This is a genomic window from Cryomorphaceae bacterium 1068, assembly GCA_027214385.1.
Taxonomy (GTDB): domain Bacteria; phylum Bacteroidota; class Bacteroidia; order Flavobacteriales_D; family Cryomorphaceae; genus JAKVAV01.
On record JAPVXR010000021.1, the window covers coordinates 1 to 40791 of the forward strand.

A 40791-nucleotide genomic window follows, 5' to 3' on the forward strand; every position below is an offset into this window, starting at 1 on the left:
CCATGACCATACTAAAAACCAAAATCCACTGTTTAAACCTTAACGAATCTTTCATTATAGCTATTTTTAGGTGTAATAATTTTAAGAATGTAGAGCCCCTGGTTTAGTGAGGATATGTCAATCTGATATTCAAGCTTTCTTTGATTGATATTGAACTGCTTAATGAGCATGCCATTCAAATTCAATATTGCGATTTCAGAGATACTTTTCGAGTTATCCGATTTCTCAATATTAAGGACAGAGCTAGCCGGATTAGGAAAAACCTTGAAAGAGTCACGACCCTTTTTCTGATTTGCTACAGAAAGCACAGGGGTAACTGAAACCTCGTCAATGGCATAGTATGCTCTCCCGAATGGCAGTTCAGACAAGTCAGCTAGAGTGTTTTCATCATCATAAAAATTTCCGATATGTAGGTAATTGTAAGATGAATCTGCTACGAAAACTTCCGAAATTGTAGTCCAACCCTCAATTGGAATGATACTCTCCGATGTATAGTGACTTGAATTAATAGGAAAACCCAAAATATCATAGAATTCATGAGTAGAAAAATTAAAGCCTATATTATTAGAACTAACATTAGTACCCTCTAGCTCCATACCTGAAACCGATAACTCAACTAAATATGACATTCCAATTTCTAAAGGTTCAATTAATTCTACACCAACAATTTCTCGATAGTTATCTTGAATGTAGTAAGTATAAAGACCGATAATTCCTTCTCCAGAAAAAGGACTTTCATTTCCAAATGCCAATTCAGGTGGAGATAGCAGATCAATTTCTGAGCAGGTATGATACCATTCAGGAGTGGGAAGTTCTTGTTCAGGTGCTGCAATACTTGCATACCAATCAGCGCACTCAAGCGTAACATTTGCCGCTTGAGTCGGACAGTTTATTCCCTCTTCAAACCCGCCATTGGGTACTAAATTTTGGGCTAAACCATTCACGCTACCCGCCAATAGAGCGAGTAAAAAAAGGACTCTACTTTTCATAATTATTGATTGTTAGAAGGTGCCTTCCGATTTTCGGAAAGGCTACAAGGTTAATTCTCAATAACTTCATCTTTTGATTAAGTCAGAGAGTAGGGTTACTTCTGTCACCTCATATGCTCCTTCTTTTTTTATCATGCGCTAAATTCTGACTCTTGGCAAACAAGATAATAAATACTGCATTGTTCTATGGCAAAATGGCTTTAAGGATTGAGCGGGCTAGTTTCATAAATGTTCTGTTTTTTTACCACCAGTTGGTCAATGGTTTTAAAGCTCAAATAAAACAGTCTGAATGCAAGCAGAAATGTATCGGAATTTGCTGACGTTTATTATCAGGCTTATCTGATGAGTATGTTTAGTGAGAGCACCAAAAAACCTACTATGCTATGCAAAAACCCACCGCAGACGAGCGGTTGGTTTTTTTTGTTTGGGGGTAGTTTATCTCCCGATCACAAACTTCTCCATCTCGACTGCCACATCAGTCGTGAGACGATACAAGTAAATACCATTTGGCAAGGCACTTCCATCGAAGTGAATGCGGTAGCTCAAGTCGGGCTGCGCCTCTTGGTTGAAAAGCGTTTCGACCACACGTCCATTTAGATCGTACACTTCAAGCGTGGCGCTTCCTCCGTTTTCAATGGCGAAGGTCACATCTGAATGGCCTTGAGTAGGGTTGGGGTTGCTATTGAGCACGATACCTGAACCAATGGCAAAGGGTTGCCACGCCGAGAATGGCCCCGCGATCAGCGGAGTTTGCGAGCACCCGCACCGCACTCTCCACTCAAAACTCCCCGTTCCCAATACACTTTTCGGAATGTTGAAACTCGAAGCATTTGCCCCTCCGATTATTCTGCTTCCCAATATACTCGCACTGCCTTCATTCCTTACCTGTATTTGACAACCAATTTGAAGTGGTAGGGGAGCCCATTCGATTTCGACCGTCTGGGGATTATCCGTAGTGCTGATACTCGATGGATTGACCGCAGGAAAAGGATTCTCGCAAGTCGTGCTTCCTTCGCACACCTCGCAAGAGCCAAAGCAAACGGCATCAAGTAGGGTCTCTTCGCCCGGCATGATCAGCACGCGGTTGTTTCCACCAAAGCCATCGGGTAGGCCACAGGCTGAAGGAACATCTTCTTCACCGGCAAAGCTATCGCCGTTCAGGAACTTCCACAAGAGACTAGCGCCTTGAACTTCGGAAATGGTGAAGCTGTATACTCCGTTTCCATCATTGTTCATAGGCTCGGGAGTAAAGCCATTGAACGACCCCGCTATATGGAGACCGTCGGGATCGATGCTCGTCAACTCAGATGCATCTACTCTAAAAGTCAGGTCATTTACATTGTTGGGGTCGGGACAAGCAGTGCAGGATGAATAGCACACCGCGTCGAGCACTGCATCACTCGAGGATGCCGTATACACTCTATTGCCAAAATTTCCCGCAGCACACAAGCCCACGGGGTTTTCAAAACCACTGTTCACTCTGAATTTATACTCAATCGGCTCACCTTCGATTAGGGTGATTGTCGTTTGGTAAATGCCATTGCCGATGGAATCCAGTACCAATTTCTCAAAGTCGTTGAACGTACCTGAAACACTTACCGTATCTGTCACTGCATTGATGTTCTCCTGGCTCATATCCACTCTTAGTGTCACGTTTACGGCGTTTACACTCAAGTCAGGCGTGGGTAGCTGCACGGTGGTATAAATTCTGTATTCACCCGGTTGCAATTTAAAAGAGTTGCTCAAGTTGTTTTCGAAAATGGCGTTCCCGCCAAAGTAATCGTACCATACCCCCGTTTGGGTAAACCCGGGAATGATGCTGACGGGCACCACGTCGAAGTTTCCGATGATGACCACATCCATCGACTCGTGTTGTATGATGAGTCTTTTTCCCGTTCCACCCACATCGTAGTTAAAGTTGCTCGAGCCAAAGGCGGGGTAGTCGGTTTTTAATTTGTTGATGGCGGCAAAGACCTTGTACAGTCTCTGTCGAGCAGGCTCGAAGTAGTAATCCCAACGAACGGGCTTGTTGTTGGTGCGGCAGCTAGGGTCGTTCAACTCATCGTTGCAGTAGTTAATGCTGAAATCATAACCGAGCTCGGCAAATTGCCAAAACATCTTAGGTCCCAAGAGAGGGATATTAAAGGCATGAATGGCTTCCTGACGGGCCAATGCCGTTTCCAAATCCTTCGGGTCATGATCGGGATTGAAGGAATTTCCATTCTCTAAATTCTCATACATCAACCGTTCTTCGTCATGACTTTCGGCGTAGCTTACGAGGTTGGGGAAATTCCACCCGCGGTTTTGGTAACTGGCAAAAGAAAGGTCTTGCCCGAAAGGGAAACCCAAAGCAGCTTGCTTAAAGGGCGCGTGTTGACTACCCCAAAGCATAAAGCCGATATTGGCCAAAGCTGTTTCTTCGGGATTGTCGCCCAAATGCTCCAAAATCAAATACACCTGATCGTCCACTTCGTGAATGTCATTTCGGATTCTCACCCAATTATCAACCCGACTTTGGTCGTACCCATTCCAAGCTCCGACATCTCCAAGCGTGTTGTTTTGGGTAAAGCCTTTACTTAGGTCAAATCGGTATCCATCGATGTGAAATTCCTCTATCCAATATTGCAGTACTCGTTTTACAAACTCCTGTGTGTAAGGAGAGTCGTGGTTGTAATCGTAACCAACACTAAAAGGGTGCCTTGCCAATGTGTTGAACCACGGGTTCTCGACAGTAGGAGGCCCTGCTGCTCCATTTTCAGAGTACATTCTTACTTGAGGGTTTTGCCCGAAAGAGTGATTCAGCACTACGTCGATGATTACCGCGATGTCACGGTCATGGCAAGCATCAATCAGCATTTTCAAATCCTCTTCCGTGCCGTAGTACTTGTCCACAGCAAAAAAGAAAGAGGAGTTGTACCCCCAACTTTCGTTTCCTTCAAATTCGTTTACCGGCATTAGCTCGATGGCGTTTACCCCCAGTCGATCCAAATAGTCCAACGTGTCGATTACGGCTTGGAAAGTCCCTTCTTCCGTAAAATCACGCACCAATAGTTCATAGATGATGAGGCGATCGAGAGGAGGTCGCTGGAAGTTGTCGTCTTGCCATTCGTATTGCTCTTGATTGGTCTGGAGCACAGAGACAATATTGGTCGTTTCCCCTTGAGGATAATCAATCAAGTCAGGGTATCGATTATCTCCTATGAACTGATCGTTGAAGGGGTCAAGAATCTTTTTGGCGTAGACATCGGCTACTCGTAAGTCTTCATCGTCTATGCTGTATTGAAATCGGTATTCCTCACCGGGAGTGAGTCCGTCTACTTGGACCCACCAGCGATCTCCTGAACTTGTTTTTTTGCAGAAATATTCAGGCTGTCGCTCCCAATCGTTAAAATCTCCGATGACATAGACATAATCTTTAAAAGGAGCGACCAGCTGCAGAATCACCGAAGTATCCGAAATGTAGTTGATCCCGTCGGTGACTCCCGCCGGCGGATCCATTATTTCGGGAAGACCTTCTGCCACGTTTACAAAAATGTCGTCACCCGATTGGGTTCGACCCACCAAGGTGCCATCGGTATTTCTAAAAACGAAAGCCAGCTGAAGCACATCTTCCGTGGGGGCTACTCCGTAAAAATCAGAAATGGTTAAGGTCTTGGTCCAAGTGTTGGGCCCGGTCTGAGTCATGGCCACATTCGGATCAGCCGTTCCCCATTCTCCTTGCACGTTTTGCCAATTCGGATTGCCGCTTATGATCACACCCGAGTGCATGTAGATGGGCGAAACCCCTGATAGTTCACCATTTCCTTCTGCAGCGTTATACGCGATGGTGATGGGTTCGTCGAGGGAAGGAAATTCGGGAGTAATAGTAACCTGTGCAAAAGAAAAGGCAGTAATAAAGAGCAGGCAGAGCGCCGAAACGAAAGACTTCATAAGAAGAGATTAAATTGGTTTGATTGATTAGTGTCAAATTTACACTTAAGGTCGGATATTTCAAAAACCATTTATCCCGATTTTTTGGTAACTCGAATTTTGGTTCGGATATTTGGAAATCAATCTGATCTTATGAAACAGCTGTTCGTCCTTCTTTCAAACCTTTTCTTTCTATTTTCTTTTGCCCAAGATTTACCAAATTCCCTTTTGTGGAAGGTGGAAAAGGAGGGGATACAACCATCCTTCATCTTTGGAACGATTCACGTTTTGCCTCAGGCAGACTTTCAGCTTGACGAAAAAGTGAAAACGGCAATCGGAGAGAGCGATGAGCTGGTGATGGAGATGGACATGTCCGATCCATCGCTTCAAACAAAGATGTTTCAGATGATGAACATGCGCGACGGAACGACGCTCGATCAACTTTTGACGAAGGAGCAATACGAGATGCTTTCGAAAAAACTGCAGGGAATGGAAGGAGCTCCCCCTTTGGCGATGCTGAATGGCATGAAGCCGTTTATGGTGGCTACGATGATGCTCAGCGAATACGTGGGCAGTCAGCCTGCGAGTTTCGAAATGACCTTAACGTCAATGGCCACGGCTCGTCAAATGCCCATATCGGGATTGGAAACCATTGAAGAACAAATGGCCGTTTTCGACAGCATTTCTTATTCAGATCAGGCGGAAGACTTAATGGATATGGTTGAGAAAGGTGATGAGATGAAGCAGCTTTTCGCCGATATGATCGCGCAGTACAAGGCAGAGGAAGTAAACGCCCTTTTCGCTTCCACGGAAGAGTACATGGCTAGTGAAGAGGAAATGAAGTTTCTGCTTTATGCACGGAATGAAAATTGGGCGGAGCGACTCGAAACTCGACTCGGGGAGAAGACCTTGTTTATTGGAGTGGGAGCGGCGCACCTTGGTGGAGAGCAAGGAATCATAACTCTTTTGCGTGAGCGCGGATATGAGTTGACTCCGATTATGGATTAACTACCAATGCTTAAATCGCTCAAAAGCCCGTCTTTCCAAATCCTCCCGATGATCGGGGTGAGCAATGCTGATTAACTCTTTCGCTCTTTGGCGTAAGTTTTTTCCATACAGGTAAGCTACACCCCACTCCGTAACCACGTAATGAACATGGGCGCGAGTAGTCGTAACGCTGGCGCCTTCCTGGAGAAACGGTACCAGCTTGCTTTTTCCTTTCCCCGTCACTGAGGGCATGGCGATAATCGGTTTGCCACCTTCTGATAGGGAAGCCCCTCGGATGAAATCCATTTGTCCACCAACGCCTGAATACTGCAAGGCTCCGATTGAGTCTGCACAAACCTGTCCGGTAATGTCTATCTCGATGGCCGAGTTGATCGCCACCACTTTCGGATTTTGACGAATCACCGCCGTATCGTTGGTATAGGCCGCATCTTTAAAAACCACCATCGGGTTGTCATCTATAAAGCGGTATAGTCGATTGCTGCCCATGGCAAAGCAGGCTGTGACCAAGTTGGGAAGCACTTTTTTGTCTTCTCCCGTTACCACTCCGCTTTCTACCAGATCTATCAGGCCGTCTGAAAACATCTCCGTATGTACACCGAGCCGCTGGTGATTGGTGAGCTGACTCAATACGGCGTCGGGTATGGCGCCGATTCCCATCTGAAGTGTCGATCCATCTTCAACCATTTCAGCAATGTATCGGCCTATTTTTTCCTCGGTTTCACTAAAAGGTCTAGCCGTCACTTCATGGATTGGCGAATCGACTTCTATGGCGAAATCTATTTCACCAAAGTGAATAAAGCCATCGCCATGGGTGCGCGGCACGTTGGGATTGATTTCGGCGATTACCAACCGAGCTGATTCCAGCGCTCCCAAGGTGATATCCACCGAAGAGCCTAACGAGCAATACCCGTGTTGGTCTGGCGGTGAAACGCTGATTAGGGCCACATCAATGGATAGAATACCATTTCGGAAAAGCTGAGGCATTTCGCTTAAGAAGACAGGGATATAATCTGCATTTCCCTCTCGCACCGCACCGCGTACATTGGCACCTACGAAACAGGCATTGTGCTTAAAAGCCTTTGCATACTTCTCGTCGACATAAGGCGCAGCACCCTCCGTATGGATGTGGATGAGCTCCACATTCTTCAGCTCATCTGCTCTCTCGCAAAGCGCCTGAATCAAAGTGTGTGGAGTCATCGCAACGCTGTGCAAAAACACCCGTTGATTGGAATAAATATGTTTTACCGCTTCAGCGGGAGATAGGATCGGAGTTTCAGCTGATTTATGGCGCATGAGGGTTTCTTTTTCGTCGGGGCAAATTTAATCCGAAACTCCGTCATTAAAACATGATTTATATCACTCAGCTACCTGAAGTAAGAGGCTCCGTTGATATCGACTACTGCACCCGAAAGGTGTTTAGAGTCGGGCTCACACAGGAACCCGATTAGTTTGGCTACTTCTTCGGGTTGGGCTATCCGATTCAGTGGACTCTGCTGTTTCACGGATTCCAATTCGTCTTTGGTCAAGATCTCTTTGCACATATCGGTTTCCACAAAACCGGGTGCTACTGCTACGACAGATATTCCTTGTTTACCCGCAGCCTTCGCCAATGACTGGGTCAGTGAGTTCAAGCCTGCTTTGCTCGCGGCGTATCCGGGCATGCTCGGTTCACTGCGGTAGGCTCCACGACTGGTCACATTTACTATGGTGCCACTTCCTGCTTTCATCATTCGTTGAAGCGAGTGATGGCAAATTAGAGCAGCGCCGTGTAAGTTAATTTCAATCGTCTTTCGAAAGTTTTCGATCCAGTCTTCGGCTGCCATATCTAGCGGGTGTTTAATAGCGACTCCGGCATTGTTTACGACCACATTAAGTTGATCGAAATGTTGATATAGCAGATCGAAGAGTTGATTAATATCTTGAGCTTTACTCAAGTCAGCTTTACAGATGAAATGTCCACTTCCTTCCAGCTTGGACAAGGTGTGTTCAGCTTCTGTCTTATTTTGAACATAATGCACAGCCAAGGTGTACCCGCGTTTTGAAAGTTCAATGGCCGTCGCCTTACCAATACCTCTTGACGCGCCTGTCACCAGGGCGTTTTTTCTCCTCTCCATTCGATTGTTGTAAAAGATTTTTCAGAGGCTCAAGGTAAAAAATTGTGGGTAGCGTATATTCGAGCCACTCAAACCTTAATTATGGATATATTCAACATCATAGTCATCCTAACCATTCTGGCAGCGGCTTTTGCATTTATCAATACCAAACTGCTCAAGTTGCCTTTTACCATTGGTCTGATGATCATAGCAATTGTATTTACTCTCGTTATTGTAGCTGTCGGTGCAATAGATCCCGAGGTGTTGAGAGATGCAAAAGCCCTTGTCAGGTCAATTGACTTCGAAACAGTGTTACTCGATATTATGTTGAGTTTCCTGCTATTCGCAGGTGCGCTCCATACTAAGCTAGAAGGCTTGAAAAAGCACCGAGCACCGATAGCTATGCTTGCAACAGGTGGAGTGGTCATTTCAGCATTCCTTGTTGCTGGTTTGATCTATGGACTCTTTTTGGCTTTCGATTATCCGGTAGACTTTATTTACTGTTTGCTTTTCGGTGCGCTAATTAGTCCAACAGACCCGATAGCCGTTTTGGGAATTCTCAAAGACGCAAAGGCTCCAAAGAGACTCGAAACGAAAATTGTAGGAGAGTCGCTTTTCAATGATGGGGTTGGGGTAGTGGTCTTTCTGGTGATTTTCGCTATCGCACAAAAGGGAGTAGAGTCGATTACACTCGGAGAAATAGGACTGATGTTTTTGGAGGAGATTGGAGGCGGAGTTGCTCTCGGACTGCTCGGTGGATATCTTGGATTTTTCTTGATGCGATCTATCGATCATTACGAAACGGAGGTGCTCATTACACTTGCTCTGGTGATGGGGATTTACAGCTTAGCTGGTTGGATGCATTTTTCGGGTCCATTAGCTGTAGTCGTAGCAGGACTTTTCATCGGTAATAAATCGCCCGAGGTAGCATGGTCTGACGAGACCAGACTTTATGTAGATAAGTTTTGGGAGTTGGTCGATGTCTTTCTCAATGCGTTGCTTTTTGTGCTGATCGGCTTTGAATTACTCATAGTCGCACTAGACGGGCAATATATTCTCTTTGGAGTTTTAGCAATCCCGATTACTCTTTTAGCAAGGTACCTGGCTATTTCAGGCCCTGTAGCCATCTTCAAAGAAAAACTGGAGTTTATTCCTAAAACGGACATCATTCTCACTTGGGGCGGAATTAGAGGCGGTATATCCATCGCACTGGCTCTTTCACTTGAGCCTCAGATGAACCGCGAATTGTTTTTGACCATGACTTACGTGGTGGTGGTCTTCTCCATAATCGGGCAGGGGTTAACCATCGGTCCATTGATTAAGCGGATTCTGGCGAAGAGCGGCGAAACGGTTAAGGAATCCTAAAAATAAGAAAGATGAGAATCGATTTCCTAGTCATTGCTGTCGGGCTGTTTTGGAACTGTTCTTCTCCTACCCCCGACTCTAACAAGGAGGTATCAGTTGAGATAAGCCAAAACGAGCAGGGATTACCCAAAGTAGGCTTCAATTGCAAAGCCAGTTACAATATCGTTCAGCAAACTGCTTTTGCAGATCAACTATTCGCTGAATTGAGCGAAAAAGTATTGGAAAATATGGTGCTCCGTATTCCGGGAGGAACCAGATCACAGAAGGATTTCTCTCAAGATTGGCCAGACGAGAAAATGAAACTTTGGATCGAGCTTCAAAAGAAGTACGGCTATACCATGGTGTTTGATGTCAATGGAAATGATACTCCTGAAAATCAGCTCGCGCTTATCAGAAGGTGGCAAAAGAACGGAGCTGAATTTGAATTCTTGGAGATGATGACGGAGTACTACCTCCCGAAATTTGCTAAACCCGACCTGAGTAAGCCAGAGGTAACCAGGCGAGTCAATGCCCAAATATACACGGAGGAGATTCTACCGGCATTTTTCGAACAGCTGGATTCACTGAACCTACCTTATTTCTTAATCTTTGCACCTGCAAAGAAGACGAAGACCGGGGCAGAACGCTACGCCGATTGGAATCAACATATGATTGATTTTGTCAAGAATCATCAAGGCGCTCAGCGGCTTGGAGCGGTACTTCATTTGTACCAAAAGGACTATACCAAGCCCTATGATTACGATCAAATAGATCGATTACGAGAGGCGCTGCCCAATACCCCTATTGCAGTTACCGAGCTAGGTGTTCTGGATCGATCGGTACCGATAGAAGATCACCCGACGGAGTCAGTTCGACACATCGCTGCTGTTATTTCTCATCTGCGAAAGGGAGATTACTTGATGGATCAAGTGCTTTATCACGACTACCGCAATGGCAACCCCATGGCAGATACACACCCGATGTACGGAGGAATTTCACCGAAAGGAACTGCTGTAGTGAATTATTTCAATGAGCTCTTTAACTAACTATTTAGCCACTTTCCATATCAAACCAACCTCCTTGCGGATTTCCATTTCGCTGGGATTCAGCGTAATCTCTTGACCTCCGTCTGACTTCATTTCAACCGCATCCATCGATCGAAACCTTGGTTGAAACACATCGGGACCATCGCTCATGTATCCGTGGTTGACTTCCTCCAGCGCGACTATTTTTACTTCCAGGGCTTCCGCCAAAATATCAGCTTTGTGCTCACCGTCCTTTACGGCTTTTGTCAAAGCTTCCTCCAGCAAGGTGGATTTTTGTGTTTCTGAAAGGCTGAAAGATAGGCTGTAGCCAAAATTGAAGGCTTCCTTCTTCAGGGTATTCACGACCGCATTCATGTTCTCTTGAGTATGTTCCAATTCGATGGATACTCGGATTGATCCCACATAACCGAGCAGCTGCTTGTCTTGATTCATATAGCGATACTCAGGGTTTATACTCATCGAGTTTGACTTGATATCATCTTCGTTGATGCCCGCTTTTACCAAGGCTGAGGTCAGTTCATTGAAGGTTTTTGTCAAGTCATTCGAAGTGGCTTCGTAAGTTTCCTTTTTGGCTTGCAGCGGAATGTTGACGTTCATCAAAGCAGGGATGGCTTTGACCGTTGCTTCACCTTTTACTCTTATGGTTGAGGTTTGCGCTTCTGCGAAAGCGAATAGGAAAAGGGCCGTGGAAAAGAGGAGTAGATTTTTCATGATTTAAATTTAGCTTGTTTTGTCAAAGGCTGTGCCGAAAGTTCCATGAATGTTTAGTAAAAAAAGAAAAGCCGTCCCACATCTGCGAGACAGCCTTCTTTTATTACTAACCAAAAACTAGTTTATAGCGCTCCTTGCTTTTCGTATTTGTGATTGACCAGTTCGCCGGCGAGGAATTTCTCGTAAGCCGACAGGTCGAAGTGACCGTGTCCGCAAAGGTTAAAGAGGATGGTCTTTTCTTCACCTGCCTCTTTTGCGGCATTGGCTTCCTCAATCACTTGAGCGATGGCATAAGTTGCCTCGGGAGCGGGGATGACCCCTTCAGCTTTGGCAAAAAGAACACCCGCTTTGAAGCATTCCAGCTGCTCTTTTGCTCTGGCCTCAATTAAGCCATCCTTCAAGAGTTGGCTTACCAATACGCCTGCTCCGTGATAGCGCAAACCACCGGCGTGAATTTCTGCCGGCACGAAATCATGTCCCAGTGTATACATGGGTAGGAGCGGAGTCATTCCAATGCTGTCACCAAAGTCGTATTTGAATTCACCTTGGGTTAATTTCGGGCAACTCGACGGCTCTACAGCGATGCATTTTATCTTTTTGCCATTTTGAAAATTGTACCGCAAGAACGGAAAGGCTATTCCCGCAAAGTTGGAGCCACCGCCAAATGGCGCAACGATTACATCTGGTTCATCTCCGGCTATTTCAAATTGCTTCTCGGCTTCCAAGCCAATGATGGTTTGGTGCAACAATACGTGATTCAAGACACTACCAAGGGCGTACTTTGTTTCCTCATCCTGCACAGCTCGCTCGATCGCTTCCGAAATGGCTATGCCCAAACTACCCGGGCTATCCGGGTCTTGAGCCAATATTTTCCGACCCGCTTCCGTACGGTCAGAAGGAGATGGATAGCAGTTTGCTCCGTAGGTATTCATCATCATTTTTCGGTAGGGCTTCTGCTGATAGCTCAACTTGACCATGTACACCTCGAGATCAATACCGAATTTCTGACAGGCGTAGCTCAATGCACTTCCCCATTGACCGGCTCCCGTCTCTGTGGTTATCCGTTTTACGCCTTGCTTCATGTTGTAGTAAGCTTGTGGGATAGCCGTATTTGGCTTGTGTGATCCTGATGGGCTTCCTCCTTCGTATTTGTAGTAGATTTTGGCCGATGTGCCTAAGGCTTTTTCCAATCCGTGCGCTCTGAACAGCGGCGAAGGACGGTAGATTTTGTAAGCATCGAGCACCTCTTCGGGGATATCCACAAATCGGTCTGCACTTACTTCCTGTTTGATCAACTCCATGGGGAATAGCGGTGCCAAGTCTTCGGGCCCCATGGGTTCTTTCGTACCCGGATGAAGAGGGGGCATGGGTTTATTCGGCATATCCGCCATGATATTGTACCATGCTCTCGGCATCTGTGCTTCTTCTAAAAGGAATTTGTGTTGTTTCATCATTTCTGTTTTTTGATTTTTAGCAATAAAAAAAGCCCGCTGCGGATGCAGCGGGCTCTGTTGTATAAGACTGTTGTTTGTTGTTACGTCAAATTACAAGCATAGAATGGCTGCACGGATCGATCCATGTGCCACCACCAAAAATTTGTGCTTGTTGAAAAATTCATACTGCAAAGTAAGCGGATAGTTTTCTTACTTTCAAAGCATCATCTCAAAAAATATTTTGAGATACTAATTCAGAAGGTCATTAATCATCTAGACATTAACACATTACGGCGATCAATTTTTTATTGGTTCATTCTTGGACTTGCAATTGCCCTTTCGGGATGCTCGGCCACCACCATTTACAATTCAAAAGTGAAGGGTTTTTGCTTGGAATCTCCGCCGATGAAAGTGGAGCAGAGTCAGTTCAGAGAAATCGCTGACGCCAATGCAAAATGGGTGGCTGTTATTCCTTACGGATACACTTCGCCAGGAGAGTCTCGAGTGGTTTATGATTCGGAATTTCAATGGTGGGGCGAACGCTTTGACGGTGCCGCAGAGATGATCCAATCTGCAAAATCTGAAGGTCTAAAAGTCATGTTAAAGCCCCAAGTCTGGATCCCTCGAATGTGGGTAGGAGATTTCTATCCTGATGACATGAAAGTGTGGGAGAAATCAATGACTGAATTCACCCTTGATTTTGCAAAATTGGCAGACAGCCTCGGAGTTGAAATATTCTGTTTAGCCACAGAATACAAAAGACTCACGATTGAAAATCCAAGTTATTTCGAAGGCTTGATAGCCGAGATTAGAAATGTGTATGACGGTCAAATTACTTATGCGGCCAATTGGGATGAATACGCTTCCATCACCTTTTGGGATAAACTGGATTTCATTGGTGTCAACGCATACTTTCCTTTATCAGTGAAAGAAGTCCCAACAGAAGAGGAGTTAAGAACAGCTTGGAGTGAGATCAGTGTTGAGCTTTCTACCGTTAGCCTGACAGTCCAAAAGCCCATTCTATTTACTGAATTCGGTTATCGAAGTATTCAAAAGACTGCCGAAAAACCATGGGAGCATGGAAGAGCCGAATATGAACCTGTAGCGCAGTCAACGGCTTTTGATGCCTTATTCAGTTCGGTGTGGAGAGAGCCCTGGATGGCAGGTGGGTTTATATGGAAATGGCGCTTTTTTGAAGAGGCGGGTGGTCATGGTGATGCCTCCTATACACCTCAAGGAAAGCCGGCTATGAAAGTAATCGAAGAGGTTTTTGCGGATTAGTTTATTCGATAAGACCGAGATCTTTAGCCCTTTTTTCCCACCTGTTTCTGGCATATTTCCTGAGGTCTTCAACGGAGTCCGATTCATCGGTAAACTCCATTCCGAAGAGTGTCTCGAAAATATCCTCAAGTGTGATCAATCCTCTGAGGCTTCCATGTTCATCTACCACTACAGCCATGTGGCCTCGCTTTTTGTTCAATGAGTGAAACGCCGCTCGTAAAGTCAGGCTGTCAGGCAGGACCACGATTTCACGTTTGATATCATTGATCGATTTCTCACCGTTATTTTCAACCAACTCAGTAAGCAGATCGTCTTTCAAGACCATTCCTGAAATGTGGTCGCGGTTTTCGACGTATACAGGAAAGCGTGAAAAGGTTTTAAAACCAGTTGTTTTGTAAAAATCAGAAAGCTTATCCGATTCATTGGCCATGACCATTACGGTTCGTGGGGTCATTACATCCTCCACGGTTAACTCGTCAAAGGCCAGCACATTCTTAATCAAGATATGATCTGTTTGCTCGATTTCTCCGCTTTCCTCTACAGCATCGGCCATGGCTTCAAAATCTCCTCGGCTAAACACGCTCTTCTTCCCGCCTTTATTCAGCGACTTTGTGATGAGCTTACTTAGCCAAACAAAGGGTGATAGAATGTAGATAAGAGCATTCACTGATTTTGCTGTAAAGCCTGCCAGTGAGCGCCAATTGTTGGCACCGAGGGTTTTGGGAATAATTTCAGAAAGCAAGAGAATGGCGAGGGTCATGATCGAAGCGATGATGGACTCATAGCTCAAACCAAATCCGAAAACGCTAAAGCTGTTGTCGCCATAAAGCTCACCTGCTTGGGCACCTACACCGATGGCACCAACAGTGTGCGCAATCGTATTGAGCGTGAGGATGGCTGATAATGGTTTGTCAATGTCCTCCTTCAGTTCAGAAATTAACTCACCTACTGAGGGATTTTCGGTTTTGCTTCGCCTCACAAATGAAGGTGTAATGCTCAGTAATACCGCCTCCCAGATAGAGCAGAGAAATGAAATGATGATAGATAAGAGAAAAAAGGTGATCAAAAGTCCCATGTGCCGAAGATAGAGATTCAGTTTTCACTTCAATAGGCAATCGAGAATTATCAATTAAGACTCGACCTCAGGGACCATCGATTTCAAACTTCGCCAAAATACTTCGTCGGTAGGCTGCCCGCCTTGCTCTAATGCCAAGAACACTTCGAGCTCTCGCGAATCGGAATATGTTTTTGAGCCCTTGATCATTTCAGGATCGAAAGATTTCAAGTCGGCTGTGCCTTCGGCAATGCTTCTGATCTGATCTGGATTGGAAAAACTAAACTCCGGATGATCGATCGTAAGTTGAATCATTTCCGCTTTCTTCTCACCGAAATGCATGACTCGAATCATCTTCTTGCTGATCATTCTAACGTATTGGATCTTAGCAAGAATCTTTTCCCAAACGATGTCTGAAAATACTTCGATCATTTCGCCGGCAAGAGTTGGATCGGCTTGTTTGATCATAACCCAGTCATCGGCAGTAACGGAATTGGCAGCGAGGAAGTGTACGAAATCTTCTCGTAAGTCTTCAAGTTCGTTAAGGTTAAGCTTGCGGTATTTCACAGTTTGGCTTGATTTTTTGGAAGGTGCAAAAGTAGGGATTTAGATGGAGGTAGGTATATGCCGTACAGGGTATCAGCCCCCAAAATTTGAGAATCGAATAATGTCAGCTTTATACTAGAAGGGTATCTAGAAGCTAAGATTAAAAGGCTTATATTTAGAATGAATGTTTTTGAAGATAATTCTTCGAAAAGGCACTCTACTAAAACTACTCACTATGCTCAGAAAAATCCCTACTATCGGGTTCATTGCACTCTTATTGTTATCGTGCTCAAAAGACGATGATGCTACCTGCAACGACGGTAAACAAAATGGAAATGAAACAGGTATTGATTGCGGAGGTGATTGTACTCCGTGTTCATTCGATGGAAATCTGGATGGGCTCGCCCAGAAGGGTCCATTTCTTAATGGTTCATCAGTAACATATTCTGAATTGAATGCTTCGCTAGGCTTGACAGGGAGAACCTTCGTCACTCAGATCTTGGATAATACGGGATATTTTCAATTGGATAATTTATCACTGGAAAGTGACTTTGGTAATATCAGGGTAGATGGATTCTATTTCAACGAAGTGTGTGGAACGAATTCCGAGTCGCAGATTACCCTTAACAGCATTGTCAATATGAACGACGTATCAAGCGCAAATGTGAACGTATTGACGCATCTAGAGAAGGGCAGGGTAGAGTACTTGCTCGATCAAGGTTCTGCTTATGCAGTTGCTAAAGCACAAGCGCAGGAAGAAGTTCTGAGTATTTTTGAGATACAGCTTCCCGATGGACTACCTAGTTCCGAAAACCTCAATATTGCAAACAGTGAAGAGGGTGATGCTATTCTAATTGCTGTTTCGTCCATTTTGCAAGGGCACCGCTCGGAAGCTGACTTTTCGCTATTGATGGCTGATATTCTTTCTGACATAAGAGAGGATGGAGTTCTGGATAATCAGTCAATCGGAGCTGACTTAATTGCTCATGCTACGCTTCTCGATACCGCTGCTATCAAAGAAAATCTCGAGGCGTGGTATAGCGACAACGATATGAATATTGATGTGCCTTTTTTTGGAAACTATATCTCTGATTTTTTGGCGAATAGTGCTTTTACTCCATCAGAAGAGGACCATCCTTACGAGTATCCCGAAAATGGGATGAACGGTGTAAACCTTCTTAGTGGAAATTCTTTCGACGTGAAACGAGATGATTATTACAGTCTTGCTGTTGAATTTGAATTGAACTGCGCAGAACTAAAGTTGATTCTCAAAGGTGGAGATGCAAACTGTAATGGATGCTGGTTTATTACACTTGGAACAGGATATCAAGGTTGGGATGTAGGGTCTTACAATGAATCTACTGAAATACAAACGTTTACGACGAGCTCAGGCTATTCCGATATCAAGCTGAGTATCACAGATTATATAGATACAGGAGATGTCATTGAAATCGAGGTATATGAAGGTTCAGGAAGTATTCCTACCCGAACAATTCAATTAACCGTCGTTGATTAGATTTCTTGCATTTAAATTCTTAAAAGATAGATATTGGGCTTAAAGGGCATCACTTCGTTTCGGAAAAAGCACTTTTGACTGCAGAGTAGCTTGTTTTCCTATTCCCGTAGTAATCAATCACACTCCAACTCGGTCCGGGCCAGCAATCATTGAGTTGCCAAAACAGTGTGCCCATGCAGTGCGGTCGTTTATTCATGTGTGCTTCGATGGCCATTTCCAAACCCAAGGCTTGGGTTTTCTGACTGAGATCCACGAATTCTTCAAAGCTCTGTGGCGGATCATAGTATTGCTCAATGTGTTCTGTAATCAACCCATTGCCGATGTAGCTTTTTTGGCGATGGCTCATTAGGGGTGAGTCGAGTCTCAAGCTCGAATCAGCCATCACGGTTTTTAACGTCGACATTTCCGGATAGGACTGAAATCCATATTCAACCATGAATCGGCCTACGTTATTTTCGAATTCCTCAAACGGTTCACGACCGTGCCATACACCCCAGTAGTGCATGGAGCTGTGGTTGAAGTTTTCTGCTGTTCCCCAATTGCTGAGTGGTGAGGTGCTCGTGTAAGATGCACTGGGATGGTATTCGGCTACCAATTCGGGAATGAGTTTTTGAAAAATGGAAACGTAGTTGTTCCAAATCTCAATGGAATCTTGTTCGGAATAGCCGTATTGCTCTTGCCAACCCCAGTTCTCCCAAGCCACTTCAATCTCATTATTGCCACACCACAATGCGATACATGGGTGGGAGCGAAGCCGCACGATATTATCCACAACTTCCTTAGCGACATTCTCCTTAAAGCCATCATCATCGGGATAGAGACTGCCCGCAAACATAAAATCTTGCCATACCAAGATTCCATTTTGATCGCATAGATCATAAAAAAGGTCTTGCTCGTAAATTCCGCCGCCCCAAACGCGAAGCATATTCATATTGGCTTCTTTGGCGGCAGCTATGAGGGCTTGGTATTTTTCGGGAGTCACGCGCGACAGAAAAACATCCTGAGGAATGTAGTTTGCTCCCTTCATAAAAATGGGTTTGCCGTTCAGTTTAAAATAGAATGAGGTCCCAATGCTATCAGGTTTATCGATCAACTCAATTTTTCGGACGCCGTATGTATCGGTAGTTGAATCCAAAACAGTCTTATCAATTCGCAGCTTTATTTTCTGTGAGTAGAGATTCGGTTGGCCATGTCCATTCGTCCACCAGAGTTTCGGCCGATGAATATCAAAGTCATGGACAATGGTATTTGTACCTACTTTCAGGTTGACGATCTTCGTTTTTTGTTTTAATAAAATCTCGTAGATGCCAGCAACGGAAGCTTCTAATTCAATTACTGTGCGCATATGTGCTACTTCTCGATTTGCCGATAGTGCTCTTGTGAAGGCATTCTTGATTCTGACTTTGTTCCAAGTCACCAGTTTTATGTCTTTCCAAATACCCGATGTAACAAAGCGAGGCCCCCAATCCCAACCAAAGTGGTACGCGGCTTTTCGGGAAAAGGCGGCTACTTTTACAGGAATGTCATCGGATTCATTTCCTGAAGGAAGTTGATGGCGATAGTCTGATACGAGTTCTCGATTGTGGTTGACGGGCGATTCAAAGACGATCCGCAATTCGTTCATACCTTTTTTGAGATAAGACTTGGCATTTACCCGCCATGTGCGGAACATATTGTCAGCCTTGAGTATTGTCTCTCCATTCAGGAAAACCTCGGCATCGGTATCTAGTCCTTCAAAGACGAGTTCTATGTTTTCGTTTTTTAGTGTTTTAGATGATACGCTAAACTCAGTTTTGTAGATCCAGTTCTCTTCTTCAATCCATCGCTGTTTCAACTCATTGTCTTGCCAAAATGGATCTTCGATGATGTCGTTAGCAAGCAAGTCGAGGTGAACCTGACCGGGCACATTTGCCAACCGAAAGGCAGAATCTCCTTCTTGGCTGAATTCCCAATTCTCGTGAAGGGTGCGCTCCGAGCGAATGAGTTCTTTGGTACTGAGTTTACATGCGCTAATCGATACCAGAAGAAATACAAGAATTAATAATCTCATCAAAAAAGCTTTGCAATAGATTTAATTTTATTGGTATCAGAGATGGTTTTGAGTCCCATACCAAAGGAGTCTTTTGTCTCTTGGCTGATGTGTGATGTGAAGTGCAAAGCATCCACACCAACATTTGCCAGCATCAATGCATTTGTGGCATTCACGCCGCTTCCTGCCATAATCTCCATTCGACCATTTGCCCAGGCCACCAAATCACTTATCAAGTCAATCCCATCGATAGCTCTTGGCTTTTGTCCCGAAGTAAGCAATCGGTCAAAGCCCAAATCAATCAGCTTGTTCAGAGATTCCTTCGGGTTTTTTGAAAAATCGAATGCTCGGTGAAAAGTTGTTTCTAGCCCAAGGATCTTCGCTTCTTTGATTAACTCTGCATTTGCATTGAGGTCAATGGCCTTGTTTTCAGTCAAACAACCAAAGACGACTCCGCTAGCTCCTGCATTTGCCAGAAAATCGATATCGTCGAGCATGATTTCGATCTCTCGGGGCGAGTACACAAAATCGCCTTCGCGATGCCTCAGCATGGCATGCACTTCAGCTACTTCGGCACATTCGGCAACTAGTCCGATACTCGGAGTCAACCCGCCAACCGAAAGGGCCGAGCAAAGTTCGACTCGTTTCGCTCCAAAGCGCCTCGCCAATTCAGCGCCCTTATAAGAATCTATGCAAACTTCTAAAGTCATTCGGCGATAATTTCATCAATAAATATCCACGCGTCTGATCCTGCAGCTTCATGCCAATCGGGAACAACGCCCAGGTTTTTGGCGGTAAGCCGTATAAAGGTAACCGGTTCAACGGTTTCTACAGTGACGGATAAGGGTAGAATGTATTTACCCCGCTTCTTTGGATCATTACCGCTTTTTATGGTCCCCCATGAAATCCAGTTTTTGCCATCAGCGGAAACATCAACGGACATTTCGGTGGGTATGAAAATCCATGAATTGTTGTACTGATAAAAGTGAGCTGTGACGGATGAGACTTCTGTAGGAGCATATAAGCGAACGGTGCATTCCAAGTCCTTTCCCCAGAAACCTTGCCAGCTGCCGTCACGGAAATTGAGGGTGCCCAATTTGCTGTCCACCAATCCATTTTCGCCGCCTGCGGTATACCATTTGCTGAATTCCGAGTGGTAAGTCACTTCAGCATTTACCGCCTTGTGTTGCGAAACGGGAACAAAGATTGAGTCGCCGTAAGGCTGATCATTCTTGTAGGGCTGTATGCCAATGGTGCCTGACTTTTGAATGGGAATGAGGCTAGAGTATTCGGTTTCAGTCGCCTCACAATTGGGACAGTCATAACGGTATTTCAGTGTAATAGCCTCGGAATAGGGAATCAGCCTAAGGTAAGCCACGCCTATGTCAAGTTCCATTTCGTGGCTCATGGCAACGGATTCTTTTCCGTATTGCACGTGATACATTTCTAAAATGGGGTAATGAGATTGCACCCGTTCGGTAAATTCGGAAAAGTCTCTTTTTGTGGAATCTGACCAAAGAACTTCGGCCATGGCCAGTAATCTCGGGAATACTCGGCTGTCGAGCGTTTTTTCATCCGGCACCCGCTCGGTCCACATATTGCACTCTCCGCCGATGATCAGTTCTTGTTCGCTCGAGGTGAGGCCTTGTGGAATGGGATTGAAGCTATATACCTTCTCCAGGTCTATGGCATCTAAAGCATAATCGAAGTAAGCGTGAGAAGTGGGGGACATGATAGCCTGATTGCCGTGCCTTACCGCCTCTACTCCTCCTTCCATCCCACGCCAGGATTGTACGATGGCACCTTCTGCCAATCCACCTTCCAGAATCTCATCCCAGCCGATGATCTGCTTGCCGTTCTCCTGCAGAAAGCGTTGGACGCGGCGGATGAAGTAACTCTGCAATTCCGCTTCATCTGCCAGGCCTTCATCTTTAAGCCTTCGCCGGCACTTGTTGCATTCTGCCCATCTCACCTTGGGTGCTTCGTCGCCACCGATGTGGATGTATTGGGAGGGGAAAAGCTCCATTACCTCAGTCAAGACATCTTCTAAAAAGACGAAAACGCTATCGTTTCCTGCACAGTAGATTTCCTTAAAAACACCCCAATCGTTTGCCACTGCTACCTGATCTCCTTTGCACGATAGATGCGGATAGGCTGCAATAGCCGCTTGGGAATGTCCGGGCAGTTCAATTTCGGGAATGACTTCAATATGCCGTGCTGAAGCGTATGCGACTATCTCTTTGATTTCTTCTTTGGAATAATAGCCACCGTATGTGCTTCCGTCGGGTTCTGTGCGGTAGGCGCCAACCTCTATGAGCTTGGGGTATTTTTCGATGGCAATCCTCCAGCCTTGGTCTTCGGTGAGGTGCCAGTGGAGGGTATTCATTTTGTAAAAAGCCAATAGATCAATATACTTCTTGATGACCCCCACTTGGAAGAAGTGTCGGGAGCAATCGAGTAATAACCCGCGGTGGGCGAACCCCGCCCAATCGTCGATTGTGACGTAAGGTAAGAAGGGTTCATCGTCTATTGTGTTGAGTAAGATCAGTTGCATGAGCGTGGCCAAGCCACGATGGACTCCTTCTGCGGTATTTGAGGTGAGTGCTACTCCATCTTGGTTTATTACCAAAAGGTACCCTTCGTTTTGGTAGGAGCGAGTGGTGTCTAAACTGAGGTGAATCCTGAAGGTAGCAGAACCCTCTGATTCGATAAGCCCAACATGGTCTTCGAGAAAAGTAGTCAGCAAGCGTTGAGCCGATTCCAATTCAATGGGTGCGTTGATTGAAAAGTTTTCTCTTAGGTGGAGCGTACCTTCCGAAGGAATTAGATTTTGGGGCTCTGGAATAAGGCTGTAGTTGGACTCAGGAGCTGAAGCAGTGGGGGATTCGCTACAGGAGCTTAAAGCCATTACCATGGCAAGGGCAATGTAAAACAGGTTTTTCAAATCACAGGATCTTCGATTGGAAGTAAACGTACTTAATTGAAGAGGGAATTGAAATGGTTTGTAATGAAAAAGCCCACGGTTTTTCAACAGCGGGCTTTTTGCTTGGCGATGGGTCGGTTAAGCCGATTTCTTTTCGGTCTTGATAAACTCCACGAGTTGAACTTCCGTGGTATACCGTTTCTTGCCGTCTTTGTCTTCGTAGGAGCGATTGACCAGTTTACCTGTGATGGCCACTTCGTTTCCTTTGCTCAGGAATTTCTCAGTGAGCTCGGCTACTTTCCCCCAGGCTACGAGGGTGTGCCAGTGGGTATCTTTGACGTAATTGCCTTTAGCGTCTTTGTGACCTGCGTCAGTGGCGAGGCTCATGCGAGCCATTGTTGTTCCGTTATCGAATTTGCGCATTTCGGGATCCATTCCGAGGCGACCGATGAGTTGAACTCTGTTTACCATGTTTTTCATTTCTTCAACTTTTAGATTTGTATTAAGTATTAAGTGTTGAGGTGGGTTTTTTACTTTAGCTACGAGCTACGAGCTACGAGCTACGAGCTACGAGCTATTCTTAGTCACGGTTTTTGCTGCCTAGCATCATAAAATCGTTCACGTTGATGTCTACAGTGTGGTGACGGTTACCCTCTTTGTCTTCGTATGATCCGGTGATAAGTCTGCCTTCAATGGCTATTTGCTGTCCTTTTTTGAGGAATTTTTCTGCAAGGTCGGCGTTGCGCTCCCAGGCTACGAGTCGATGCCATTGGGTATTTTCTACTTTCTCTCCTTTGGCGTCGCGGTAGCTCTCGTCTGTGGCGAGTGAGAGGCGAGCCAATTTTTTACCGTTTTTGGTTTCTTTGATTTCGGGGTCGTTTCCGAGGCGTCCGATGAGTTGAACTTTGTTTACGAGTGTGTACATGTCTTCTACATTTTAGTGGCCGTTTGTTGCTTTCAGCCTGTGTTAAAAAAGAGTGCTCTTGGGATTTGCGCTGTACCGAGAGCGGTGAACGTCGATCGACAGGGCAAAGATGTGGGAGGAGAGAAGAAGTATCCGTAGAGTAGACGTTTATATCCGTTTATAAACGTTTACAAACGGATAGATCCGCTCTGAACGGGAGTTTCAGAAGTTTGTGGAAATCCGTAGATTTTTTTGGGAAAGGCTTTTATTAACTTTATTCCAATGTTAGGCACAATTAGAAAAAATAATGGCATCGGCATTTTGGACATTGGAAGATGGTAGAGGGTTCGCAAGAAGGTGGACAGGGATGAAAAATATGCTAGAATTGATTTGCGAGGAATTGAAAGATTTAGATGGTGCAGAATTATTCTACGACTACTTAAAAGAATTTATCTATCGAGAAGACGAAGGTGACATCTATAATGGATTCGGTGGTTTCATACGGAATGGAGAAAACATTATGTTCAATTTCGATTTACGAACATTTACTCCTGAGAACAGAAAGTTCTTTTGGGAAGCAGCTCAAAAAGCACTTGCCAAAGTTAAAGTTCAGAATGAAGAAAAAAATTGGTGGATTGATTACGCATTAACAACTTTGTTAGACATGCATAAGAGAATCAATAAAGGAGAAGATCCAATGGCACTAAATCATATGACAATTGTCAAACCTAAACCAAACGAGAAAGTTGGACCAGGTTGGAAATAAAAAAACTGTGCCTAACAACGCATATAGCTTATGACGGGTGAACGGCTTCCCGAAAGGTTTTGGCTCCGTTGCCAGCTTTGGTTTTCGTGGACAGGAAAGTGCTTCGAAACCGCCACAAGCCATATGCAAACCGTTGTACACTATTAGAACTGAATGTTTAACCTATTCAAGAAAAAGAAGAAAATTGGTTGCCCTGTTTGCCACGAGAAGAACACCGTGGGATTTGGAGCCGATTACTTAGAGTCCAAATTTGATTCAAGAATTGCAGAGTCAGAAAAAATTGGCAACATTCAGACTTATCAATGCTCAATTTGCAAATCTTCATTTTACAAGGAAGGTGAAATGTTCCAAAGGTTCGCATATGGACAAATAGAAACACTTCGAGCGTTTTTAAAAAAGGATTTAGTTCTAACAGAAAGGCTAAAATCTGAATTAGACATAATCGGACTTACTTCTGATTGGAGTATGAACATGCTTGCGCCAGCTAAAGTGACTTTAACTAATGGAGAAACTTTAGATTTCGCAACTGTTAGAGTTTCAAAGCAACCTCCAATTGGTTACTATGTTGACCACTTCAAAAGACTCATCTTCATAGACGAAATTGAGAAAATTGAACCAAGCGATTACGGAATTTCAAAAGAAATTAGGGAAAAATCCAAGGACGCTGAGGAGAGAAGAATGGGGTTTTATCCAATAACCTTAAAAGACAATAGCGGAAAGAAAATAGTCATAAATGGACAAGCCTTGTTTTTTAAAAATGGTGAGATATCAGGATCTAACCTAAATCTTGACAATGAGTCTTGGAACCATAGAGAAAAGTACATTTATGAAGATAAAATTGACAATCAAGTATTGGTTGTAGCAAAAAGATAAAAACAGTGTACAACACTGTATATAGCGCATTAAAACGCGCCATATACTAACCGTTGTATGCCATTAAAAAAAACTGCTGTCAATTAAACCTGTAGATAAATTAATAGTCCAAATAGTATTACTCAAAAAAAAAGCAACTCGACTGAAGGAATTTTAAAAAACTGACGTCTAAATTAAAAAACTATTAAATAATGAGGTACTATAAACTAATAACCATTATCACATTACTTCTTACGGCAACTTTTACGAATGCACAAGTTACTACTCAATCGGGACCAGATGGATTCGTTAAAATAGAAGAAGGCTCTGGCGGATTCAATGCAACTTTAGATCCTGGAGATAGATTTAGTCGTGACCATGATCAAGCTGGAGATATTAATGGTGATGGGATAATAGATCTAGTTGTTGGAGCACGTTCTGATGACGATGGAGCAACTGACGCAGGAGCAGTTTACATTCTCTTTATGAATAATGATGGTACTGTTCAAAGTAATCAAAAGATTTCTGCAACACAGGGTGGTTTTACAGACACTCTTCTTGCTAATAATTTCTTCGGTTATGGAGTAGCAGGCATAGGAGATTATGACGGAGATAATATTCCAGACATTGCAGTCTCAGCACCTTCTTCTTCAAATAGTGCTTTTTATATTATACATTTAAATAGTAATGGAACGGTAAAAGACTATGTTAAAAACTCTACTGTTACTGCTTTTGGTTTATCTGCTATTGGAGATTTGAACAATGATGGTCGTATTGACCTTGTTGCTTGTGACCCTTCTTCAGATGTTGGCGGAAATAATGTTGGTGCAATAAGTATATTGTTTTTTGACAATAATTCTCAAGTAATTCCTAATCAAACGGTCTTAATAAATCCTCAAAGTGGCGGATTTGGAAGCGGTCTTTTAGCTGGAGATGAATTTGGAGGAAGAGAAGCGGCAATGTTAGGAGATTTAGATGGTGATGGCACAAAAGAACTAGCAGTAGGCGCTTTCAAGTCTGATGGAGGAAAGGGAGCGATATGGATACTATCTTTAAGCAGTACAAATTATAATGTAGTATCTAAACTTAAAATTACGGAAGGATTAAATGGCTTCACAGACACTTTAACAACTGGCGCGAACCCGAATGGTTCAGATGGTGCAAATTTTGGTCATGCATTGTCTAAAGTAGGAGATTTAAATGGTGATGGTGTTCCAGATTTAATGACTGGAGCAAACCAACAAAACGAAGGTTGGGGATACATTTTGTATTTAAATCAAGATAAAACTGTAAAAACATTCACTCGAATTAATAATACTGATGGTGGCTTTGGTTTAGTTTTAAATTCTGAAGAAAGATTTTCTCGGTCTATCTCTTTTATTGGTGACCTTAGAGGCGATGGAACTATTGCCGTAAACTATGGTGGTGGAGCTGGTGCTGGAAGTTCTGGTATTTTGTATTTGTTATTTTTCAAACCTTGTGATTTTATTCAACAAGCAGGTTACAATCATTGGAGTGGAGGTACAACTTTGTTTTCAAATTGGGATCATAATTCCCAAATGCTAACCAGTGATTCATTGACATTTGAACAATGTACCTTTAAAGCATTTGAAACAGATGCAGCTTATATGACTTATAATTTCAATGATGGCAGATGCATCTGTAAAGATTCCACAGCAATTTTAACAGTCAGTACCGAGTTAAGTACCGCATTTTCCAATCAATGTTATAGCGGTTTATTGTCAACTGATTTGATAGAATTGAATGCTGAAAATGAGATGATCATTTATCCAAACCCTACAAATGCTGAATTAACAATAAAGACATATCAGACTTCTTTTTCAGAACAAGATAGACTTCAAGTATTTTCTATTGTTGGCAAACAACTTTATTCTTCAAGTATAAATTCTCAGCAAACTACGGTTGATTTATCCAAATTTCCACAAGGGACTTACATATTAATGACAAGTATAGATGGTATACAAAAAACATTTAAAATTTTGAAAGAATAAAAACGGTATACAACAAAGAACTGAGCTGAAATCCAAGCCAAAATCGTTCTAAATATTCATTACAGGATTGATTGATTTAAAGTCTGGATCATATGGGATACCGGTTTTTGCGATTGCCAGCACTTGCTTGAGAAGCTTGTTAGCGACGGCGATCAATGCTAGTTTTGGGCTTTTCCCTTTAGCTACCAATCGGTCATAGAGTTGTTTGCAGGATTTATTGTGTTTGTAAGCTGTAAATGAACATAAGAAAAGTAGGTTTCGCACCTCTTTGTTTCCAGACTTAGAGATCCTGCTTTTTCCTCTTATGGAGGAGCCAGAATGTCTGATCGTTGGTGCAAGACCAAAGAAGCTACTGAGTTGCTTGGCCGATTGAAAGTTTTCAAAACCGTTGGTAGCAATAATAAGAGCAATAGCGGTCTTTTTCCCAATACCCGGGATTGAGGTGACAATGGAAAGGAGATCTCCCAATTGTTCTTTCACCAATTCTTCGAGTTGTTCGTCAAGCTTCTTCAAATCACGTTTAATCTGATTCAGATGTCGCTTAATTACTTGGAGCGCAGCCTTACTCTCTTTGCTTGTTTTTATGCTATGTTGTTGATTTTTGAGAGCTGTTGATTGCTTTACCAGTAGTGCTGACAGTTGCTCTAGCGCCCTGGCTTCAATAATAAAAGCTTCTGGTGGCAACCATTCATCAGGGTGATCCCGGTTAGCGTATTGACGGATCATCTGCGCATCCGCCTTATCGGTTTTGGTAATCTTCAATCGCATCTGAGCGAAACGTTTTATTGTGAGAGCGTTCACCACCGAAACGGGTACCGCTTGCTCGACTAAAAACAATGCGAGTTTAAGGTGATAGGGACCCGTAGGCTCCATCACTACATGCGCAAACTCAGGGAGCTGATTGAGAAGGTTCTTAAAGCCCTTAAGGCAATTATTGAACTGATGATGATTGCCATCACGAAAAGAAACATCAAAGGTATCTTTGGAGATATCGATGCCAATGTATTGTCTATCTTTAATCATAGAAATAAGGTTAATGGGACAGATCTACTTGCTCGCTAGCATCCTAAAAACAGGCTCCCGAGGCCTACAGAACTGATCAGCGTAACAGTAGAAGAACAGAGGTGACCATCATTGTTGACGCGCTACAAACGCTAAACCTATATTGGTCTTATTCCTCTGTTCAGTCCTGTTAATTAAATAGATGAATATAGAAAAGACGAACTTAGGATGGGTATAACACATAGGGCGGACAGTGGTTTCCGCAAGTTTTCGGCATTTAACAAACTTGGTTTCGGGCGGACAGTTAAGCACTCCAAAATGCCTACGTTTCATACCCGAATCGTTGGGCAGCATTAAAAAATGAAACGAATATTAATTCCAATTTTTCTCGGAGTCATACTAACAATGACATTTTACACAATTGGAATATTTTTCATTGGTGCCGCCTTACTTCTATTGCCGCTTGGCATTGTTCTATTCCTCATTGGATTGACAGGGCTTGTTACTCTGCCATTAGGACTTTATCGACTTTTAAGAAAACAAACAATAAATAAATGGCTAACTCGATTTATTGGACTTGCAATTGGATTTTACGTCGGACTGATATTTCAAAGACCCATTGACGACTGGGACAAAAAACAAAGAAATATCAGCGGCAAAATACTGACATCCGAGATTGAAAAGTTTAAAGAAGAGAATGGAGATTATCCGACCTCACTAAGCCAACTGAATCTGAAAGACCTAAATGAATCGTTACCCCAGACTTACCAAACAAGTAGGTTTACATATTTCGCTAAAAATGGCGAGTACGACGTGGATATTCCAATTCCGATTCTTGACCGATGGCATTGGAACAAGGAAAGTGAAGAGTTTGAATATGATGACTTTTAAAAAGAAAAAACGCTGCCCAACATTACCTAAGAAAACATGCGGGATATCGTTAATATGAAGATGATTACCTTCAACTTAAATTCGTTCTCGCGTGAAAGATTTTCGGTTTTTAAGTCCGCACGTGTCATAGCCTGAGCGTTGTGCTTCATTCGAAAAGAGAGACTAAGTTGCCTTGGAGATAATATTCTTACTACTCGTGTTAGTCGCCTTTGTTTTGGTTATAGGGATTCCGATAGGACTATCCTACATGATTTATCGGTTTATCAAGAAAAGGGATTACGATAAGCGAATTAGAATTATTGCGCTGACCCCAATGCTCATATTGGGATATCTGATTTATACTGCCATATATCCAGATGAAGATTTTTACCGACATGACTTTCAAGAAGTAGCTGGAATAGAACTTCCTGAAGAAGTTGATTTTAAATACAACACCGCTTCTTTTCCTGACCATTTTGGAGATTATACCTCCGTTTCCATAATACATGTTGGGAAAGAGTTCTACCAGACACTTCCAGCGATTTTAAAGTAAAGAGGTCACAAAGAAAACGCTATCGGAATCGACTCAAAAAGATTTTCGGCTGCATTGGAGAGGCTTGACAATTTAGCCATTGAAAAGGAGCTCTCCATGGAGAGAGGCGGAGGAGTCTATTACTACGTCGGTTTTCCATCAGACGCTGAAACGATAATTGTAAAAAGACATAGTTGGTAAAAAGAAATAACGGTTTACTTTGGCTTCCCCGTCGTCCACCGCATCAATCCAAACCTTTGGCAATAGTTAGTCATTATTAACCTGTTTTAACGTCGAGAAGCCGATCAATGAATCATCTTTGCCACACAAGAACCATACATACATGACTAAAGCCACCACCTCCATTCTACTCCTGGCACTTGTTTTTTCTATAACCGGTTGTGCCGATAAAACTCCCGAAAACGAAAGTACAGCGCAAGAAACCCAAGAAGCCGGATGGGAAGTGGAAAAGCGATTAACAAAAACGGTCGATAACCTTTCTTTTTCATTTCCTTCGGAGGGATATGCCTATGACAAGCGCGACATTTTTGTAAAAGAATGTATGGATGCCCTGAAAGAAAACTGCGCGCGAATAGAATTGTCCGAGTACACCGACCCGATTAAGATCACCTTTTTGAATAGCCGAGAAGAGATGGAAGAAGAAGTGGGCATGGCGGCATCGGGATGGACCAATACCTGGACCCGAGAGATTCATATCGTTGCTACTGACCAATTTTCGCCTCCCATTCCGCATGAATTGCTGCACATGATTGCTATGACCACATGGGGCTACCCGCATGAAGACTTGATTTGGATAAATGAAGGACTGGCCACAACTACGGAGGACTTCTGCAACGGATTTACCGTCGGGGAGATCTACCGTTACCTTTTGGAGGAAGACCTATTGCTATCCATTGATTCCTTGACGGGCGATTTTCACGGGCAACCTTCTATCATCAGCTACCATCAATCGGCACATCTAGTGGAGTACCTGATCACGAATCATGGACTGCAGAAATTCGAAGAATTGTGGAAGACAGGTTTTACAGCTTTTGAAGAAATCTATGCGATTTCGTTTGCCCAACTGGCAGAAGAGGTAAAAGAACAGACGATAGCAACGTACCCGACACCCGTAAGCATTGATTGGGAGGTTTTTCAAGAAGGATGTTTTTAACGTAAAGGCAATAAACCACCCCCAGCCACCCGCTCCTCAGCTTGGGCCACCCAATACAGGTTCCCCGATTTCCATCAACCGAGAAATCCATTAAATTTGGGGAAGAATGTGTAGACACGAAAATTTATACGCCCATAAGCTGAATAACACGCACTAGTGTGTGTTATTCAATTGTTGGCAAGCATTAAAATGAAAGAAAATATTGAATACGGATTTTGGTTTTGGAGTCATAAACTGACAGGAATTCTTGCCATGCTCGCAGAGTTTTCAAAATATGATTTGGATGTAGTCGAAATTGAGAGTATTAAACGCGATTTGATTGGAACAAATGATGAATTGAATCAATGGGTAAATTATCGATTTGACGGAAAGAACTTCAAAATGGAATTCCAATTTGCTTATGATGCCGAAGAAAAATCGGATATGATTCACATGAAGATTAAAACAAAGTCAATCTTAAAAGAAAAACTAGAAGCATTGAATTTGTTTCAGTGCATGTTTAAGGAATTAGAAATTGAAAATTAAAAACGCTTGCCAACAACACCTATAAGCAATAGCGCCCTTAGGGACGCTCCTGCTCATAGCTAAACGTTAGCAGCATTTGAAGAACTCGAGATAAAAGTGGATACTTATAGGGATTAACAAAGGTCATGGCAGCAGTCGACAAAATAAGTAGTCAGTTAATCGATAGGGTACCGGCAATTGAGAACAAAGTTTTTTAGAAGCGCTTGATAAGCTTGTCGCGTCAAGTAATTCATCTTCTGACCTTATAGAACTCACTGCCATACAGAAAGAAATCCTTGAAATGAGTGAGAAGGATTTAGAATATGGTCGACTCATTTCACAGGAAGCGATGGACAAACGAAATCTTGAATGGCTAAAAGGGCAGTAGTTTGGGCCGGAGCTGCGGACATACAAATTGGCAATATTCTCTTGCTCCATTTAGTGACGGATACTTGTAGTATGGCCATTGAAGGCAAAATACAATTCTAATAATCACGTTAAAGGTGAGCCAACTTTAACCTATCAGTATGAAAACCTATTGCTTATTTTTTCTCGTCCTCGCTACAACTCAATCATTTGCACAAGTCTTTACCGAACTTTCAGAACCGCCAATGTTTGCAGGTATGCACAACAGCAGTATGGCTATGGCAGATTTTGACAACGATGGGCTAACGGATGTGCTACTAGGCGGGATTTACGAAGCTTATGCGCTTTATGAGAATAGGTGCATCATCTACAAAAATGAGGGCGAAGGTGTATTTTCTGAATTGCCCAACCTCCCCTTTGCTGATTTTAGGACGGCACAACTATTCGTCGATGATGTGGACAATGATGGAGATGCCGATATCGTGATTTCGGAGTCGCCACAGCTGAACATCGATTACACCCTCCGAGTGTACTTAAACGATGGCCTCGCAAACTTTGAATTGAACCAATCATTCTCTCTCGAAACAGGTCAGGGGCGACCGTATATCCTTGCCGACTTGAATGCTGACGGTTATAAGGACATCTTCATCACCCAAAAAAATGATGATGAGGAGATGATTTACCTGAACAATGGGAGCGGAGTATTTGAAACGGTCAACTACAGTATTTACCCGGAAGGTGAAATAATAAAAGTAGCGGTAGCGGATTTTGATCAAAACGGGTTCAATGATATTTTGGCGTATGGTTTTGATGACAATGCCAATAGTTCAAGAGTATCAATCTTTTACAATGATGGTGCTGAGTTTACCCCTGACCCCGGAGTCCCCTTTTTTGAAGAAGCAAGTGGAAACTTTCATGCGGCCGATTTAGACAATGACGGTGACACAGATATTACCATACTTATGTCGCAGCCTTTTCCCGAAGAAGCCTACTGGACGGTTTATCTCAATGATGGTACCGGGTCATTCGAAGAGACCTCTATTTCGGTAGAATACGAGATTGGCTTTCAATATGTCGATCTCGATATGGATGGCGATTTGGATGTCTTCATTCCTGCAATTGAAACTTCCAGAATCTACTTAAACGATGGATTTGGCGAGTTTGAAGAGGTGGAGCATGGGTTAAAAACAATACTCCAGAGTTCGAGCAATCGTTTCTTCGATTTTGACAATGACGGCGACCTTGATCTTTTAACTGCAGGAGTTCTTGGAAATAACATCTACCGAACTTGGTTATACGAGAACCAAGGCGATCTGACTTTTGAACCTCGACACCCACACAATTTGTACGACGACTATGGAGTCAATGCGCATTTTGCCGATTTTGATGGCGATGAGGATAATGATGCACTTGTATTCGACGAACCCGGCTTTGCCAAGATTTCTAAAAATCGCGGTGATGGCATCTTTGAACAAAACATGACAACCCAACCCGTCTGCATGATTTTTGAAGGAGTAGATGTAGGAGATATTGATGCCGATGGCGACTTAGACATCGTGTCTACAGGAACCCCTTACCAATGGGATGAGCTTACCTGTACCGTCATTGCATTAAACGATGGCGACGGAAACTTTACAGAGATGGCCGATACCGGTATTCCTGAGCTTACCAATAGTATGGTCAAATTAGCAGATATCGATGGCGATCAGGATTTGGACTTCTTCATTGCCGGAGTAGATCAAAACAACTCGTTCAGCACAAATTTTGCCGTGAATGATGGTACGGGAAACTTCGAACTCATTGAAACCACTATCGAGGGAGATTTCTTCACCACTGAGGGTATCGATTTCTCAGATATTGACAATGACGGAGATTTGGACATGGCAATGATCAGAGGCTTCGCTTCAAATCGGTCGGTAAAAATATACCGCAACGAAGGTTTTGACAATTTTGTGCTATTGCCCGATCTGTATACCACCGGCACCTGGGCCCTCTCCTTTGCCTTTGAAGACATTGACGGTGATGGTGATTCTGATCTGCAACTCTTTGGAGTTTATTCGTCCGACTATACTTCGTTCAATCAAACTTACGTAAACGACGGCACAGGACAGTTTTCACTCTTTGCCGAGTCTACTTTTGCAGAGCTGGATCAGCTGTATTTTGAGTTTTTCGATTATAATCTCGATGGTTACCCGGACCTCTTGCTCAGAGGTAGGCAGCCCGATTACGAATTGCGCACTTACCTCTATCGAAATCAGGGCGACGGAAGTTTTGAACCCGTCGAAAACTCTGGTTTGCCACTCGTTTCCTCAGGGATATTCAGTACTTCCGACATAGACAATGACGGCGACGAAGACCTGGTGCTCTTTGGCACGGATAGTAATCGCGCTCGCGTGTTTCTCAACAACACTATAGTTTTAAATACGGAGGATAGAGGGCGGAAAGAAATTGAAATGACGCTGTATCCTAACCCCGGTGTGAGCGGCGAAGTGAATGTGCGATTAAATGCCCCGCAGGCGTCAATTGGCACAATGGAAATATACTCTGCGCTAGGACAGCTGGTAGACAGGAGGCCAGTTGCCTTTCCTGAAGGTGAATCCACCATGAACATATCCAGTCCGAAACTAATTGCGGGACTATACATAGTGAATATTTCTACCAAACTATTCAGCGCCACCAATAAGTTGATAGTGCACTAGGCATCTGCACGCCACGCCATTTAACACGCTTGTCCCTTCACAAATACCCCGACATCTCTCAGGTATCGGGTAATCGCCAAGATCCAAGAGGACTCCTCAACATCTTGAAAAAGGAAGAATAACGCTGCACGGCATTACCTAAGAATACATGCGGCATCTCGTTAAAGTGAAGATCATTATCTTCAACACAAATCTGTACTCGGGTAAAAGATTTTCGGTTTTAAAACCGCACGTTTCTTAGCCTGAGCGTTAGGCAACAATGTAAAATGAAAACGATCATTACAATAACACTGATTGCATTGACAGTCATCAAACTTTCAGGACAAACACCGAGAGAAGAAGGTGCTTCTTCTTTTGATCAAGAGAAATGGAATACGACAAGCAGTTACAGATATGAGATGATGCATACAGAAGAATTTTTTGAGATTACTGATCTTGAAAAGGAACAAGTAATTTCCATTCTTGGCATTCCTCATAAAATAGACGGAGAGACCTTAACCTATTGCTTGGATATTGAAAAAGCAAAAAGCTCACATAATAAGTCCATTTGTGATGGATCGTGGTTTTCAATAAATTTCAAATTAGAAAAAGAAGATATTCTCAGAGTGACTATCGCTCGGGTAGGGGGATAATAAAAAAACACTGTTGCCAACAATCGCTATAAAAACATACCCTTCGGGACCCTGCGCATAGCCATGGCGTTGGGCATAATCAGACAGACACATTGATTAAAACAAGTCATAAATCTAAGCCGATAAGAGGATTAACTCACTCAATCGGAGCCAAGCGGATCTCTGAAGCGTTGAGCGGAATTGGAGTATACGATGACTTGTCAGTCTCCTTCGATAAGGAAAAAGGAAATCGAATGGGGCTATTGGTGCCGGGTTGGAACTCACGATACATGAAAGGACATTCGAAAGACCTATTGGAATTTTGGAGGGTAATCTCGGCATCATACTCGGAACCACTGCAAGAATGGAGAGTGAACTTAAAAGCAGTCGAAATCGAAAAAAGTCAGCGGATAAAGACGTTCCTTATCAAAATCGGACTTCCTCTTCTGCGCGAGTGGCTCGATGCTGAGAGGTCAGCAACTTGGTACATTGGAAATCGACACATTCAAGTTGGTCTGAATGAAGATCTTTCGGCATACTGTATTTGGGAAACGAATAATGATCGAACAGTAGAAAAGAGAATTGAAAAAAATAACTGTGCCTAACCCGGTATAAATATCTAACTTCCTACGGTCAGCTAAGGCATCATCAGATGAGTGTTGGCAACGGGATGAAGAAATGAGAAAACTGTTCAAATTTAGTGCCGATTACAAGGAAAATAGCTTTCCTGATCTGATCTACTCCGAGAATCTTGATGAGTCTATCGCAAGGTGGGCTCGATACATTGCAGAAAACAGCTCAACAAGCGAATTCTATGCTGAATTATCTTCTACTGTCAATAAGCGCAATGATATGAAAATGGAAAAGGTGGCAGGAGCGGCTAACTTTTACCAACTCACATTCAAATCAACCATTGATACAAGAAAAGTTTTCATTGAAGAGATTGATATTACACCCGACTTCATTGCAAATCTGAAGTATTTGTCAACTGAGGATGGAGGTAGAAGGGGTTTTGCAAACATCGGTTACCGTCCATTGGTAAAGTTTCCATTTAGTAAGTATTACACATCAGGAGAGCAAATATTCTCAGACCGCGAAAAAGTGTTTCCCGGTGAAACCATAAAAGCACAAATTAGGATGGTAGACAAAGTCAGCTATAAAGGATGTCTGGAAGTTGGTATGGAGTTTGAATTTTGTGAGTCACCTACTATGCCGGTAGGAAAAGGTGAAATTTTGGAAATTCATAACGATGAACTAAAAAAACCAGCTGCTGACATTTTATAAACATGCATAGCTTCCTATCCTCGGCTACGACCCGGCGGACCGGATAGTGATAAACAGACTTAAAAAGAAATCAGTGAAGAAATTACCATTAGCTATAGCTCTACTACTTTTTTTATCTGCGAATGCGCAAAATTCAGACTGGATTCTGTACAATGAGGGTAACTCAGATCTACCGGACGACCTTATTCGATCAATTGTCTTTGACGGAAACGGTCATAAATGGATTGCTACGAATGGAGGCTTGGCAGAATTCGATGACGTAAACTGGAATATTTACACTACAGACAATTCTCCATTAGTAACTAATCAAATAACCTCAGTTGCAGTAGAGAGCGATTCTATAAAATGGATTGGTTGCTACTTCCAAGGAGGGTTAGCAAGATACGATGGACAAAATTGGAGTGTATATAATGAGAGTAACTCCGGTTTACCCAATAATTGGATTACTTCAATCGCAATTGATAGTAGTGGCCATAAATGGATTGGAACCAATGGAGGTGGCTTAGCTGAGTTTGATGATTCAAACTGGACGATTTACAATACATCCAATTCAGACCTACCTTCCAACTCGGTGGAAGTAGTCGAAATTGATGACAACGGAATTTTATGGATTGGCACTTCAAGCGGAACAAATGATAGTGGTTTATCCAAATTTGATGGTCAAAATTGGACTTTGTACAACACTGACAACTCGGGCTTGGCAGGAAATGATGTTACAGCAATCGCTTTAGATAGTAATCAACATGTTTGGACGGGATCATATTATCAAGATATGTCATATTTTGATGGTCAGGATTGGATATTGCACGATACCGTTCGTGAAGGAGGTAGTGGATATGCGACTACAATTGCCATTGATAATGAAGGTTCGAAATGGATTGGAACGTATGGATTTGGCAACACCATAGGCTTTGCAAAATTTGATGGAACAAATTGGTTTGTCTTAAACGAAAACAACTCGGAGTTACCGGTCAATAATGTGCTGACAATAGCCATTGACGAGAATGGTTCAAAATGGATAGGCATGTACTATGGAGGTTTGGCGGTATATTCAGGAAGTGGCCTAGTGACAAGTCTGTCAAGCTCGGCGGAACACACAGACAAGAATTTGATCCTTTATCCCATTCCGGCAAATGATCAATTAAACATTAAAACAACGAATAATGAGACAATCAAAGAAATATCGTTGTACAACAGTATTGGGGAACTTGTATTACTAAAAGTAACCAACGGTAAATTCGCAAGCCTTGATTTAAGCAAATTAGGAAATGGTGTATTCTATGTCAAAGTCAATTGTGTAGAAAGCGCTTATGTCAAAAAAATTATATTAAAGTAAAATTTAAGCGTTCATAAGGTATTCACAACCTGCTCCGCTGTATGCGGTTGTTTTCTTGTTTACCATGGTATCGGTTTTTCTCAAACTACAACGCTCTGAAGATCCGCTCGAACGGAAAGCGTAAACTACCGCTGCAATTCGGGAAACGATTCTTCTCAACAAAAAAAATCCCAACGCCTCTGCATTGGGATTTTAACTTTGTCGGTAGTGCATCGTTTCTTCTCCTGTTTACATGTATAGAATTCGAATTAGAGGGGGGGAAGAAAGGTCAGGCAGCCATGATCAAGGCCACATCGCTGTAGGCGCTCGACTTTGTGCCGCTGATGGCTTTTACCTTAAACCAGTAGTCGGTACCACGGGTCAGGTTGTTTACTGATGCTTTGCTTTTCGAGGTCACCGTGGCCACTTGCCATGTAGCCTCGGGGCTGGCAGGATCTGTAGTGGTGTATTCTACCTGGTAAGCCTTGGCATGGTCTATGGCTTTCCAGTCCAGCACTACCTCGCCGCTTTTTTCGCTGCGCTTGGCCATAAATTCTATGGGCTGCGCGAGCGGTCCCGATGGTTCGGGCTTGCGGCGTACATCAAATCCCGAGCTCAAAATCACATCTTCATCACCATTGGCAGTGAAGTTTACATAGGTGGCCATCCTGCGCATCAGCTCCAGGAGGGCAGCCGTTTCACGTCTGCGACGCGCTATGGCTCTCTTATCGCCAAAGGCTGACTTCTCAAGCCATTCGGCGGTTAGCTCTGCCTGTGCCGTAAGGTCGGCAATGGCAGGGTCGGGTGTGGGGAAATTCGCGTTTCCGTCCACGTTTCGGATAATCAGCGCAGTCTTGTCCAAGAGCTGGGCTGTAGTCAGGCTACTTAAGCCGGATCGAACCTTAAAGTTCATAATCTCGAAATTTAGTAAAACGCCTCACACGTCGTTGTGTTTTTGGTCGCTACTAAAGCATACCATTCGGGCTGTCAGAAAGTTACATGCCCATCAGACCGAAATCTGAAAAATGTCGATAAACTGTAAGTAACTGTTAATGTACTGTTTAAGAATTTCGGCAGAAAGTTGAAAATCATTTATTGGCCAGCCAAAAAATGGAAGAGATGCAGGGGGCAATGTTATAGCTTTTTGAAAAAAAGCTGTTGATGCAAGGGGACAGGCTATAGATTTAAGGGCACAGGCTATAGATTTTTTGGCATAGCCTTTTGATTTGGACGGACCCGTTATTGAAATAGGTGAAGAGGCTGTGGATGGAAAGGTGGAGGGGGTGGATTTTTGGGTTGGTGATGGGGGGGCGACGTTTAGTATATGAAAAGTAGGCGATTTCGAAGCACTAAACTTTCGATTAAGCAAGAGTTTTGATACGAGCTACAAGCCTTGATTTCACTACTGTTTCGCCTATTTTTTATATACATTGTTACGTGCAGTCTTTATTCTAATGTTTTAAGTATATATTTGGGAACCATCTCATTTGGAGGCGTACTTTTACCATAAATAGCGTAAGAGTTATAATTCCCACCCGTAAATATGGTAATCATATCCAATTGGGGCCATATTTGTATTTTCTGACCACCATTACCTGTCGCTAAGAACGAGTTGTATTCTTTACCATCTCTCAGATAGTATTTATGCTGCCAGAAATATCCATAATCTCCTTTATATGTGGTAAAAGTTTTGTCCAGCCATTCTTTTGATACTATTTGCTTACCTTGCCATTGCCCCTTTTCTTTATTAACTAGTGCCAACTTTAACAAATCTCTTGGCGTTGCATATAGTTGATTGAAAGTGTTTATACTCGATGGATTGGGCTCAAAAGTCCACTTGTAATTGGAAATTCCTAATGGTTCAAAAAGATGTTCTTGAGCAAAATCTTCTATCTTTTGCCCAGTAGCTTCTTCAATTAGGCTATTTATTGTAAGTGAACATCCTGTGCAATAAGACGAAAATTGGCCAGGCTCTGATACCATAGGTAAGTCTAAAGTATGCTTCACCCAGTCTTCACTTTGCATCATTGCTGATTCATTTCCAGCACTTTCTGGATTGTTATTTTCGCAATCCATACCATGACGGTACATGAGAAAATCCTTAATAGTGATTCTTTTTTTTCGCTCATCTATATTGGCAATCTCAGGGTACTTAGAACTGAAATATGGTATCAATTTATCATTTTCGCTTTTCACGTAGCCTTTGTCAATTGCGATCCCAAGAAGTATGCCTTTTAGAGATTTACCAGCAGAGCGCAATTGATGCATTGTGTTTTTATCATAACCATAGAAATACTCTTCTAGGACAAGTTTTCCGTCTTTATAAACAAGAATGCTATGAACATCAGGATAGTTTCCTTTTATGGTTTCTTTTACCATCTCAAAAATGGTTTCAGGATTTTCAATTACGTTATTAATGTTTCCCGTTTCTATTCCATCTGAAGTCATTTCAGGAATTTGATAGGTGTAGTTTTCAGCTTTTCGAAAAAGGTCTCTACGTGGAAGCATTTCTGGTTTGTCGAATGCAGTGGTTATTAATTTAAAATTTTGCCCACCAGCATTATAACCTGAAATCTTGTCTTCGATATCTCTTTGAAAAACTACAGGGTCATTTTGAATATTTACAAAACTGTCTTGAGCTATTTGTTTCAAAGGATATTTGGCGTTGTCAATAATTGCATACAAGGTAGTATCCAATTCGGATGCTACTATCTCCAAGGATGAATTACCAACATATTCATAACTGCCTTCATATTGGGTTAACTTTTCAAATTTGTTTTGTTCCTTTTGTTTAGAACATCCTATTAGAAATGGAATTATGAACAAAATATTTTTCATTTTATATCTCAGTTTTTTTTTGATTCGTTCTATTCAGCTTGCACATAACGCTCAGGCTATGCTCAGTGTCCCGAAGGGGATTGAGTATAGGTGATGTTGGGCTTAGTATTTTTTACATTTTCCTCAATTCGTTCAATACTTTATCCCCGTCTGGAGTTAAACTGAAGGTCGCAAACCCTTCCTTCCATTGATCATGCGTGACATGTCTCAATAGACCCAATTCCAAGAATAAATTAAGTTCCTTAGAGTTTTTCGAAATGGTATTGCCTTTTCTCACTTCCGTTGCTGTATTTCTAAATGCTTGCAATGCTTTGTTGTCACTTAGCTTCTCTATTATTATCTCGATATCATTCTTTATTCGTGTTTTAGGAGTTTCTTGAGCTTTAGGAGATGGCTTACTATCAGTCGTGTCGTTAATTGTCTCGGCTTGGGCTCTGAGAATTTCACGATTAGATTCCTCAAGCACCTTGATTTCTGATTCAAGCAGAGACTTAGCTTCTCGTTCTTGGTTCAGCCTAACTTGAAGTTCATCGCGCTGATTTCGGACAATTTCATACGTTTCTTTCATGACTATGGAGCTAACGTCAAGTTTTGAGTATAACCACGGCTTAACTCTCTTCTCCGAGAGTGTTACAATGATTCTTGAAAAATTTAGCAAAAGGTATGTGACTATCAGTGCTCCAAAAGTCCACAGCACATTAATCAATAGTTCTTGGATTATATTCTTCGAAAAATAATAACCCTTAATGATTAGTATTTTTTCGTCAAGAGTGCAGTCGTCGTCAAAATTGAATAGGGTGAATATTAAGGCCCAATTTCTGAGGATAAGTACGATGAAATATGTGGCTAAAAATGGGTTTGATGTCTTTTCTCTAAGGTTATCTCTGAATGAGAAAAAAATATCCTTTATCATAGTTTATTTTATTATGCCCAACAATTGTATAACACACACTAGTGCGCTTTTATCTCAGTATTTCGTGGATAACACACACGCGAGTGCGTGTTATTCAGCTTATGGAATCACCTCTGCACAGCCAGAGCTAGTAGCATTTTTTTATGCCTGCCCATCCATTCTGCCAAACTGCGGCAATTCACCCCAAAACCTTTCGGAAAGATCCCACTCTTCCTAAATCGGCTTTGGTCGGCACCACAAGATAAGAAATAGCCGTTGGGAGTGGAA

The 40791-nt window shown here is 43.0% G+C and carries 34 protein-coding genes; 17 read left to right on the forward strand and 17 right to left on the reverse strand.

Annotated features, from left to right (window positions below; translation table 11 throughout):
- Positions 1-32: 32 nt before the first annotated feature.
- Both O3Q51_17610 and O3Q51_17615 read right to left on the reverse strand, forming a co-directional pair.
- A complete protein-coding gene (locus O3Q51_17610) occupies positions 33-989 on the reverse strand; it encodes a T9SS type A sorting domain-containing protein (GenBank protein ID MCZ4410637.1) in 957 nt (318 codons plus the stop codon).
- 435 nt (positions 990-1424) lie between these two features.
- Entirely contained in the window at positions 1425-4919 is a 3495-nt protein-coding gene (locus O3Q51_17615) for an alpha-amylase family glycosyl hydrolase (GenBank protein ID MCZ4410638.1), read from the reverse strand.
- A 132-nt stretch (positions 4920-5051) separates the two neighbouring features.
- On the opposite strand from O3Q51_17615, the gene O3Q51_17620 reads away from it, so the two are divergent.
- A complete protein-coding gene (locus O3Q51_17620; GenBank protein ID MCZ4410639.1) occupies positions 5052-5906 on the forward strand; it encodes a TraB/GumN family protein in 855 nt (284 codons plus the stop codon).
- Here O3Q51_17620 and O3Q51_17625 read toward each other — a convergent pair whose 3' ends face one another.
- Positions 5907-7199 carry a 4-hydroxybutyrate CoA-transferase gene (locus O3Q51_17625; GenBank protein ID MCZ4410640.1) on the reverse strand — a complete coding sequence of 431 codons (1293 nt, stop codon included), beginning with the start codon at positions 7197-7199 and terminating at the stop codon, positions 5907-5909. It abuts the gene before it with no gap.
- 71 nt (positions 7200-7270) lie between these two features.
- A complete protein-coding gene (locus O3Q51_17630) occupies positions 7271-8020 on the reverse strand; it encodes an SDR family NAD(P)-dependent oxidoreductase (protein ID MCZ4410641.1) in 750 nt (249 codons plus the stop codon).
- A gap of 81 nt (positions 8021-8101) precedes the next feature.
- Here O3Q51_17630 and O3Q51_17635 point away from each other — a divergent pair, with 81 nt between their 5' ends.
- Together O3Q51_17635 and O3Q51_17640 are read left to right on the forward strand one after the other, a co-directional pair.
- Positions 8102-9364: a sodium:proton antiporter gene (locus O3Q51_17635; protein ID MCZ4410642.1), complete on the forward strand. Its 1263-nt coding sequence runs from the start codon at positions 8102-8104 to the stop codon at positions 9362-9364.
- Between the two features lie 11 nt (positions 9365-9375).
- Positions 9376-10389 (forward strand): hypothetical protein, encoded by a 1014-nt coding sequence (locus O3Q51_17640; protein MCZ4410643.1) that lies wholly within the window; start codon positions 9376-9378, stop codon positions 10387-10389.
- Here O3Q51_17640 and O3Q51_17645 read toward each other — a convergent pair whose 3' ends face one another.
- Both O3Q51_17645 and O3Q51_17650 read right to left on the reverse strand, forming a co-directional pair.
- Complete coding sequence (locus O3Q51_17645; protein ID MCZ4410644.1) at positions 10390-11100, reverse strand: SIMPL domain-containing protein; 711 nt, start codon at positions 11098-11100, stop codon at positions 10390-10392.
- 122 nt (positions 11101-11222) lie between these two features.
- Positions 11223-12551, reverse strand: a complete 1329-nt coding sequence (locus O3Q51_17650) for a TrpB-like pyridoxal phosphate-dependent enzyme (GenBank protein MCZ4410645.1) — start codon at positions 12549-12551, stop codon at positions 11223-11225.
- 387 nt (positions 12552-12938) lie between these two features.
- Between O3Q51_17650 and O3Q51_17655 the strand changes: the two genes are divergently transcribed.
- Positions 12939-13814 (forward strand): glycoside hydrolase, encoded by an 876-nt coding sequence (locus O3Q51_17655; GenBank protein ID MCZ4410646.1) that lies wholly within the window; start codon positions 12939-12941, stop codon positions 13812-13814.
- Between the two features lies 1 nt (position 13815).
- Here O3Q51_17655 and O3Q51_17660 read toward each other — a convergent pair whose 3' ends face one another.
- Both O3Q51_17660 and O3Q51_17665 read right to left on the reverse strand, forming a co-directional pair.
- A complete protein-coding gene (locus O3Q51_17660) occupies positions 13816-14889 on the reverse strand; it encodes a hemolysin family protein (protein MCZ4410647.1) in 1074 nt (357 codons plus the stop codon).
- 54 nt (positions 14890-14943) lie between these two features.
- Positions 14944-15435: a DUF6495 family protein gene (locus O3Q51_17665; protein MCZ4410648.1), complete on the reverse strand. Its 492-nt coding sequence runs from the start codon at positions 15433-15435 to the stop codon at positions 14944-14946.
- Positions 15436-15649: 214 nt separating this feature from the next.
- Here O3Q51_17665 and O3Q51_17670 point away from each other — a divergent pair, with 214 nt between their 5' ends.
- The gene (locus O3Q51_17670) at positions 15650-16930 is read left to right on the forward strand and encodes a hypothetical protein (GenBank protein ID MCZ4410649.1); all 1281 of its coding nucleotides are present in this window, start codon (positions 15650-15652) and stop codon (positions 16928-16930) included.
- Positions 16931-16979: 49 nt separating this feature from the next.
- Here the strand turns inward: O3Q51_17670 and O3Q51_17675 are convergent, their stop codons facing one another.
- The 5 genes from O3Q51_17675 to ssb (O3Q51_17695) form a co-directional block, all read right to left on the reverse strand.
- On the reverse strand, positions 16980-18980 hold the full coding sequence (locus O3Q51_17675) for a glycoside hydrolase family 2 protein (GenBank protein MCZ4410650.1): 2001 nt from the start codon (positions 18978-18980) through the stop codon (positions 16980-16982).
- Positions 18980-19669 (reverse strand): copper homeostasis protein CutC, encoded by a 690-nt coding sequence (locus tag O3Q51_17680; GenBank protein MCZ4410651.1) that lies wholly within the window; start codon positions 19667-19669, stop codon positions 18980-18982. Before O3Q51_17680 ends, O3Q51_17675 begins: the two co-directional genes overlap by 1 nt.
- A complete protein-coding gene (locus O3Q51_17685; protein ID MCZ4410652.1) occupies positions 19666-21903 on the reverse strand; it encodes a beta-N-acetylhexosaminidase in 2238 nt (745 codons plus the stop codon). The genes O3Q51_17680 and O3Q51_17685 overlap by 4 nt, the downstream gene beginning before the upstream one ends.
- Before the next feature lie 117 nt (positions 21904-22020).
- Positions 22021-22362, reverse strand: coding sequence for a single-stranded DNA-binding protein (ssb, locus tag O3Q51_17690; protein ID MCZ4410653.1), 342 nt, complete (start codon positions 22360-22362; stop codon positions 22021-22023).
- 100 nt (positions 22363-22462) lie between these two features.
- Positions 22463-22807 carry a single-stranded DNA-binding protein gene (ssb, locus tag O3Q51_17695; protein ID MCZ4410654.1) on the reverse strand — a complete coding sequence of 115 codons (345 nt, stop codon included), beginning with the start codon at positions 22805-22807 and terminating at the stop codon, positions 22463-22465.
- A gap of 286 nt (positions 22808-23093) precedes the next feature.
- Here ssb (O3Q51_17695) and O3Q51_17700 point away from each other — a divergent pair, with 286 nt between their 5' ends.
- From O3Q51_17700 to O3Q51_17710, 3 genes are all read left to right on the forward strand, one after another.
- Entirely contained in the window at positions 23094-23552 is a 459-nt protein-coding gene (locus O3Q51_17700; GenBank protein MCZ4410655.1) for a hypothetical protein, read from the forward strand.
- Positions 23553-23705: 153 nt separating this feature from the next.
- Positions 23706-24425, forward strand: coding sequence for a hypothetical protein (locus O3Q51_17705; GenBank protein ID MCZ4410656.1), 720 nt, complete (start codon positions 23706-23708; stop codon positions 24423-24425).
- A gap of 191 nt (positions 24426-24616) precedes the next feature.
- Positions 24617-26416 carry an FG-GAP-like repeat-containing protein gene (locus O3Q51_17710; GenBank protein ID MCZ4410657.1) on the forward strand — a complete coding sequence of 600 codons (1800 nt, stop codon included), beginning with the start codon at positions 24617-24619 and terminating at the stop codon, positions 26414-26416.
- A gap of 48 nt (positions 26417-26464) precedes the next feature.
- Here the strand turns inward: O3Q51_17710 and O3Q51_17715 are convergent, their stop codons facing one another.
- Positions 26465-27439: an IS110 family transposase gene (locus tag O3Q51_17715; GenBank protein MCZ4410658.1), complete on the reverse strand. Its 975-nt coding sequence runs from the start codon at positions 27437-27439 to the stop codon at positions 26465-26467.
- 339 nt (positions 27440-27778) lie between these two features.
- Here O3Q51_17715 and O3Q51_17720 point away from each other — a divergent pair, with 339 nt between their 5' ends.
- The 9 genes from O3Q51_17720 (at position 27779) to O3Q51_17760 (ending at position 36794) form a co-directional block, all read left to right on the forward strand.
- A complete protein-coding gene (locus O3Q51_17720; GenBank protein ID MCZ4410659.1) occupies positions 27779-28309 on the forward strand; it encodes a sulfite exporter TauE/SafE family protein in 531 nt (176 codons plus the stop codon).
- Positions 28310-28481: 172 nt separating this feature from the next.
- The gene (locus O3Q51_17725; GenBank protein MCZ4410660.1) at positions 28482-28841 is read left to right on the forward strand and encodes a hypothetical protein; all 360 of its coding nucleotides are present in this window, start codon (positions 28482-28484) and stop codon (positions 28839-28841) included.
- Positions 28842-29163: 322 nt separating this feature from the next.
- Entirely contained in the window at positions 29164-29994 is an 831-nt protein-coding gene (locus tag O3Q51_17730; GenBank protein MCZ4410661.1) for a peptidase MA family metallohydrolase, read from the forward strand.
- Positions 29995-30183: 189 nt separating this feature from the next.
- The gene (locus O3Q51_17735; GenBank protein ID MCZ4410662.1) at positions 30184-30519 is read left to right on the forward strand and encodes a hypothetical protein; all 336 of its coding nucleotides are present in this window, start codon (positions 30184-30186) and stop codon (positions 30517-30519) included.
- A 506-nt stretch (positions 30520-31025) separates the two neighbouring features.
- A complete protein-coding gene (locus O3Q51_17740) occupies positions 31026-33563 on the forward strand; it encodes a T9SS type A sorting domain-containing protein (GenBank protein MCZ4410663.1) in 2538 nt (845 codons plus the stop codon).
- A 266-nt stretch (positions 33564-33829) separates the two neighbouring features.
- Positions 33830-34195 carry a hypothetical protein gene (locus O3Q51_17745; protein MCZ4410664.1) on the forward strand — a complete coding sequence of 122 codons (366 nt, stop codon included), beginning with the start codon at positions 33830-33832 and terminating at the stop codon, positions 34193-34195.
- A 92-nt stretch (positions 34196-34287) separates the two neighbouring features.
- Positions 34288-34779, forward strand: coding sequence for a hypothetical protein (locus tag O3Q51_17750; GenBank protein MCZ4410665.1), 492 nt, complete (start codon positions 34288-34290; stop codon positions 34777-34779).
- A 73-nt stretch (positions 34780-34852) separates the two neighbouring features.
- On the forward strand, positions 34853-35458 hold the full coding sequence (locus O3Q51_17755) for a hypothetical protein (GenBank protein MCZ4410666.1): 606 nt from the start codon (positions 34853-34855) through the stop codon (positions 35456-35458).
- Between the two features lie 73 nt (positions 35459-35531).
- Positions 35532-36794, forward strand: a complete 1263-nt coding sequence (locus tag O3Q51_17760; GenBank protein MCZ4410667.1) for a T9SS type A sorting domain-containing protein — start codon at positions 35532-35534, stop codon at positions 36792-36794.
- 268 nt (positions 36795-37062) lie between these two features.
- Here O3Q51_17760 and O3Q51_17765 read toward each other — a convergent pair whose 3' ends face one another.
- The 3 genes from O3Q51_17765 to O3Q51_17775 all read right to left on the reverse strand — a co-directional run bounded on the left by O3Q51_17765 (position 37063) and on the right by O3Q51_17775 (position 40524).
- On the reverse strand, positions 37063-37686 hold the full coding sequence (locus O3Q51_17765) for a fibronectin type III domain-containing protein (protein ID MCZ4410668.1): 624 nt from the start codon (positions 37684-37686) through the stop codon (positions 37063-37065).
- A gap of 533 nt (positions 37687-38219) precedes the next feature.
- A complete protein-coding gene (locus O3Q51_17770) occupies positions 38220-39611 on the reverse strand; it encodes a serine hydrolase (GenBank protein ID MCZ4410669.1) in 1392 nt (463 codons plus the stop codon).
- A gap of 112 nt (positions 39612-39723) precedes the next feature.
- A complete protein-coding gene (locus O3Q51_17775) occupies positions 39724-40524 on the reverse strand; it encodes a hypothetical protein (GenBank protein MCZ4410670.1) in 801 nt (266 codons plus the stop codon).
- Between the last annotated feature and the right edge of the window lie 267 nt (positions 40525-40791).

Coding starts and splice junctions, on each gene's coding strand:
- O3Q51_17610 (MCZ4410637.1), bottom strand. CDS start 989: ATGAAAAGTAGAGTCCTTTTTTTACTCGCTCTATTGGCGGGTAGCGTG.
- O3Q51_17615 (MCZ4410638.1), bottom strand. CDS start 4,919: ATGAAGTCTTTCGTTTCGGCGCTCTGCCTGCTCTTTATTACTGCCTTT.
- O3Q51_17620 (MCZ4410639.1), top strand. CDS start 5,052: ATGAAACAGCTGTTCGTCCTTCTTTCAAACCTTTTCTTTCTATTTTCT.
- O3Q51_17625 (MCZ4410640.1), bottom strand. CDS start 7,199: ATGCGCCATAAATCAGCTGAAACTCCGATCCTATCTCCCGCTGAAGCG.
- O3Q51_17630 (MCZ4410641.1), bottom strand. CDS start 8,020: ATGGAGAGGAGAAAAAACGCCCTGGTGACAGGCGCGTCAAGAGGTATT.
- O3Q51_17635 (MCZ4410642.1), top strand. CDS start 8,102: ATGGATATATTCAACATCATAGTCATCCTAACCATTCTGGCAGCGGCT.
- O3Q51_17640 (MCZ4410643.1), top strand. CDS start 9,376: ATGAGAATCGATTTCCTAGTCATTGCTGTCGGGCTGTTTTGGAACTGT.
- O3Q51_17645 (MCZ4410644.1), bottom strand. CDS start 11,100: ATGAAAAATCTACTCCTCTTTTCCACGGCCCTTTTCCTATTCGCTTTC.
- O3Q51_17650 (MCZ4410645.1), bottom strand. CDS start 12,551: ATGAAACAACACAAATTCCTTTTAGAAGAAGCACAGATGCCGAGAGCA.
- O3Q51_17655 (MCZ4410646.1), top strand. CDS start 12,939: ATGAAAGTGGAGCAGAGTCAGTTCAGAGAAATCGCTGACGCCAATGCA.
- O3Q51_17660 (MCZ4410647.1), bottom strand. CDS start 14,889: ATGGGACTTTTGATCACCTTTTTTCTCTTATCTATCATCATTTCATTT.
- O3Q51_17670 (MCZ4410649.1), top strand. CDS start 15,650: ATGCTCAGAAAAATCCCTACTATCGGGTTCATTGCACTCTTATTGTTA.
- O3Q51_17675 (MCZ4410650.1), bottom strand. CDS start 18,980: ATGAGATTATTAATTCTTGTATTTCTTCTGGTATCGATTAGCGCATGT.
- O3Q51_17680 (MCZ4410651.1), bottom strand. CDS start 19,669: ATGACTTTAGAAGTTTGCATAGATTCTTATAAGGGCGCTGAATTGGCG.
- ssb (MCZ4410653.1), bottom strand. CDS start 22,362: ATGAAAAACATGGTAAACAGAGTTCAACTCATCGGTCGCCTCGGAATG.
- ssb (MCZ4410654.1), bottom strand. CDS start 22,807: ATGTACACACTCGTAAACAAAGTTCAACTCATCGGACGCCTCGGAAAC.
- O3Q51_17700 (MCZ4410655.1), top strand. CDS start 23,094: ATGGCATCGGCATTTTGGACATTGGAAGATGGTAGAGGGTTCGCAAGA.
- O3Q51_17705 (MCZ4410656.1), top strand. CDS start 23,706: ATGTTTAACCTATTCAAGAAAAAGAAGAAAATTGGTTGCCCTGTTTGC.
- O3Q51_17710 (MCZ4410657.1), top strand. CDS start 24,617: ATGAGGTACTATAAACTAATAACCATTATCACATTACTTCTTACGGCA.
- O3Q51_17715 (MCZ4410658.1), bottom strand. CDS start 27,439: ATGATTAAAGATAGACAATACATTGGCATCGATATCTCCAAAGATACC.
- O3Q51_17720 (MCZ4410659.1), top strand. CDS start 27,779: ATGAAACGAATATTAATTCCAATTTTTCTCGGAGTCATACTAACAATG.
- O3Q51_17730 (MCZ4410661.1), top strand. CDS start 29,164: ATGACTAAAGCCACCACCTCCATTCTACTCCTGGCACTTGTTTTTTCT.
- O3Q51_17735 (MCZ4410662.1), top strand. CDS start 30,184: ATGAAAGAAAATATTGAATACGGATTTTGGTTTTGGAGTCATAAACTG.
- O3Q51_17740 (MCZ4410663.1), top strand. CDS start 31,026: ATGAAAACCTATTGCTTATTTTTTCTCGTCCTCGCTACAACTCAATCA.
- O3Q51_17745 (MCZ4410664.1), top strand. CDS start 33,830: ATGAAAACGATCATTACAATAACACTGATTGCATTGACAGTCATCAAA.
- O3Q51_17755 (MCZ4410666.1), top strand. CDS start 34,853: ATGAGAAAACTGTTCAAATTTAGTGCCGATTACAAGGAAAATAGCTTT.
- O3Q51_17765 (MCZ4410668.1), bottom strand. CDS start 37,686: ATGAACTTTAAGGTTCGATCCGGCTTAAGTAGCCTGACTACAGCCCAG.
- O3Q51_17770 (MCZ4410669.1), bottom strand. CDS start 39,611: ATGAAAAATATTTTGTTCATAATTCCATTTCTAATAGGATGTTCTAAA.
- O3Q51_17775 (MCZ4410670.1), bottom strand. CDS start 40,524: ATGATAAAGGATATTTTTTTCTCATTCAGAGATAACCTTAGAGAAAAG.